This is a genomic window from Streptomyces sp. CNZ287, from assembly GCF_007827615.1.
Window position 1 is genome coordinate 148,436 of the sequence record NZ_VISV01000004.1, and the last position, 46,793, is coordinate 195,228.

The following is a 46,793-nucleotide window of genomic DNA, read 5'->3' on the forward strand; positions in this document are numbered from 1 at the left end:
GCGGCCCTCTCATGCCGCGTTGTGCGCCGTCACCAGCCAGGCCGGGGCCCGGAGCAGGACTCCCTCCGGGGTCACGTACGGAGTCAGGGCCTCGCGCAGGGCCTCGGTCGCCTTCGCCTTCGTCCCCCCGTCGAGGTCCGCCATCACCCCTCGCACATGCGGCCGGTTGAGGACGAAGTCCAGCGCCTCCCCGACCCCCGCCCCCAGGTCCATCGGCTCGTTCTCCGCCTCCAGTCGTACGTCGACGAAGCCCGCCCCGCCCAGCACCTCCCGCACCCGGTCGGGGTCGGCCAGCGAGTTCGGGCCCGGCTCGTTCACGCCTCCGGACTTCGGCACCGTGACGTACCGGCCGAGGGCCGCGCGCGGCACGGCCGAGTACTCGCTCTCCTCCGGCGCCCGCCAGCACACGAACGCCAGCCGCCCCGCAGGCCGCAGCGCGCGCCGTACGTTGGCGAACGCCGCCACCGGGTCCGCGAAGAACATCACGCCGTGCCGGCTGATCGCCACGTCGTACGCGCCGCCGGCGAAGCCGTGCACCTGCGCGTCGGCCTGCTCGAAGCGCACGTTCCCGACGCCCTCCTCTGCCGCCCTCGCGCGCGCCTGCGCGAGCATCGCGGCGGACAGGTCGACGCCGAGCGCCGAGCCCTCGGCGGCGAGCGCCGCGGCCACCCGGGTCGTCTGGCCGCAGCCGCAGCCGACGTCGAGGACGCGGTCGTCCGGCTGCACGTCCGCGCCCGCGAACAGCCGCTCGCTGTAGCGGAACATCGCCGCGTTGTACTGCTCCTCGTACGCGACCCAGTGGTCGCCGTTGGCCCCGTTCCAGTCGAGGGTCCGCGCGCTCTCCGCCACGTCCGCCGCCTTCCGCCGTTCCGCCCGATCCGCCCGTGCCGCCGCTTCTGACGGTCACCGTACGCCCGTACGGAGCCCGCCGAGGCCGTCACCTCACACGGAACACCGGCCCCCGCGCGACGAACGGCAGTGACGCCCCCGCCGGGATCAGATACGCGTGCTCCCTGCGCACCCGCAGCACGTCGCACATGCCGTCGGTGATCACCAGCACGGGCGCCGCGCCCGGGAAGTCGTCCGCCCGTTCCAGCAGGTCGAGCCCCGGCTGGAGGACGGTCCCGCCGCGGCCCTTCACCCGCACCCGGCCGGCGATCTCCGTCGGCGGCAGATAGCCCGCGTCGTACGGCATGGCGTCGCAGAAGACGACCCGCGCCGCGGGCACGTCACGCGCTTCCGCGTACGACGCGATGGCACCCAGCGCCTTGCCGAGCAGCGTGCGGCTCATGGAGCCGGAGGTGTCGAGGACGACGCCGAAGGTGCAGCGGGCGACCTCCTCGGGCGGGAAGTAGCGGCCCGCACGCGGGATGTCCGGGGTGGCGGCCTGCCGGCGGGCGGGACGCGCGAAGGTGCGCACCGGCTCCGCCCGGGGCACGAACTCGTCGAACCAGCGGGCCAGCAGCGCGTCCCACGGCAGCGGCGGCTGCGCGAGCGCCCGGATCTCCTCGATCAGCCCGGCCGGCAGCAGCCCGCGGTCCTGGTCGCGCTCGTGCAGGTCGAGGCCGCGCTGGAGCCCGCGCCGGTAGAACTCGTCGAGGTCGACGTACGCGGCCGCCGGATCCCGCGGCACCAGCGGCTCGCCGAGTACGTCGCCGAGCCCCCGGCCGCGCGGCGTCGCGAGCCGGCGGCGCTGGACCCTGAGGTCGGCGGCGAGGCGGTCGTAGACCTCCTCGGTGGACAGGCCCGCGAGCCGCGGGTCGTGCAGCAGCCCGGCGGGCATCTCGCCGACGCGCATCTCCAGCAGCCAGCCGTTGACGACGAAGTCGGCGGCGATGTTGAAGAGATACGGGTCCCGCGCCCCGCGGCGCTCGCCGTGGCGCAGCGCGGCGTGCAGCATCTCGTGGCCGAGGATGAAGCGCCATTCCTCGTCGGAGTGGTCCTTCAGCGGGTTGACGTAGATCTCGCCCGCGGCGGCGTCGACGGCGGCGACGGAGATGTCGTGCGCGCGGGCGAGATCGGCGTCGGCGACGACGGTCATGCCCGCGGCGATCCCGCCGAGCAGCGGGTAGGAGGAGACGAACCACTCCAGCGCCCGCTCCCACGGCCGCCGGGGCGCCCGTGCGCCGGTGAGCGAGTCGCGCCGGCCGCCGGCGACCTCCATGGCGGCGGACATCGTACGGGCGAGGGCGTGCGCGAAGTCCTTCTGCCAGTCGGGCGGCGTGGTGCCGGGCCAGCCGTCCCACGGCAGCAGCAGCACGTCGGGCTCGTCGCCCGCGGCGCCGCAGCGCTCGTACTCGGGCGGGATGCCGTCGCGCCGCCAGCGGGCGGCGAGTTCCTCCTCGCCGCCGCCGGGATAGTGCGCGGGCAGGTCGGCGGGCGGGCGGCCGGTGCCGAAGGAGAGCAGGAAGCGGTTGACGACGGTGCAGCGGGCGGCCTGCTCGTACCGGTCGGGCTGGGTGCGCTCGCCGCGGGCGGCGGGGGCGTGGCCGAAGCCGAGGTGCAGCAGGCAGTGGGCCAGCGCCCAGGTCCACTCGGCGGGCTCGGCGCGGCGGGTGGGGTGGGCGTGGACGGTGCCGTACGAGTCGACGCGGGCGAGGCCGTGGGCGGGGGCCGGTGTGTCGGCAGTACCGGAGACGATCGTGGTGCCGCCGGTGCTGTGGGGAGCGGCGCCCGTGCCCGCCGCGCCCTTGCGGACGACCTGCGCACCGAGGGCGCGCAGGGCCGGGTTCTGCATGGCCTTCGCAAGCCCGGCGGAGAAGGCGCGGGTGGCCGGGTCGTCGCGCTGCTGCGCCTTGGCCTTCCCGCGCCGGCCCGCCGCCCGGTTCGTACGGCTCATCTGCGGGCTTCCACGAGCCGCGGCATGTCCCTGGCCGCCTCCACCAGGAACCAGGCGGGCAGCACCGGCTGCCCGTCCGCGTCCTCGGCGATGACGGTCTGCGCCACCTCCACCGATATCTCGGCCAGTTGGACGAGGAGCGCCTTCGCGCGGTACGCGGTCTCGCGCACGGCCGGCGAGGCGTGCTCCTTGCTCGCGGGCAGCTCCTTGACGAGCCGGCCGCGGAACGCCTCGGCGAGGTAGTAGAGCAGGTCGCGGTCCTCGGTGCGGCGGGGCCAGGAGGCGTCGCCCTTGAGGATGGCCTCGACGCCGTACCGGTGCCGGACGATCTTGACGTACCCGCAGAAGGAGACGGCGTGCGCGGGGGTGAGCGTGCCGTGCGCGACGGTCTTGAGGGTGACGTCGTCGAGGGCGGGGCCGAAGGAGTGCAGCGCGTCGGAGAGCATGTGCCACGAACGCGGGGTGGAGAACGGCTCCTCGGTCTTCGGCGGCTTGGCCCACAGGTGGTCGGGGCGGTCGGTGAGGTAGTCGGTCACCCAGGGGTGGATGCCGTGCTCGCCGGCCCAGACGAGCCAGTCGGTCGCGGACGCCTCCAGGTGCACGTGGGCGAGGCGGTTGACAAGCGCGGAGGCCATGGGGCGGGCGAGCGCGTTGTCGGTGGCGCGGTTGCCGGCGCCGATGACGATGCTGCCCTCGGGCAGCTCGTAGGTGCCGATGCGGCGGTCGAGGATGAGGGAGTAGAACGCCTTCTGCACGTCGGGGGTGGCGGCGTTCAGCTCGTCGAGGAAGAGGCAGTACGCCTCGTCGCGGGCGATGGCCTCCGGCGGGCAGAAGACGCTGCGCCCGTCGCGGATCTGCGGGACGCCGATGAGGTCTTCCGGGGCGAGCTGGGTGCCGATGAGGCTGACGCAGTCGAGGCCGAGGGAGTCGGCGAACTGCCGTACCAGCGACGACTTCCCGATGCCCGGGGCGCCCCAGAGGAAGACCGGGCGCACGGTGGCGAGCCCGAGCAGCAGCTCGGGGATCCGGGCGGGCGTGACGGTAACGGCTGCCTGCACGCGGCGGGCTCCTGATTCCGGTCGGGTGCGGCGCGCGCAGGGAGTGTGCGCCGTGTCGGGACCTCCAGTGTGGGCGGTGGACGGCACGCGGCGCAGCCGGTTTTCCGGTGGCGGGGGACGCGTGTGCGCGGGCGCGGGGCGTACGGCACGAAGGCTTGTCGCCTACGGGCCGTGCCCCGCGCCCGGTTCGCGGTCGGGCCGGATCGGGTCGGCGCGGAATCAGCGCGGAATCAGCGCGGAATCAGCGCGGAATCAGCGCGAGGTCGGGACGCTCGGGGCGCGGTCAGATGAGCGGGAGCAGGCTGCGCACCAGCCGGCAGGTCGTCAGCGAGGGCGGGTGGACGCCGATGCGCTCGGCGGTGTGGCGTATCACCTCGTTGCGGGCGCGCTGCGGGGTGTAGACCCCGGTGTCGAGCAGGGCGATGGCGATGCGCATGGCCTTCAGCATGCGGTTGTGCGCGACATACCACTCACGCGGCATACCTGCCGGAAGCGGCTTCTTGGGCAGGGGTGTCGGGGCGTACGCCACTGGCATGGGCGACCTCCTCGGCCTCGTCTTGGCCCGTCTTCACTTCCTCCATTCTACCGCCTCCGACTGACAAACTCCCCTGGTCACAGGTCATTTCGGGATACCAGTTCGAATGCACAGAGGTGCATTCGGGCCCCGTTCGGCACCGTCCGCCGCCTTGCGGCATGCTGGCACCGATGACCACCACAGAACCCCCGCTCCCCGCCGTTACCGCCCCCCGCACCCGTACCGTCGCAGAACTGGACGGGCGGCTGTGCGAGTGCCGCTCCTGCCCGCGGCTCGTCGCCTGGCGGGAGGAGGTCGCGGCGACCAAGCGCAAGGCGTACGCCGACTGGGACTACTGGGGCCGCCCCGTGCCCGGCTTCGGCCCCGCGGACGCCGCGATGCTGATCATCGGGCTCGCGCCGGCCGCCCACGGCGGCAACCGCACCGGGCGGATGTTCACCGGCGACCGCTCCGGCGACGTCCTGTACGCCGCCCTGCACGCCACCGGCTTCGCCAGCCGGCCCACGGCCACCCACCGCGGTGACGGCCTGACCCTGCGCGGCGTCCGCATCACGGCCCCCGTCCACTGCGCCCCGCCCGAGAACAAGCCGACGCCCACCGAGCGCGACACCTGCCGCCCCTGGCTCGTCCGCGAGATCGAGCTGCTGCGGCCGACGCTGCGCTCGGCGGTGGTGCTCGGGTCGTTCGGCTGGCAGGCGGCGCTGCCGGTGCTGGCGGCGGCGGGCTGGGAAGTGCCGCGCCCGCGGCCGGTGTTCGGCCACGGCGCGCACACGACGCTGCGGCGGCCGGACGGGGGCGCACCGCTGGAGCTGTACGGGTGCTACCACGTCAGCCAGCAGAACACCTTCACCGGGCGGCTGACGCCGGCGATGCTGCGGGAGGTGCTGGCGTCCGCGGGGGCGGCGGCGGGGCTGTAGCCGGGGGGCGCGGCGGCATGCGGGGGCCGGGGCGGCCGGGCGCTCGCCGTGCGGTGTCAGTGGGAGCTCCCATACTGGGGCACATGACACCTGACCAGCTTCGTGCCGCCTGCCTGGAGCCGAACGGGGCCGTCGAGGAGTGGCCCTTCGACCGGCATCAGGCGATCTCCGTCTTCAAGGTCGGCGGCAAGATGTTCGCGCTCAGCGAGCTGGACGCCACGCCGCTGTCGGTGAGCCTGAAGTGCGAGCCGGACCTGGCGGTGCAACTCCGCGCCGCGCACCCCGAGATCGTCGGCGGGTACCACCTGAACAAGCGCCACTGGAACACCGTCCGCCTCGACGGCGCCGTGCCCGAGGAGCTGGTGCTGGAGATGATCGAGGACTCGTACGACCTGGTGGTGGCCAGGCTCCCCCGCGCCCACCGCCTCACCCTGGACTGGCCGGGCGAACGCCACCGCCCGCCGCCTGGCGCGTAGCCGGGGGCGCGCGGAGGCCGCACGCGGGGCCGCACGCCGGGCGGCGGCGGGCCGCCCGGCTACCGGGCGATCACCTCGCCGAAGCCCGGGAACTCACCGCCGAACCCGGCGCGGGCGGCGGTGACGTTGAAGGAGCCGGTCGTCGTGATGCCGCCGGCGGTGCCCCGGCCGTGCCAGACGAAGCCCCCGGCGGCCCTCCACGGAGCGCCCACGGTCAGGTCGGCCCTGCCGTCGCGGTTGCGGTCGCCGAGCGCGACCTCGTCACCGAACCCGTCGCCCTTCGCGGCAGCCCCCGGCACCCCCGCGGTGTTCCGGTGGAGCAGCCGGGCTCCGGCGCCGGTCAGCCCGTTCGCGGTGCCCCGCAGCAGCGTGACGGTCCCGGCGAACGACTTGCCGTCGAAGTCCTCGCCGGGGACGCCGATGGCCACCTCGGCGCGGCCGTCGGCGTCCGTGTCCGCAACCCCGACCGACGCGCCGAACCGGTCGTCCGGCTCGCCGCCGCCCGGGATGCCCGCGGTGCCCTGGTGGATCCGCTGCGGTCGCCGCGCTGGGTCGATGCCGTCCGGGCCGCCGTACCAGACCTGGACCGTGCCGCCGACGGCCCACGGCTGCCCGCTGTTCCGCGGCTCGTCCGGGTATCCCGTCACCAGATCGCCGTAGCCGTCGCCGTCGACGTCCCCGACCTCGCCGGTGAGGCCGCCCGCGCCGGTGAGGAGGGTGCGGGCGTAGCCGTCGCCGGTCCAGTCGTCGACGTAGATCGTGCCGCCGGGGCGGCCGTCGATCAGACCGACGAACACGATGCGCTCGGCCTGCGGGTCGGCGTCCACGTTCCCGTAGGCGCCGCCGCGGGTCGTGCCGAACAAGGGGTCGCGCCGCTGGCTCTGCGGCCGTCCTTCGCGGGTGAAAGGGCCCCGGAGGTGGAAGGCCGCGCAGCGGGCGGCCACGCTGATCTCGGGCGCGCCGTCGCCGTCGAAGTCGCCGGCGTACAGGCCCTCGGCGAGGTTGCAGCCGGTGCCGGGGACGTGCGCCACCCTCACCGCGGCGCCGCCGCTCAGCCCGCGGGGCCCGCCCCAGAGCAGGGTCAGGGTGCCGCGGTCGACGTCCCCGCTCACGTTCTCGCGCGACGCGCCGACGAGCAGGTCGGCGTAGCCGTCGCGGTCGAAGTCGTCGACGGCCACGGTCTCGCCGAAGTAGTCGTCTTCCTCCGGCGAGCCGGGGACGCCGGCGGTGCCCTGGTGGTACACGGCGCGCCGGCTCCCGTCCGGGCCTGCCGCGGAGCCGTAGAGCACGGCCACGGCCCCGGCGTAGGTCTTGCCGGACACGGTGGCCGCGGGGTTTCCGATCACCACGTCGCGGTAGCCGTCGCCGTCGAAGTCGCCCTTGAGCCCGCTCGGGGCCGCCGCGGCGGGTGGCGCGGCCACCGCCGTCAGGCCGCCGCCGGCGAGGGCGACGGAGGTGGCGAGCGCCACGAGGGCACGGCGGCGGGGCTGACGGGTCACCTGGGGCCTCCCGGTCGGTGGCGGACGATCTCCGCGGGTGTGGGGAAGACCTGTGTGGCGGGGTGAAGGTTGTACGGCCGTAAGGCAGTTGGGACACGCGCGGGGGTGGTCGGCTGCGGGCGGGGGAGCGGGCCTGCCGGCGGCCCTCGTGGTGGTGGTCCCCGGCCCGTACGGTCCGGTCGACGCCGTCGGGGATGACCTGCCCGGTGGTGTCACGGGTGCCCGGTGGTCCGCGCCGCGGGTGCGGAGGTACGGGGCCGCCCGTAGCGTGTGCCCTATGGGAGCGAACTACCACATATCCCCCGGCGGTCGGCGGCGTTCCGCGTCCCGCCGCGCCGCCCTCGTCGTCGCGGTCCTGCCGGTCGCCGGCGCCCTCGCCCTCACCGCCGCGAGCCCGGCCGGCGCCCCCGCGAAGCGCCCCGCCGCCGACGGCGGCGGGGCGCTCGGTTCGTACTACGACCAGTCCGTGGGCTGGACCGACTGCGGCCGCAAGGTCGCGGAGGCGGCGAGGAAGACCGGCCGCAAGCCCCCCGGCTACCTCAAACGACTCCAGTGCAGCCGCGTGCGGGTCCCCCGCGACTACGCGGCCACCGACCGCGGCGACCTCCGCCTCGCCGTCGCCCGCCTGCCCGCGACCGGCGGCAAGAGCGACCGGATCGGCTCCCTCGTGCTGAACTTCGGCGGTCCGGGCGAGTCGGGCGTCGAGGGCCTCGCCGGCCTCGGCGCGAAGTTCACGAAGCTCAACGAGCGCTACGACATCGTCGCCCCCGACCCGCGCGGCGTCGGCGACAGCGCGCCTGCCGTACGGTGCGCGCGCCCGACCGCGCGGCAGGCCGAGAGCCTGGACCGCTCCCCCGACGACCGCACGGAGATCGACCGGCTCGCCGCGTACCGCGAGCTCCAGGGCAAGCTGTGCGAGGAGGACTCCGGGAGGCTCCTGCCGTGGGTCGGCACCGTCGACTCCGCCCGCGACCTCGACGTGCTGCGGGGCGCGCTGGGCGAGGAGAAGCTCACGTACATGGGCTTCTCCTACGGCACCTCGCTGGGTGCCAACTACCTCCATCTCTTCCCGCGCAAGACGGGCCGGGTCGTCCTCGACGGCGTCGAGAACCCGATGAAGAACAGCGAGCAGACCTACCTCGCCAACGCGCACGCCTTCCAGCGCGCGCTGGACGACTTCACGAAGGACTGCACGGAGCGCGGGGCGCCGGAGTGCCCGCTGGGGGGCGACGCGGCGAAGGCGAGGAAGGAGACGCGGCAGTTGTTCAACCTGCTCGACGAGCGGGAGATCGACACCAGGGCGGGGGAACTGGACCAGTCGACCTTCGTCGGCGCGCTGAAGAACGCGATGTACTCGGAGAAGCTGTGGCCGGACCTGCGGCACGCGCTGAGCGCGCTCGGGGACGGCAACGGGGCGCCGATGGTCCGGCTGGCGGGCGGAAGCGGCGGCGCGGGGGTGCGGGGCGCCGGGGTGCGGGGCGCCGGGGTGCGGGGCGCCGGGGTGCCGGGGGCCTGGGCCCCGGGTGCGGTGCTCGCGGGGCCCGCCGAGGGCAACGCGGACGCCGCCTTCACCGCCGTCACCTGCCGCGACACCGGCGACCGCTACACCGCGGCGGACGTCGAGCGGGCCAAGGGCGAGTTCACCAAGGCTTCCCCGATCTTCGGCACGTTCATGGCCGGCCAGATGCTGACCTGCACGGGCTGGCCCGTCACCGGTGACAACGACTCGCGTCACGTACGCGCCACGAAGGCCCCCGCCGCGCTGCTGGTCGCCACCACCGGCGACCCCGCGACCCCGTACAGGGGCGGGGCGGACATGGCGAAGGAGCTCGACAACGACTCCGTCGTCCTCACCTTCGAGAGCGTCGGGCACACCGGCTACCTCACCGGGGACGCGTGCGTCGACGGGAACGTCGACGACTTCCTGCTCGACGGCAAGCGCCCGACGAAGGGCACGCGCTGCGGCTGACGGCCGCCACTCGCAGCTCGCGGCTCAGGGCATCTCGGAGTTGAGGCGCCGTACGGCACCGACGGCATCCCCGAGGGTCATGTGGTTCACGGCGACGATGGTGGGCATCCGGCCGCGCAGCAGCGCGCACGTCCGGGCACGATGGACGATGGCGTCCGCGTCGTTGACGGCGGCGGCCTCGGCGCGGGGGGCGCCGGTGCCGTGGGTGACGAAGTGGTTGAGGAGGAAGAGCCGCTTGCGGGGGTCGCTGCCGCCGCGGTGGGGCGCGCAGCTCATGTCGCCGGGTTCGCGGGCGCGGTACGGGGTCTCGACGGCGTACTCGTAGAAGTTGCGGTACCAGGGCGCGGGCCCGTCGGCCTCCTCGGCGAAGACGACGAGCCGCCGCCCGGAGTCGGCCATCTCGCCGAGCGTCGGCCAGGGCGCGGTGGGATCGGGGCCGGGGCGGTGCAGATACGGCCCGAGGCCGGCAGCGCGGAAGGCGCGGGCGGTGTCGCGGGGGGTGATGGCGTCCTGGAGGATCAGGGTCACCACGTCCCGGGGATGCTCCTCCAGCCAGTCGCGCAGCTCGCGCAGTTGCGCGGTGAGGGGCGTGGCGCCCATCCGGCACGGGCCGTGGCAGAGCCAGGTGCCGGGGCGCGGGCGTACGACGGAGTCCACGGCCCGTACGAGGGTCGCCCGGGAGGCGGCGTCGAGCCCTCCGGTGCCGGCGGGCGGTACGAGCCGCTCGGCGGTCTCCCAGTAGTGGGTGTCCAGGAGGAGCGCGCGGGCACCGCGGTCGAGCTGCCCGGTGAGGGAGACGTCCTGGTGCGCGCCGAGGAACCCGTCGGGCACGGTGGCCATGGCGTTGTGCGCCCCGACCTGCACGACCCGGTCGTACGGCCGCCCGCAGAGGGCGACGTCGCCGTTGCAGGCAAGCGCGTCCCCGGCCGGCACCACAGCGAGCATCCAGATCTGGGCCAGCGCGGCGAACCCGGCGAACCCGAGCCCGAGCCGCCGCGCCCAGCGGGCGCGGGGGGTGGCGGGACGGCTCGGCGGGGGCGGTGCCGTGGAGGGCCGCGGGCCGGTGGCCGTCCCCGGCTCGGCCGCGGTCGGCGCGGGGTTGCCGGGGGCGCGGTGCGGGTGCGCCGGTACGGCTCCGGGCGCGGCGGCGGGCGCCGGAGCGCCCGCGGTGCGGGTGAGGGCAAGGCGGAGGGTTCTGCGGGCCGTCGGGGAGGTGGCGAGGGCCGCGGCGGTGAGGGTGAGGGTGAGCAGGGCCGCGGCCCAGGCCACGGCCGCCTCGCGGTAGAGGCCGGCCACCACGTCCGTGAGCAGCGCCGCCACGCTCGGCGGCAGGCCGTCCGGCACCAGCCCCGCGGACGGCGGCAGCGCCGCCCACACCGCCGCCCCCGCGGCGGCGGTCAGCACCCCGGCACCCGCGCACGCCGCCGCGGCGGTACGCGCCCGGAGGCGCCCGCCGCGGGCCGCCGCGCGCAGCGCCAGCACCCCGGCCCCGGCCGCCGCGGCGGCCACCCCGGCGACGGCCCACCACGACGCGGACGCGGCCAGCACGGTCCGTACCACCGCGCCCCGCTCGGGCCCCCAGCCCGGCAGCTCCGGCGAGGCCGCGGACGCCGGGTCCGTACCGCCCCCGGCCCGGTCCTCCACCACCAACGGCACCCGGCCGTTCCCCACCGCCGGGCCTCCCCCGCCCGTACCGTCGGTTCCTCCCCGCCCGTCCCCCGGGGCACCTCCCGACGCCACGAGCGGCGGCCGCGCTCCCGCGGCGTACGGTCCACGCCCCTCCGCCCCCGGCGCCTCGGAACCCGGAGCCCTCACCAACGGCGGCCGCACCTGCGTCCCCACCGCCGACCGCCCGTGCGACTCCCCGCCCGGCGCGCCACTTTCCCGCCCCGCCGACCACAGGCCCGGCCGCCCCACCGCATCCCCCCGCGCCACCAGCGGCGGCCGCGCCTCCGGAACCGGCCCCCGGTCCGCGGCACCCGCCGTCCGGGTGTGCGGCGCTTCCGCGCCCGGCAGGATCTCGTCCAGCGCCGTCATGATGCGGCGCGCCGTCGTCGGCGGCCACGTGTCGTGGACGAACGTCGCCACCGCTTCCCGCAGCGCCGACGTGGGGGTCGGCGACTGCCGGCCGGGGGTGACGTACGCGCGGAGGCGGGTGATGAGATTGGTGAGGCCGCGGGCCGCGGCCGGATCCGCATCGGCGCGCAGCGCGCGCAGGTGCTCGCTGCCCGCTTCCGTCGCGCTCTCCGTCACCGGCCCGCGCCAGTCGTCGCCGGCCGCCGCGCTGCCCGTCAGCGCCGCGACCAGGGCCCGCGCCTGCCGGTCCGCCGCCTGCTCCAGCACGGGGCGCGGGACCAGCAGCGGCAGGTTGTCGACCACGGCGTCGCTGCGCAGCGGGACGCCCAGCGCGCCCGTGCGCAGTGCCTGGCGGACGGCGGGGTCCGCCAGCACCTCGTCGTAGACGCGCTGGTAGCCGTCGGCCTCCCGCACCGCGCCCGTGTAGTACGCCGGGTCGGCCACCGTGTACCGGCACAGCAGCAGCACCGTCAGCGCGCTCAGCAGGGCGGCGGCGACCGCCGTCCAGACCCGCCGCGCCCCTGACATGCATTCAGCCTCGGCATCTCCCCGGCCCCAGGCCAGCGCGACGCGGCCGATAGGGCGAGCGAAAGAGCCGGTTGCACCAACCGGGCGCCGAAGCCCGTGCTCAGTCCAGGCCGGCCTTCTCCAGGGCCGTGCAGCACGTGTCCACCATCAGCCGCGTCACCACGTACGGGTCGACGTTCGCGTTCGGCCGCCGGTCCTCGATGTAGCCTTTGCCGTCCTTCTCGACCTGCCACGGGATCCGCACCGACGCCCCGCGGTCCGACACCCCGTACGAGTACTCGTCCCACGGCGCCGTCTCGTGCGCCCCCGTCAGCCGGGTCTCCACGCCCGCGCCGTACGCGCGCACGTGCGTCAGCGGCTTGTCGCCCTCGCCCAGCGCCTCGCAGGCGGCGACGACCGCCTCGTAGCCCTCGCGCATCCGCCGGGTGGAGAAGTTGGTGTGCGCGCCCGCGCCGTTCCAGTCGCCCTTCGCGGGCTTGGGGTCGAGGGTGGCGGAGACGCCGAAGTCCTCGGCCGTGCGGTAGAGGAGCCAGCGCGCGACCCAGAGCTGGTCCGCGACCTCCAGCGGGCCGAGCGGGCCGACCTGGAACTCCCACTGGCCCGGCATGACCTCGGCGTTGATGCCGGAGAGGCCGAGGCCCGCCTTGAGGCAGTTGTCGAGGTGGGCCTCGACGACCTCGCGGCCGAAGATCTCGTCGGCGCCGACGCCGCAGTAGTAGCCGCCCTGCGGGGCCGGGAAGCCGTTCTCGGGGAAGCCGAGGGGGCGCGAGCCGCGGAAGAAGGTGTACTCCTGCTCGATGCCGAAGACCGGCTCCTGGCCGGCGAAGCGCCCGGCGACCTCGCGCAGTTCGGCGCGGGTGTTGGAGGCGTGCGGGCTGAGGTCGGTGTCGAGGACCTCGCAGAGTACGAGCACGTCGGCGCCGCCGCGCAGCGGGTCGGGGCAGGTGAAGACGGGCTTGAGGACGCAGTCGGAGGAGCTGCCCTCGGCCTGGTTGGTGCTGGAGCCGTCGAAGCCCCAGAGCGGCGGCTCGGCGCCGGTCTCGACGATCTTGGTCTTCGAGCGCAGCTTGGCGGTGGGCAGGGTGCCGTCGATCCAGATGTACTCGGCCTTGTAGCTCACGGTCGCCGTCCTTCGTTCGTACAGGTGCGGGGCTGTGCGGGGCGGCGGGCACGCGCGCCCGCCGCGGGCAGCGTCGCAAGCCGCGGTTTCCCGTCCGTTGCCCGGATGTAAACCCGGTGTGTCCCTTCGTCCCGTACGGCGTGGTGGTGCTAGCTACACCCCGGCCCGGGGGTACGGCCCCGTGCCCCCGTCCGGGGCGCGCGGCAGACTGTGACGTGCGGCCGGAGAAACGGGCCGCGCGAGCCGGGCCCGCGCAGGAACGGGCACGGGACCGGCAGGGAGCAGCGGGGACAGAGGGGACACGGAGATGATCTTCCGGAACTGGGCGCTCGCCGGGGTGCGGGCGCTGGCGCTGACGGTGCTGTGCACCGCGGTGTCGATCACGCTCTTCGTGCTCACCCTCGTCTCCGTCGTGCTCATCCCCGTGCTCGGCATCGGCCTGGTCACCACGCCCTGGGTGCTGGAGGGCGTGCGGATGCAGGCCAACCTGCGCCGGCTGCTCGCCGCGCAGTGGTCGGACGTGCGCATCCCCGCCACGTACCGCCCCTGGCCGCCGGACCTGCACGGCGGGCTCATCGGCCAGGCGCAGCGCACCCGCCACCTGCTCACCGACCCGTCGACCTGGCGCGACCTGCGCTGGCTGTTCACCGACATGATCGCGGGCACGGTCCTCGCCGTCGTGACGGTCGCGCTGACCTTCTACCCGCTGGAGGGGTACGTGATCGCCGCCGGCGTCTGGGACCCCCTCACCAGCGGCGGCGACACCACCTACTGGTACGGCTTCGTGCCGGTGTCCTCGCAGGCCACCGCGCTCATGGCCGCCGGGCTCGGCACCGCGCTGCTGGCCGTCGGCCTCTTCACCAGCCACCGCCTGATCGGCCTGCACTTCCAGATGACCAAGGGCGTGCTGGCGCCGCGCGAGGTCGAGCTGGCCGAGCGGGTCGCGCGGCTCACCGAGACCCGCTCGGACGCCGTCGACAACTCCGCCGCCGAGCTGCGCCGTATCGAGCGCGACCTGCACGACGGCGCGCAGGCCCGGCTGGTCGCCATGGGCATGAGCCTGGGCACCATCGAGGCGCTCATCGAGAAGGACCCCGCCAGGGCGAAGGAGCTGGTCTCGCGGGCGCGCGGCGAGTCGGCCGAGGCGCTGACGGAGCTGCGCGACCTGGTACGGGGCATCCACCCGCCGGTGCTCGCCGAGCGCGGCCTCGCGGACGCCGTGCGGGCGCTGGCGCTGCGCATGCCGGTGCCGGTCGAGGTGGACATCGACCTGGGTACGCCGCCGGGGCGGGCGGCGGAGCCGGTGGAGTCGGCGGCGTACTTCGCGGTGAGCGAGGTGCTGACGAACGCGGTCAAGCACGCGAAGGCGCAGCGCGTCTGGCTGGACATGGGACACCGCGACGGCATGCTGCGGATCGCGATCACGGACGACGGCCGCGGCGGCGCGTCGCTGGACAAGGGCTCCGGGCTGGCCGGGGTGGAGCGCAGGCTCGGTACATTCGACGGCGTACTGGCCGTCAACAGCCCGGTCGGCGGCCCCACGATGGTGACCCTGGAGATTCCGTGCGCGCTGTCATCGCCGAAGACCTCTTCCTTCTGAGGGACGGTCTCGTCCGCATGCTCGAAGCGTATGACTTCGAGATCCTGGCCGCGGTGGACAACGGCCCGGAGCTGGCGCGGGCGCTGGACGAGCTGGAGCCGGACGTCGCGGTGGTCGACGTCCGGCTGCCGCCGTCGTTCTCGGACGAGGGCCTGCAGTGCGCGCTCCAGGCGCGGGCGAAGCGGCCGGGGCTGCCGGTGCTGGTGCTCTCGCAGCACGTGGAGCAGTTGTACGCGCGCGAGCTGCTGGCGGACGAGCGCGGCGGGGTGGGGTACCTGCTCAAGGACCGGGTCTTCGACGCCGACCAGTTCATCGACGCGGTGCGGCGCGTGGCGGGCGGCGGTACGGCGATGGACCCGCAGGTCATCTCGCAGTTGCTCAGCCGGCGGGCGGCGCAGGACCAGCCCGTGAACACGCTGACGCCGCGGGAGCGCGAGGTGATGGAGCTGATGGCGCAGGGCCGGTCCAACGCGGCGATCGCGGAGCGGCTGGTGGTCACGGAGCGGGCGGTGGCCAAGCACACGTCGAACATCTTCAGCAAGCTGGGGCTGCCGCCGTCGGACGACGACAACCGCCGGGTGCTGGCCGTGCTGGCCTACCTGGACCGCGGCTGACGGAGGCGGGGCCGGGCCCGCGCCCGGATTCCGGCCCGCGGCGCGGACGTCCGGAAGACAGCGCTTGCGGTGCCGGCCCGTGCGCGGTCACTTTTCACCCGGTTCCCTCCGTTGCCCCCTCGCCCCGCGCGTGGCTACGGTCCGCTGATGACGGACATGACGCGACGCACGATCCTGGGCACGGCCGGCGCCCTCGGCGCCGGCGCGGCACTCACCGGCGGGCAGGCGCAGGCCCGTAGCGTGACGGCCGGAGGCGGCACGGCGGCGGCCGCCGGCAGGGGGTTCGACGTGGCGGCGGCGGGCGAGGCACTGGCGCGGCTGCTGCCCGACCACGCCGGGCAGTTCGCGCTCACCGCCCTCGACGGCGAGGAGCGTTTCACCGTACGCGGCCGGGCCGGCCGGATCGAGGTCGGCGGCACCAGCCCCGCGGTGCTCCTCACCGGCGTGCACTGGTACCTGAAGTACACCTGCCGCGCCGTCGTCTCCTGGTCCGGGAGCCAGACCCGGCTCCCCCGCCGCCTCCCCGCGCCCGCCGCGCCCGTGGAGCGCCGCGCCACCGTCCCGGCCCGGTTCGCGCTCAACGACACGCACGACGGCTACACCGGCCCGTACCACGACTGGGCGCGCTGGGAGCGGTTCATCGACGTGCTCGCGCTGCACGGCTGCAACCAGGTCCTCGTCACCCCCGGCACCGAGGCCGTCTACCACCGGCTGCTCCAGGACTTCGGCTACTCCGACGCCGAGGCCCGCGCCTGGCTGCCCGCGCCCAGCCACCAGCCGTGGTGGCTGCTGCAGAACATGAGCGGCTACGGCGGCCCCGTCTCCCCCGCGCTGCTGGCCGAGCGCACGGAACTCGGCCGCCGCATCACGGCCCGCATGCGCGAGCTGGGCATCTCCCCCGTCCTGCCCGGCTACTTCGGCACCGTCCCCGGCGGCTTCGCCGCCCGCAACCCCGGTGCCCGCACCGTCCCCCAGGGCACCTGGGCGGGCCTGGCCCGCCCCGACTGGCTGGACCCGCGCACCGGCGTCTTCCGCGACGTCGCCGCCGCGTTCTACCGCCACCAGGAAGACCTCTTCGGGCCCGTACGGCACCTGAAGATGGACCTGCTGCACGAGGGCGGCGACCCCGGCGACGTCCCCGTGCCGGAGGCCGCGCGCGCCGTCGAGACCGCGCTGCAGACCGCCCGCCCCGGCGCCACATGGGTCATCCTCGGCTGGCAGGAGAACCCGCGGCGCGAACTCCTCGAAGGGCTCGCCCACCCCGACCGGATGCTCGTCGTCGACGGCCTGTCCGACCTGGAGCGGGTCACCGACCGCGAGGCGGACTGGGGCGGCGTGCCGTACGCCTTCGGCACCATCCCCAACTTCGGCGGCCGCACCACGATCGGCGCCAAGACCCACATGTGGGCGGAGCGGTTCGCCGCCTGGCGGGACAAGCCGGGCAGCGCGTGCGTGGGCACCGCGTACATGCCGGAGGCCGCCGAGCGCGACCCGGCGGCGCTGGAGCTCTTCTGCGAACTGGCGTGGCGGGACGAGCCGGTGGACCGGAAGGAGTGGTTCGAGGAGTACGCGGCCGTGCGCTACGGCGACGCGGACCCGGCGGCGCGCGCGGCGTTCGCGGCGCTGCGCGAGACGGCGTACGCGATCTCCAGCGCCGACGGCCGCCCGCACGACTCGATCTTCGCCGCCCGCCCGTCGCTCGACGCCCGCTCCGGCGCGTACTACGCGACGAAGACGCCGGCCTTCGACCTCGCCGAGTTCGACAAGGCGTTCGGCGCGCTGCTGGGCGTCGCCCCGGCGCTGCGCGCCTCCGACGCGTACCGGCACGACCTCGTCGACCTCGCCCGGCAGGCGCTCGCGAGCCGGTCCCGGGTGCTGCTGCCGCAGCTCAAGGCGGCGTACGAGCGGGGAGACAGAGAGGGAGCAGCCACCTTCCGCACCCTGTCCGACCTGTGGCTGAAGCTGATGGCGCTCAGCGACGAGATCACGGGCACGCACCGCGCGTTCCTCCTCGGCCCGTGGCTCGCCGACGCCCGCCGGAGGGCCGCCGACGACGCGGAGGCCGCGCTGCTGGAGCGCACCGCGCGGGTCCTCGTCACCACCTGGGCCGACCGCCCCACCGCCGACGGCGGGCACCTCGCGGACTACGCGAACCGCGACTGGTCCGGGCTGATCCGCGACTTCCACGCGCCGCGCTGGCGCGCCTACCTGGAGGAGTTGCAGGACGCGCTGGCGGCCGGGCGGGAGCCGGAGCCCTTCGACTGGTACGCGGTCGAGGACCCCTGGACGCGGCAGCGTCACCGCTACCCCGAGCGCCCCTCCGGCGACGCGCACACCCTCGCGCGCCGCGTCCACGAGGTGCTGGCCACGGCCCCGTACCAGGGCGTGGTGACGGCCGTGGCGGATCCCCCCGCGCTCGCGCCGGGCGGGGCGGGGCGGCTGACCGCCGGGTTCCGCAACATGTGCGGGCTGGCCGCCACGGGCGCCGTGGAGCTGGAGCTGACCGGCCTCGACGCCGCACCGCCGGGGGCGGTCTCGCTGCCCGCGGTACCGGCGGCGGGGCGGGCGGAGCACGCGTGGGAGGTGCGGGCGCCCGCCGGGCCGCCCGCGAAGCCGCTGACGCCGCTGGCGTACGAGGTGCGCACGGCGTACGGGATGGCGGGGCAGGGCCCGGTGACGGTGCACACGCCGGGCACGCTGTTCGTCGCCGGGCCGCTGGACGACAGCGTCGCCACCGTCACCACCAACGCCGCCGTCTTCGGGCAGCTCGGCGACCGCTGGGCGGTCGACGGGGGCGGGGCGGACATGTGGAAGGCGACGGCGGAGTTCGGCGCGGTCTTCCGCCCGGGGTCGCTGGCCTCCGGCGGCACGGTGACGCTGACCGTCGACGCGCAGGCGCCGACGGGCCCGTGGGCGCGGGCGGGCATCGTCGCCCGCAACGACCTGCGGACGGCGGGCGCGGCCGGGTTCCTCAACCTGGCGGTGACGCCGGCGAACGGCGTGGTGCTGTCGTACGACTCCAACGGCGACGGCACGCTGGACACGTACCGCCGGATCACGGGCGTCACGGCGCCCGTCACGCTGCGGCTGACGCGGGCGGGCGACACGTTCACGGGCGCGTGCTCGACGGACTCCGGTGCGACGTGGCGGACCGTGGCGACGGTCACCGTGCCCGGGACCGCGGGGACGCAGGACGCGGGGCTCTTCATGTCGGCGGCGGCGGGCGTGCGGGGGACGGTGGAGTTCGGCGGGTGGACGAGCGGATGAGGGCCCGGCCGCCGGGCGGGGCGGCCGGTCGTGGCGCCGCGGCGGAGTGACCATCTGAGGATTCACTCGTTCAACCCAGCGTGGATCAGCAGGCCGTCACCGCCCGGGGCGCCGCGAAGCCGCCACCGCCCGCGGACACCGTCCCCCCGCCCGTCGACGTCGAGCAGGCAGAGGCCGCCGTCGTCGAGCACTACGCGCATCTGACGCGGCTGGCGTATCTGCTGCTGCCCGCGGAGGAGGACCGCGGCAGGCGGGTGCTGGCGGCGCACGGCCTGGTGCAGCGCTCGCTGCCGCGGGGGCGTACGGCGCCGGGGGCACCGGACTGCGGCGTACACGACGGAGTGCCGCCGGACGCCGTGCCGGGCCAGCGGGCGGACGGGAGCGGCGGCGCGGCCCGGGGTCCCGGTGCCGCGGACGCCGCGCACGGGGCCGAGGTGCGGTTCGGTCCCGGCGCGCCCTGGCGGAACGACGGGGACGCCGGGGCCGGCTACGCCTACGTGCGGCTCCGGATCGTCCGGGCCGCACTCGACGCCGGACGCCCCCGCCGCCCGCTGCGGCTGCCGCGCCCCGGCGGGCTGCCGAGCCCGCTGCCCCGGCTCTGGGGGCTGCGGCTCCACCCGCGCCCGGGCGGCTCCGACGAACTGGCCCTCGACCGCGCCCTCGCGGCGCTCCCCGCCCCGGCCCGCGCCGCGTACGTGCTGCGCGGCCTCGAAGCGCTGCCGGACCCGGCCGTGCGCCGGCTCCTCGCGGCGGCCGGTGCCGAGGACCCCGGGGCCGCGCTCGCCGCCGCCGACCGCGTCGCGGAGCCGCCCGGCAGCGCGGAGCGGCGGCTGCTGCTCTCCCCCGAGTTCGACCCCTGCGCGCTCCAGGCCCGCCCCACCGACCTGCTGCGGCGCCGCCAGCACACCCGCGCCGCGCTCGCCGCCGCCGCGGCCCTCGTCGCCGTCGTCGCCCTCCTCGGCGTCCCCGGCACCGGGGGCGGCGCGGACGACGCGGCGGCGGCCCCGTACGCCCGCAACGCCTTCGCGGAACAGGCCCTCGACCCGGCGCGGCTCGCCCTCGCGGGCCGCGACGACTGGCAGCGCACCGGCCGCGCCGACTTCGCCGCCTGGCCGGCCCGCGGCGCCCGTACCCGCGACGCGGCGCTGCTGCGCCGGGCGCTGGCCGTCTGGGCCCGGCCCGGCGAGTCCGTACGGGTCTCGGCGACGCCCGGCACCGCCGCGGGACCGCCCGCGGGACCGCCGCGGCTGCTGTACGCGGGGGACGTCGACCGGGCGACCGTCGTCCTCTTCCACGACGGCCTGCGGCTGGTGCGGTACGCGGAGGTGCGGGGCGAACCGGGCGCCGCGGTGCTGGACTTCGCCCGCGCCGACGCGGCGGACGCGGCGAGCGCGCTCGCCGTCGTCGTCGGCCGCACGGACGGCAAGGTCCGCTATCTGACCGCGCCGTGGGTCTCCGGGGTCTCGCTGCGCGAGCTGCTGGACCCGGCGGCGGAGGCGGAGCGGGTCGACCGCGACACGGACGGCGTCACCGCCCCCGTCCCCAGTCCTCCGCTCCCCACCACCGCCCCCGCGGAACCGGGCGCCGCCACCCCCGGCGACGAGCCGGACACGGGCGGCGCGCAGCACGGCACGCGAGCACCCGGCGGGGCGGCGGACGGGGCGGCGGACGGGGCGGCGGACGACACCGCGACGACCGACGCACCCGCCGCGCAAAGCCCGCCGGACGGCACCCCCGGCGGCTCCCGGGACACCGCCGAGCAGCCCTGCACCACGTGGCCCGGCCTGGAGCTGCGCACCCGCCCCTCCGCGGGCGCCGGCGCACCCGCCCAGCTCACGACCGACCTCGGCGAACTGGTGCCGGCCAGGCTGACCTACGGCCCGCCGGCCGCCGCCACGGACGTCGCCGGCGCCGCGGCCCGCGACCGCTGGGCCCGTACCGCGTGCCACCTCGCCGCGCTCCGCGCCCACGGCGTACGGTCCGTGAACTCCTGGACGTTCGCCGGCCAGCCGCTGCCGGAGGCGGGCGGCACCGCCGCCTGGGTGTGCACCCGCGCAGACACCTGGCGCGGCACCGGCGGGGTGACCCTGGCGCAGTTCCAGCCGCCGGCGACCGACCCGCTGCAGCAGGGCGCGGTGGCGGCCCGGGCGCGGGACACGACGGCGTGCGGCGTACGGGCGCCGCACGCGCTGGCGGGCGTGCTGTGGAAGGCGCGCTCCGGCAGGTGGTACGTGCTGGCGGCGGGCAGCCGCGACGTCACGTCGGTCACCGCCTCCGGCGGCGTGAGCGGCGTGGCGGAGGGCCGGTTCCTGGCCACCGCCGCCGACCGCGGTGCCCGCGCCAGACTGACCGCGACCCTCCCGGACGGCACGACCCTCCGCCCCCCGTCGTAGCGGCGAAGCGGGGGCGAGGACGGGCGAGCGCCTCACCGGAGCCGCTGCGGACCGTCCTACCGCGCGGTCGTGCGGGCAGGACCACGCCGGACACCGCACCCGGCACCCGGCACCCGGCACCCGGCACCCGCCGGGACGCGCACCACCCGCACGACCCGACACACCTGCCCGGAGCATCCCGCCCGCAGGGCTCGCACCGCCGAAACGCGGCGGAAACCCCCACCGCGATACTGGAGGCCCGCCGCAGGCGGACCCGCAGGGTGCGAAACGCGGCGGACACGCCCTGCCGCGATACTGAGAACTCCCGCCCGTGCCACCCCCTCGCATACCCCCGCTCCGCTTCGCCCGCCGCAGGCGAACCCGCGGGGTGCGAAACGCGGCGGAAACTCCCTACCGTGATACTGAGGGCTCGCGCCCGCGCCACCGAGTCACCTGCGAGGATGTGGACCATGGAGAAGCAGCAGGAGTTCGTGCTCCGGACCCTGGAGGAGCGCGACATCCGGTTCGTGCGGCTGTGGTTCACCGATGTGCTGGGCTTCCTGAAGTCCGTCGCCGTCGCCCCAGCCGAGCTGGAGCAGGCGTTCGACGAGGGCATCGGCTTCGACGGCTCCGCCATCGAGGGCTTCGCCCGGGTGCACGAGTCGGACATGCTCGCCAAGCCCGACCCCGGCACGTTCCAGGTGCTGCCCTGGCGCGCGGAGACGCCCGGCACGGCGCGGATGTTCTGCGACATCCTCATGCCCGGCGGCTCGCCGTCCTTCGCCGACCCGCGGTACGTGCTGAAGCGGATCCTCGCCAAGACCTCCGACCTTGGCTTCACCTTCTACACCCACCCCGAGATCGAGTTCTTCCTCCTCAAGGAGAAGCCGGTCGACGGTAGCCGCCCGGTGCCCGCGGACAACTCGGGGTACTTCGACCACACCCCGCAGAACGTCGGCATGGACTTCCGCCGGCAGGCGATCACGATGCTGGAGTCGATGGGCATCTCGGTGGAGTTCTCGCACCACGAGGGCGCGCCGGGCCAGCAGGAGATCGACCTGCGCTACGCGGACGCGCTGGCCACCGCCGACAACATCATGACGTTCCGGCTGATCATGAAGCAGGTGGCGCTGGAGCAGGGCGTGCAGGCGACGTTCATGCCGAAGCCGTTCTCCGAGTACCCGGGCTCCGGGATGCACACGCACCTGTCGCTCTTCGAGGGCGACCGCAACGCCTTCCACGAGTCGGGCTCGGAGTTCCAGCTCTCGAAGGTCGGCCGCTCCTTCATCGCCGGGCTGCTGCGGCACGCCGCGGAGGTGTCCGCGGTGACGAACCAGTGGGTGAACTCGTACAAGCGCATCTGGGGCGGCTCCCAGCGCACCGCGGGCGCCGGCGGCGAGGCCCCCTCGTACATCTGCTGGGGCCACAACAACCGCTCCGCCCTCGTCCGCGTCCCCCTCTACAAGCCCGGCAAGACCGGCTCCACCCGCATCGAAGTCCGCTCCATCGACTCCGGCTGCAACCCCTACCTGGCGTACGCGATGCTCCTGGCCGCCGGCCTGAAGGGCATCGAGGAGGGCTACGAGCTGCCGCCGGGCGCCGAGGACGACGTGTGGGCACTGACGGACGGCGAGCGGCGCGCGATGGGCATCGAGCCGCTGCCGCAGAACCTCGGCGAGGCGATCGGGCTGATGGAGCGCAGCGAGATCTGCGCGGAGACGCTCGGCGAGCACGTCTTCGACTTCTTCCTGCGCAACAAGAAGCAGGAGTGGGAGGAGTACCGCTCCGAGGTCACGGCCTTCGAGCTGCGCAAGAGCCTCCCGGTCCTCTAGGGCCCGCTTCCGCCCGCCGTTCCTCTACGCCGGCTGACCCCGTGTCGGTCGCGCGCCGGCGGTTGAGGATGTGCGCGGCGTGAGCTATGCATGAGTTATGCATGAAACCGACGAGATCCGGACCGCGAACCTCCTCGGCGCCGCCGCGCTCGCCGTGGCCGACCGCCTGACGGCCGCGGCCGCGGGGGCGGCCGGAGTGAGCGTGAGCGGCACCGCCGCACTGGTCACGCTGCGGGGGGCGGAGGGCATCGGGGTCACGGAACTGGGACGGCGCATCGGGCTGAGCCAGCCCGCGTGCGCCCGGATGCTCGACCAACTCGAAGGCCGCGGGCTGGTCGAGCGGGAGCGGAGCGGCGGGCGGGGGGTGGCGCTGCGGCTCACGGAGGCCGGGGCCGCCGCTGCCGCGCGGGCGGAGGCGGCGCGCCGGGACGGGCTGCGCCGGGTGCTCGCGGGGCTCCCCGAGCAGCAGGCCACCGGCCTGACGGAGGCGCTGGAACTGCTGCTCACCGAGGTGTACGGGGACGTCGGCTCGGAGGACGTGCTGTGCCGGCTCTGCGACCGCGGCGCCTGCCTGGCCGCGGGCCACCTGTGCCCCGTCGGGCAGGCCGCGCGTGCCGAGCGAGCCGCCCGCACCGAACGGGGTGAGCGCGGTGGGTGAGCTGCTCGCGCTGTCGTCCGCCGTCAGCTTCGGCCTCACGCACTTCGTCGCCGGGCTCGCCGCCCGGCGCACGGCAGGGGTGACGGTCGCGTTCTACGCGCAGGTGTGCGGGACGGCCGTGAGCGTGACGGCCGCGCCGGCCGCACCGGGCGCGGGCGCCCTGACCGCGGCCGGGCTGGGTTGGGGCGCGGTGTCCGGTGTGGGCACCGGCGTGGGGGTGGCGTTCCTCTACCGCGCCCTGGCCAAGGGGGCGATGAGCGTCGTGGTGCCGGTCAGCGACGTGATGGCCGTGGCCGTACCGGTCGTCATCGGTATCAGCCTCCTCGGCGAACGCCCGGCCGCGGCCGCCCTCGCGGGCATCGCCGCGGCGTTCCCCGCTCTGTGGCTGGTCTCGCGCGGACCGGACCGGGCGGCCGGTGCCGCGGGCCGGGAGGTGCACGCTCTTCCGGTGCCGGGCCGGGAGGAGCGCGGACCGGCACCGGCCGCCCGCCGGGCGCGCGGATCCGCGTCGGTGGACGCGCTGATCGCCGGGGCCGGGTTCGCCGCGCACTTCGTCGCCATCGCCCGGATGCCCGCCGAGGGCGACCTGTGGGCGATCACCGTCAGCCGCGTCGTGTCGGTCGCCGTCGTCGCGCTCGCCGTGCTGGGCGACCGGGCCCCGTGGGGGCTGCCCCGGCGATGCGCGCCGCACGTGGCCGCCGCGGGCGCGCTCGGCACCCTCGCGACCGTGCTGTACCTCTACGCGGCCCGCGCGGAGTTGATGGCCGTCGCGACCGTGCTCGCCGCCCTCTACCCGGCGATCCCGGTGCTGCTGGCGCTGCTCGTGCTGCGGGAGCGGCTGACGCTGCTGCAGTCGGCCGGGCTGGTGTGCGCGGGAGCGGCGATCGGGCTGATCGCGGTGGCGTGAGCGCGCGGGCGGCGCGGTCCCGCGCCGCTCCGCCGCGCCCCCGCGGAAGCGGCACCGCGGCCGTCCCCGCGGCGCGGGCGCCGTCGTAAGCTCGTAGCCCGGCGCGATCACGGGAAGGGAGGCGGGGCGCGCGATGGCGGTTCCGCAGGGGCGCAGGAGCAGTGCGTTCACCCGGCTGCTGCGGTACGGGTTCGGGGAGCCGGCCGACGCCGGGCGGCTGCTGGAGTCCGCGGTGCTCGACGGCGTACGGGACGATCCCGTGCTGCTCGACGCGCTGGGCGGCACCGCTGATCCGGACCGGGCGCTGCTCGGTCTGGTGCGGCTCGCGGAGGCGCTGGGCACCGAGCGGCGGCAGGCGCTGCTCGACACGCTGGTGACGGCCAAGCCGCTGCGCGACCGGCTGCTGGGGGTGCTCGGCGCGTCGGAGGCGCTGGGGGACCATCTGGCGCGGCACCCGGACGACTGGGAGTCGCTGGTCACGTACGAGGCGGCCGATCTGCACCCGACGACCGCGGAGTTCGAGCAGGCGCTCGCGGAGGGCGTGTGGGGGCCGCGGGGCGCGGAGATGCCGCGGGCGGACGCGCTGCGGGTCGCGTACCGGCGGGCGCTGCTGGGGATCGCCGCCCGGGACGTGTGCGGGACGACGGACGTGGTGCAGGCGGCCGCGGAGCTGGCGGACCTGGCGACGGCGACGCTGCGGGCGGCGCTGGAGATCGCCGCCGAGGAGCAGCCCGAGGACGCCGCGCTGTGCCGGCTCGCGGTGATCGGGATGGGCAAGTGCGGTGGCCGGGAGCTGAACTACGTCTCGGACGTCGACGTCATCTTCGTCGCCGAGCCGCGCGAGGACGGCCCGGGCGGCGGCAGGGGGGCGGAAGCCGCGGACGAGCGCGCCGCGATGCAGGCCGCGACCCGGCTCGCCGCCCGCCTCATGCGCGTCTGCTCCGACACCACCGCCGAGGGCACCATCTGGCCCGTCGACGCCAACCTCCGCCCCGAGGGCCGCAACGGCCCGCTCGTGCGCACCCTCTCCTCCCACCTCGCGTACTACCAGCGCTGGGCCAAGACGTGGGAGTTCCAGGCGCTGTTGAAGGCCCGCCCGGTCGCGGGCGACGCGGCGCTGGGCGCGGCGTACGCGGAGGCCATCGCGCCGATGGTATGGCAGGCGGCGGAGCGTGAGAACTTCGTCGCCGACGTGCAGCAGATGCGCCGCCGGGTGGTGGCGAACATCCCGGCGGCGCAGCTCGACCGGGAGCTGAAGCTGGGCCCCGGCGGGCTGCGGGACGTGGAGTTCGCAGTGCAGTTGCTGCAGCTCGTGCACGGCCGCGCCGACGCCTCGCTGCGCAGCGGCACGACCCTGGACGCGCTGGAGGCACTCGCCGCCGGCGGGTACGTGGGCCGGGCCGACGCCGCCGCGCTGGACGACGCGTACCGCTTCCTGCGCTCCCTCGAACACAGCATCCAGCTCCAGAAGCTCCGCCGCACGCACCTGGTGCCCGAGAGCGAGCACGAGCTGCGCGCGCTCGGCCGCTCGCTGGCGCGGCTGCTGCCCGACGAGGGCCGCGGCGACCCGGTGTCGCAGTTGCGCAAGGTGTGGCGGCGGCACTCCTTCGAGGTGCGGCGGCTGCACGAGAAGCTGTTCTACCGCCCGCTGCTCGACGCCGTCGCCCGGCTGGCGCCCGGAGAGGTGCGGCTGACGCCGGACGCCGCCCGGGAGCGGCTGGTGGCCCTCGGGTACGAGGACCCGGCGGCGGCGCTGCGCCATCTGGAGGCGCTGACGTCGGGGATGAGCCGGAAGGCGGCGATCCAGCGGACGCTGCTGCCGGTGCTGCTGGGCTGGTTCGGCGACTCGGCCGACCCGGACGCGGGGCTGCTGAACTTCCGCAAGGTCTCGGACGCGCTGGGGAGCACGCCCTGGTATCTGCGGCTGCTGCGCGACGAGGGCGCCGCGGCGGAGAACCTGGCACGGGTGCTGTCCTCGGGCCGGCTCGCGCCCGACCTGCTGCTGCGGGCGCCGGAGGCGGTGGCGCTGCTCGGCGACGAGCAGGGGCTGCGGCCGCGCGGGCGGGCGCACCTGGAGCAGGAGATCCTGGCGGCCGTCGGCCGGCACACGGACCCGGAGACGGCGGTGGCGGCGGCCCGCGGGGTACGGCGGCGGGAGCTCTTCCGTACCGCGGCGGCGGACCTCATCACGGCGTACGGGGCGCACACGGCACCCGGCGAGGAGGACGAGGAGCGCGCCGAGGGCGGACGGGAACACGACCGGGACGAGCACGACGGGGACGAGCACGCCCGGATCGCCGCCGCCGTCGACCGCACCGGCGACGCGCTCAGCGATCTCAACGCCGCCACCATCGCCGGCGCCCTGCGCGCCGCGACCGCCGCCCGCTGGGGCGACACGCTGCCGACGCGGTTCGCGGTGATCGGCATGGGCCGCTTCGGCGGCCACGAGCTGGGCTACGGCTCGGACGCCGACGTCCTCTTCGTGCACGAGCCGCGCGAGGGCGTGTCCGACGAGGAGGCGGGCGCGGCGGCGTTCGCCGTCGCCAACGAGCTGCGCCGGCTGCTGCAACTGCCCAGTGCCGACCCGCCGCTGCTGATCGACGCCGACCTGCGGCCCGAGGGCAAGTCGGGGCCGCTGGTGCGCACGCTCGCCTCGTACGCGGCGTACTACCGGCGCTGGTCGCTGACCTGGGAGAGCCACGCACTGCTCCGCGCCGAGCCGGTCGCGGGCGACGCGGGCCTCGGCGCGCGGTTCACGGAGCTGATCGACCCGCTGCGCTACCCGGTGGGCGGGCTCGACGAGGACGCCGTACGCGAGATCCGGCGGCTGAAGGCGCGGATGGAGGCGGAGCGGCTGCCGCGCGGCGCGGACCCGGCGCTGCACGCGAAGCTGGGGCGCGGCGGGCTCGCGGACGTGGAATGGACGGTCCAGATGCTGCAGTTGCAGCACGGGCGCGAGGTGCGCGCGCTGCGGACGCCCCGCACCCGCGCGGCGCTGGCCGCGGCCCGGGAGGCGGGGCTGCTGGACGCGGAGGACGCGCGGATCCTGGACGACGCCTGGCTGCTGGCGACGCGCCTGCGCAACGCGGTGATGCTGGTCCGCGGCCGGCCGGGCGACACCTTCCCCGCCGCCGAGCGCGAACTCGGCGCGGTGGCACGCTACTTCGGCTACGGGCCGGGGCAGGCCGGCGAACTGCCCGAGGAGTACCGGCGGACGACGCGGCGGGCGCGCGCGGTCGTGCAGCGGCTCTTCTACGGCGACTGAGGCGGCCCGGCCCGCCGACCGGCCCACCGCCTGACCGACCGGGCGGATCCGCCGGAGACCCGTCGCCGGGCCAATTCGTCCGGACGAGGGACGGTTCGGCGGTCCGTTCGTAGCATGGCACGCTGTTCGTGCGATTTGCCCTTTTTCTTTGGGCGGCCCGCTGGTAGACCGGCCGGGCAGGGACAGGGCAGCACGGACAGCGAGGTGGCACGGAATGCGTACGGCGATCGCTTCCGCGGCGATGGTCGCCGGGCTGCTGGCATCCCTCGCCCCCTCCCCGCCGCTCTCTCCCGACGCGCCCCCGGCCGAGCTGCCGTCGTCGCCGATCCGGCTCGCCCTGGAGCGCCGGGCCGCACCGGACGGCGGCACGACGTACGCGATCACGGTGCACAACACGTCGGGGGCGGACGCGCCGAACGGCCGGGTGACCCAGCTCCTCCCCGAATCCCTGGACTACGTCTCCGCGAGCCCCCGGGCCGAGACGACCGGGCAGCAGGTGACGTGGGAGATCACCCTGCCGGCGGGCACGACCCGGGTGCTGAAGGTGACCGCCGCCCCGGACCGCACCGAGCGGGACGGCCGGGACCTCCGCGCCGCCCACGCGGCCGGCGACGTACGGGCCCCGCGGGACGCCGGCGCCGGTGACCGCGCGCCCGCGGCCGCCACCACGGTCTGCTTCCAGGGCGGCACCCGCGGCGAGTGGCTCACCTGCACCAGCGCCGACGACGAGTGGTCACCGGAGCCCTGGGTCTCCTCGAACAAGGTCTACGCCATCGGCAGCGCCGCCGCCGCGCTCCTCGTCGGCACCGCGGGCATCATCATCCTGCGCCGCCGCCGCTCCCGGGACACGGAGGACGACGGCCCGCAGTGACGCGCGGACGACGGACGACCGCCGCGAGGGGTTCGGTGGTCGCAGGCAGCACCGCTCTCAGACGGCCTTCGCCGGGAACGGCAGCGGGCGGCTGTGCACCACGTCGAGGCGGGAGACGGCGCGGGTCAGCACGACGTACAGGCGGCGCAGGCCGGTCGGCCCGTCCTCGGCGCCGGTGATCGCCGCCGGTTCGACCGCGACGACATGGTCGTATTCGAGGCCCTTGGCGGCGGTCGCGGGCAGGACGGTGACGCGGGCGGCGAGGTCGTCGGGGCCCGCCGTCGCGATGCCCGCCTCCTCCAGCACCGCGCGCACCCGGTCGACGTCGGCCGCGGCGGCGACCACCCCGATCGAGCCCTCGCTGCTGAGAGCCTGCCGTACCGCGTCCCGGGTCGCGGCGAGGACATCCTGGGTGGGAAGGATGCGCAGCGCGCCGTCCTGGCGCAGGGAGCGGGCGGCGGGGACGTCGACGTCGAGGTGGCCGAGGAGGCGGTTGGCGAGGTCGACCACGGCGGCCGGTACCCGGAATCCGGTGGTGAGCGTCGCGATCTCGGCGTCGGGCCGGCCCAGGTGGGCAAGGAGGGAGGGCCAGTCGCGCGCGGCCCACGGCGTGGTGCCCTGTGCCAGATCGCCGAGCACCGTCAGCGAGCCGAACTCCGCGCGCCGCGCGATCACCCGCGCCTCCATGGGTGAGAGGTCCTGCGCCTCGTCGACGACGATGTGACCGTAGCCCTCGGGTCGGTCCAGGAGCCCGGACAGCTCGTCGAGGAGTACGTGGTCGGCGGCGGTCCACTTCGCCGACTTGAAGGACCGCGGCGGCTTCGCCCAGAGCAGTGCCCGCTGTTCGCCGGCGTCCAGGACGCCGTGGGCGGCGCGGGCCAGTTCCCCGGCATCGGTGAAGAGCGCGGCGAGCACCTCGGCGGGCTTCACCTTGGGCCAGGCGGCGTCCAGGAAGGCGCCGATCGACCGGGCCCGGCCGACCCGCTGCTGCCAGGCGGCCGTGGGGGTCACGGCCCGGCGCTCGGCCTGCCGCTGGATACGGTCCACGATCCGGCTGCGCACCCGCTCGCGGCCGATCGCGTACGGGAGCCGCTCGTCGCGCACGCCCGCGACGATCTCCCCGAGCTCCGCGGGCGGCACCCGCCACCACGCGGAGTCGTCCCGGACCGCCACCCCTTCGGTGATCCCGTCCGCCGACACCCGTGCGTAGAGCGCCCGCCGCAGCACCTCGGCCATCCGCACGTTGTGCTTGAGCGCGGCGGCCGCCGCACCGTCCTCCGCGTGCACCTGCCGCTCCCCCGCGACCAGTTCCCCGACCGTCGACTGCCGCACCCCGGTCTCGCCGAGCGCGGGCAGGACGGCCGAGATGTACGACAGGAACGTGCGGTTCGGGCCGAGGACGAGGAGACCGCCGCGCCGGATCTGCCGCGCGTAGGTGTAGAGCAGATACGCGGCGCGGTGCAGTCCGACGGCGGTCTTGCCGGTGCCCGGGGCGCCCTGCACACAGACGGAGACGCCGAGTTCGCGGCGTACCAGGTCGTCCTGGTCGGGCTGGATGGTGGCGGCGATGTCGCGCATCGGGCCGGTACGCGGGCGCTCGATCTCGCCGGCCAGGATGCGGCCGCCACGGGTCGTCTCCGCCGCGGGCCGTTCGTCCTCCAGGCCGGTCAGCTCGTCGGAGTCGCCGGTGGCGCCGGGCGCCCAGCCGAACCGGCGGCGGATCTCGACGCCCTGCGGATCCTCCGGTCCCGCCTGGTAGAAGGCGCGCGAGACCGGTGCGCGCCAGTCGACGACGAGGGGCGGTGCGGACGGGTCCTCGGTGATGCGCATCCGGCCGATGTGGTAGCGCTGTCCGGCGTGGCCGCCCGCCTGCCCGGCGTCGTCGGCGAAGTCGAGGCGGCCGAAGAACAGCGGCCCTGGCGGCAGTTCGTGCAGGTCCTTGGCCTGGCTGCGCAGCTCGTAGCCGAGCACCTCGGCGTCGGCGCCGGACGCGGACGCGTGCTCGCCGATGACCACCTGCCGGTCGGCGCCCGCGCGCATCGCGTCGAGGGCGGCGCGGCAGGTCTCGTGATAGCGGCGTTCGTCGGCGAGGGAGGTCGCGGCAAGGGGGTGTGCGGTGCCCATGCACCCAACATAACGCAACTCGGTAACATTTTTTACGCGGTTACACTATGGGGACGGGGCCGTCAGAGTCCGATCCCCTTCGCGAGCTGCCGGAACGCCAGTTCGGCCGCCTCCTTCGCATCCGGCGCCACCGCGTCCGCGCTCTCGCCGTCCGCGATCCGCCGCACGTTCTCCTCGGCGAGGATCCGCTGCACCGCCGCGATCTGCCCGGCCGCGAGCCGGGCCCGCACCGCGGGCCCGCCCAGCGCGTCGGCGAGCACCCGCTCCGAGCGCTCCTGCCAGCCGGCGAGCCGCGCGACCAGGGAAGGCGTCCCGTAGAGGAGCCGCTGGTAGGCGATGACCGCCGGGTCGTCGCAGAGCCCGGTCACCGGGTCGCGTCGCTCGAGGCCGTCCAGGAAGTTCCGCCGCAGCGCCGCGAGCGGCGACTCGCCCTCCGCGCGGGCCGTCACGACCCGGGCCGCCTCGTCCTGGTGATCGGCGAACCGGTGCAGCACCAGGTCCTCCTTGGACGGGAAGTACCGGAAGAGCGTCGGCTTCGACACCTCCGCCGCGGCCGCGACCTCCGCCACGGACACCGCGTCGTACCCCCGCTCCAGGAAGAGCCGGACCGCGGTCTCGGAGAGCAGCCGCCGCGTGCGCTGCTTCTTGCGTTCGCGCAGACCGGGGACGGGGGTACCGGGGTCGGCCACCTAGGCGGACGCCACCTTCTGCGGCAGTCGGTAGGCGATCGTGCCGTACCAGGCGTACGAGACCGCGAAGCCGAAGGTGAGGCAGATGACCCCGCCCACCGCGTCCATCCAGAAGTGGTTCGCCGTCGCCATGATGACCAGCAGCGTCAGCGTCGGGTAGAGCACCCCGAGCAGCTTCACCCACAGCGGCTTCGCCAGGACGGCGATGGTGATGCCGGCCCACACCGACCAGCCCACGTGCATCGAGGGCATGGCGGCGTACTGGTTGGAGACGTTGGCGAGGTTGCCCGAGGACATCGAGCCCCAGGTCTCGTGCACCCGCACGGTGTCGACGAAGTCCATGCCCTCCATCAGCCGGGGCGGCGCCAGCGGGAAGCTGTAGTAGCCGACGAGGGCGAAGCAGGTGGTGATGGCGAGCGCGAGGCGGACGGCGGCGTAGCGTCCCGGCTGCCAGCGGTAGAGCCAGACGAGCACGCCGAGGGTGACGACGTAATGGAGCGTGCCGTAGTAGTAGTTCATCGACACGACGAGCCAGGTGACGCCGTCGACCGCGTGGTTGAGCGAGCGCTCGAAGGCCAGCCCCAGGCTCTCCTGGAAGCTCCAGATGCGGTCCGCGTTCTTCAGCGCCTGCGTCTCCTGCTCGGGCACGGCGTTGCGGATGAGGGAGTACGTCCAGTAGACGAGGGCGACGAGCATGATCTCGAACCACAGCCGCGGCGGGCGTGGCGAGCGCATCCGGTCGAAGAGGGCGCGCAGGCGCTGCCGGGAGGGGGCCAGGTCTCTTCGTTTCTCGTCGGCGTCCGTATCGGTCGGGGGGACGGGCGTCCGCCGGTCCTGAAGAGTCCTCGCAATCTTCGCTGGCCGGGGTGCAAGGTCCCGGGAATACGACGCGCCCATGGGGAGACAGTTTGCCAGACGGAGAGGGGTCGTCAGATCATCCCTCGGTGCCGCATTGGGGCGGGTATCTCCTCCCGGGCGGTAGGCCGCGGTGCCGCGGAACGGTCTGCCGGACCGCCGCGGCCCGTCCGGGACTGCAGCCCGCCGCGGTACCGGGCGGGCCGCGGCGGGTCCCGCGCCGGATGGGGAGGACGGCGCGGGACCCGGTTCACGGGGGTGGTGCGATCAGGCGACGGGCTCCAGCCAGCCGCTCAGCCGCACCGTGTTCTCGCCGTACGTGCGGTCCAGTTCGCGCCGCAGTTCGGGGGTGGCGGCGACGACTTCGACGGTGACGGCGTTGCGCACCGGGTCGACGGCGGAGCTGAGCATGCCCTCGACGTCCTCGTCGACCTGCCGCTGGACGCGGGTCAGCTCCTCTTCCGTGTGCTCGGCGCCGACGACGCACAGCGGGCCGTCCCAGACGCCGCGCAGTTCGCGCTCGGCGGTCTCGGGGCCGCCGCCCTCACCGGCGTCGGCGAATCTGATGTTGACGACGTCGCCGTCGAGCCAGGAGCCGGCGTAGCCGGGCATCTTCCCTGCCTTGTCCAGCACCCGCTGCCGGCCGGCCTCGCCGGAGCCGGGCTCGTCCTGCCCGCCCTTCGGGTCCTTTCCGTCCTTCAGGTCCGCGCAGGGCGTGTCGAAGTCCGCGGCGGCCTCCGGCGCGCGCGGTTCCGTGGCCCCGCCGGCGGGCCGCGGCTTCTCGGCCAGGGTGAAGCGCTCGCCGTCCCAGGTGCCGACGAGGTCCAGCGGATCGGTGTACGTGGTGTCCCTCGCGCGGTGTGCGCGTACGTCGTCCCACTCCCAGCCGACGATGTCCGGGCCGCCGCACTGCGGCGGCATCGACTCGGCGAGGGTGCGGCAGAGCTGCGGGCCGTGCTCGCCGTTCGCCAGGACCGTGGCCTGGACGCGGTAGAGCCGGGCGTTGGCGTCGACGTCCCCGCGGCTGCCGTCGCCGGCGGACCCGGAGGCGTCTTCCGAGCCGCAGCCGGCGGCCAGCACGGCGGTGGCGAGGGCGGCGGCGGTGGCCGCCGAGGTGCGTAGGGGGGTCGTTCGGTTCATGTCTCTCGGACGGCTCCGCTCGGGATCGGGTTCCCTCGGGGCCCGCGGCGCCCGGCGGTTCAGCCGTCGAGCGCCGCCCGGATCAGCCGGGCCGTCTCGACGGCGTGCTCCTCGTCCCGGTAGCGCGTACGGGGCCAGAAGAAGCCCCGCAGGCCGTCCTTGCGGTTGCGCGGTACGACGTGGACGTGCAGGTGCGGCACGGACTGGCTGACCCGGTTGTTCATCGCGACGAACGACCCCGCCGCCGCCGTGCCCCGCTCCACGGCGCCGGTCAGCCGCCGGACCCGGACGAAGAACGGGCCGGCCTCGGGCTCCGGCAGGTCGGTGAGAGTCTCCACGTGGTGGCGCGGGATCACCAGGACGTGTCCGGGGAAGAGCGGCCGGGCGTCGAGGAAGCCGACCGCCACCTCGTCCGCGAAGACCCGGTGGCTCGGGAGTTCACCGCTCGCGATGGCGCAGAAGGTGCAGTTCACCCCTCCAGTCAACACCGGTCGCGGCAAACCGCAGGGCGCACGGCGGGCAGATGCAGCGGACGCGGCCGCAGTTCGGGCAGACGGGTACAAGCGCGTTCATGACTCCCAATGTCCCCTTCCGGGCTGAGGATTGGGTGAGAACCACGTGCGTAATCGCTGAAGCCCCGGCCATTGACAGCACCCGCGGCCCTGACTAAGTACCTCGGTTAACTGTTCGGTAACCACCCGCGGGAGGCCCCGGTGCGCGCTCGGCTCACGGTCCTGACCACCGTCGCGGCGCTCGCGCTGGGCCTGCTCGCCCCCACCGCCCTGGCCGGGCAGGCCGCGGAGTCCCCGCGCTCGGTACGGGCCGAACAGCCCCGCGGCGGCGACCGCGCCGGGTGCGACCCCATCGGCCCCGCGGAGTGCCTGCTGCCGTTCCCCAACGACTGGTACACCGAGCGGGACCCCCGCACGGACACCGGCCGCCGGATCGCGTTCGCGCCCTCCGCCATGCCCGCCAACGCCGCCGGCACCCGTATCGACCCCGCCGAGTGGAACCGCAGTGACGGCTTCTCGCCCGGCTCGATGATCCTCGCCCATGTGCCCGGCGTCGACCTCGGCGAGACCCGCGCCGCACCGCTCACCGACATCGGCGCCTCCCTCGACCGCGACGCGCCGATCGTGCTCCTCGACGCCGGCACCGGCGAGCGCCACCCGTACTGGGCGGAGCTGGACGCCAACGCCACGGACCCCGCACGCCGGGCCCTCATCGTCCGCCCCGCACGCAACCTCGCGGAGGGCCACCGCTACGTCGTCGCCCTGCGCCGGCTCAGGGACGCCGGGGGCCGCACCCTCCCCGCGCCCGACGCCTTCCGCCGCGTCGACGGGCCCGCGCTGCGCAAGGGCGACCCGCTCTACGAGCGCCAGCGCGACCACCGCCGGGTCCGGCGCGACCTCGCCCGCGCCGGCGTCACCTCCCGCGGGCTCTACCTGGCCTGGGACTTCACCGTCGCCAGCGAACGCAGCCTGAGCGAGCGGCTGCTGCACATCCGCGACGACGCCTTCGCCGGACTCGGCAAGGGCGTACCGGAGCATCTGGTGTACGAGGTGAAGGACCACCCCGCAGACGACCCCGTCGCCCGCACGGTCCGCGGCGTCTACAACGTTCCCAGCTACCTCGACGCCCCCGGCGGCCCGCCGGGATCCGGCTTCCACCGCACCGGCGGCGGCAAGGACGCGCTGCCCGCCCGGCTGCCGGGCAACAACCAGGTGGTGCCGTTCCAGTGCGAGATACCGCGCGCCGCCCTCGGCGGCCCCGGCGAGCGCGGCAGGGCGGCGCGGCCCGTCCTCTACGGCCACGGGCTCCTCGGCAACGAGACGCAGGTCGGCTCCCGTACGCAGCGCGAGCTGGCGGTCCGCGGCAACTTCGTCATGTGCGCCACGAAGTGGCAGGGCATGGCCGACGAGGACATCCCGTTCGTCGCGAGCACGCTGCAGGACCTCAGCCGCTTCCCCGCGGTCGCCGACCGGCTCCAGCAGGGCGTGCTCAACACCCTCTGGCTCGGCCGCCTCATGCGGCACGCGGACGGGCTCGCCGCGGACGACGCCTTCCGCGGCGCGGGCGGCGCGAGCGCGATCGACGTCCGGGCCGGGCTCGGCTACGCCGGCCACAGCCAGGGCGGCATCATGGGCGGCATCTACACCGCCGTGGCGCAGGACAGCACGCGCTCCGTGCTCGGCGTGCCGGGGATGAACTACAGCACGCTCCTCAACCGCAGCGTCGACTTCGCGCCGTTCCAGCAGATCCTTGACCGGGCGTACCCCGACAAGCTGCGGCAGCAACTCGGCTTCGCGCTCATGCAGATGGTCTGGGACCGCGGCGAGGCCAACGGCTACGCCCAGCACATGACGTCGGACCCGCTGCCGCGCACGCCGCGCCACCAGGTGCTGATGCACGTCGCGTACGGGGACCACCAGGTCTCCCCCACCGCAGCGGAGGTCCAGGCCCGTACGGTCGGCGCCCGGATCCACGCCCCCACCGTGGCCGAGGGGCGCAGCCCCGACGAGGAGCCGTACTGGGGGCTGCGGCACCTGCGCTACCCGTACGCCGGTTCCGGGATGCTGGTCTGGGACAGCGGCAGCCCGTACCAGCCGCTGACGAACACCCCGCCCGGTGAAGGCCGGGACCCGCACTCCGACCCGCGCGACGAGCCCGCGGCGCAGCGGCAGATGGCCGGGTTCCTCAACACCGGCAGGATCGTGGACGTCTGCGGCGACGCGCCCTGCACGGCCGCCCCCGCGGGGTGAGCCGCTGCCGGTGCGCGGGTGATCACCGTACGATCGGCGCATGACTTCGAGTGAGCAGAACACCCCGCCCGCCCGCAAGGACCCGTGGGCGCTGCCCGACGTCTCCGGCCTGGTCGTCGGCGTCCTGGGCGGCACCGGCGACCAGGGCCGGGGGCTTGCCTACCGGCTGGCGCGGGCCGGGCAGCGGGTCGTCATCGGCTCCCGGAAGGCGGAGCGGGCCGAGGCGGCGGCGGCCGAGCTGGGCAACGGCGTCGAGGGCGCGGACAACGCGGAGTGCGCGCGCCGCAGCGACGTGGTGATCGTCGCGGTGCCGTGGGAGGGGCACGAGGCGACGGTGACGTCGCTGCGCGCGGAGCTGGCGGGCAAGCTCGTCGTGGACTGCGTGAACCCGCTGGGGTTCGACAAGAAGGGCGCGTACCCGATCCGGCCCGCCGAGGGCAGCGCGGCCGAGCAGGCGGCGGCGCTGCTGCCGGAGTCGCGGGTGGCGGCGGCGTTCCACCACCTGTCGGCGGTGCTGCTCCAGGACCCGGAGGTGGAGCGGATCGAGACGGACGTGATGGTGCTGGGCGAGTCCCGGGAGGACACGGACACCGTGCAGGCGCTGGCCGGGCTGATCCCGGGGATGCGCGGCGTGTACGCGGGCCGGCTGCGCAACGCGCACCAGGTCGAGGCGATGGTGGCCAACCTGATCTCGGTCAACCGCCGCTACCGCGCGCACGCCGGGGTGCGGCTGACCGACGTCTGAGGGGCGGCCGCGCGGCGTCCTGACGGACGCTCGGCAGGCGTCCCGACGGCCGGCCGGGAGGCGGCCGGAGCGACGCCCGGGGGCGGTGCGGGGCGGGCGGGACGGGGGGGCACAATGGACCCGCACGCCATACCCCCGAGGAGCCCGCCCCCATGCCGTCCGAGCCCCGCAAGACCCCGTCGTTGCTCGCGCAGGCCGACCGGCTCGCCGTCTTCACCGCCGTCGTGTGCGTGCTGTCGGTGGCCGCGGCCGTGGTGTCGTTCGCGAAGGGCTACTGGATCGGGGCGGTCTGGGTGCTGCTGGCCGGGCTCTCGTCGAACATGACGTGGTTCTACGTACGCCGCGCACGGCTGGCCCGCGCCCGGGACCGGGACGAGGGCCCGGCGAGCTAGGTCCTGTCTGGCACAAAGCGCCGTCCGCCTTCTGGGCGGGCTCCCCCACAGCGCGCAAGCGCGCGTGGGCGGTACCCCCAGGCGTCTGGTGCGTGCGATCGCAAGGCGGAGGGCCGACCGCATAGGGGGCTCGGCCGATCCGACAACGCAGCGAGCGTGCGTGCCAGGCTCCCCCACAGCGCGCTGCGCGCACGTGGGCGGTACCCCCAGGCGCAGGCGGGATCTGCCAGTCTGACCGGCCGAGGGCCTCGGCCGGTCAGACCGTACGGCGGCGGCCCCAGCCGAAGAAGTACACCGCCGCGCCGAGCGAGACGGCGAAGACGCCGCTTGCGGTGATCGCGGGCCAGGCGTCGTCGCCGCGGACGGCCGGGGCGCCCGGGGAGCCCATCGCGGGCGCGCGGCCGGGGTTCTTGCCGTCGCCCGTGGTGTGCGGCGCGTCTTCCTGTACGGGGACGGAGGCGGCGGCCCGCGGCGCGGCGGGCAGGGACAGCGCCTCGGCGGGGGCGGTGACGGCCGCCCAGAGCAGCGGCGCGGCGAGGCCGGCGAGCAGCAGGCGGCGACTGGATTGTCCGGGGGGCATGAGCGGGGTTCCTCTCCACGGGCCGGCGGGGCCGGCAGGGGCCGCCGACGGGGCTTCTTTCCGTCAGCGTCCGCGCGGCCCCGCCCGGTGCCGTGTCGGCACGACGGCGGGCACCCGCATGCGGCTTATAAGATCACCGCATCGGCGCATCCTCCGCGCCGGGAGTGCCCGCCGCCCCCGCGGGCTCAGTGGAAGGTGTGCTCCTCGGCCGGGAACGCCGCCGAGCCGACGTCCTCGGCGAAGGCCCTGGCCGCGTCGCCGAGGCTCTGCCGCAGTTGCGCGTACTGCTTGACGAAGCGCGGAAGCTTGCCGCCGGTGAGCCCCGCCATGTCGGTCCAGACGAGCACCTGCGCGTCGGTGTCGATGCCCGCGCCGATGCCGATCGTCGGAATCTCCAGCGAGCGCGTCACCTCGGCGGCCACCTCCGCCGGCACCAGCTCCAGCACCACCGCGAACGCACCCGCCTCCTGCGCCGCCTTCGCGTCCCGCACCAGCCGGTGGGCGTCCTCGTCGGAGCGGCCCTGGACGCGGTAGCCCATGGCGTTGACGGACTGCGGGGTGAGCCCGAGGTGGGACATCACCGGGATGCCGGACTCCACCAGCAGCTCCGTCTGGCGCAGCGACCGCTCGCCGCCCTCCAGCTTCACCGCGCCCACGCCGGCGTCCTTGACCAGCCGCGTCGCCGAGCGGAGGGCCTGGACCGGGCCTTCCTGGTACGAGCCGAAGGGCAGGTCGCCGACGACCAGGGCGCGCCGGGTGCCGCGGACCACGGCGGCGGAGAGCATCGTCATCTCGTCCAGCGTCACCGGCACGGTCGTGTCGTAGCCGAGGTGGACGTTGCCCATGGAGTCGCCGACCAGCAGCACGGGGATGCCGGCCTCGTCGAAGATGCCGGCGGTGGTCGAGTCGTACGCGGTCAGCATGGGCCACTTCTCGCCGCGCCGCTTGGCGGCGGCCAGGTCCCGGATCGTCACCCGGCGGCCGCGGTTGCCCCCGTCCCCGCCGTACAGCGCCGGGGCGGAATCGGCCCCGCCGGGCGTCTTGCGGGCATGCGAAACGTGCGTCATCGCAAACGCTCCTTCGTCATCTCGAGGCGCCCTTACGGCGTCCCCGGACCACTTCCATGCTGGCACGCCGCGACGGCGAACGACACCCCGGCCCCGCCACCTGTGCGCAAGGTCGCACGCCCCCGCCTGTCGAACCTGTGACCTGCGCTTTCCTCCGTGACCGCGCCTTTGCGAGGGCTTGGTGTTACGGAACGGCGCCGTCTCGGAACGCAGGCTAGCGTGGATTTCATGGACACCGCGCACCAGATCCCCCCGGCCGTCCACCGCCGCCGCTGGTTCATCCTCGGCGTCCTCATCTTCAGCCTGCTCATCGTCGTCCTCGACAACTCCATCCTCAACGTCGCGATGAAGACGATCGCCACCCCCGCCCCCGCCGGCCTCGGCGCCAGCCAGAGCGAGCTGGAGTGGGCGATCGACGCGTACACCCTGGCCTTCGCGGGCCTGCTCTTCACCGCGGGCGTCCTGGGCGACCGGCTGGGGCGCAAGCGGGTGCTGCTGGCGGGCCTGGTCGTCTTCGGGGTGGGCTCGGTGCTCGCCGCGTTCTCCAGCAGCCCGGCCGAGCTGATCGCCTTCCGCACCCTGATGGGGCTGGGCGGCGCGTTCGTCCTGCCCGCCACGCTCGCCATCATCGTGAACGTCTTCGAGCGCGACGAGCAGCCCCGGGCCATCGGCATCTGGGCCGGGGCCGTGGGCCTGGCCATCGCCATCGGGCCGATCACCGGCGGGCTGCTGCTGGAGCACTTCTGGTGGGGCTCGGTCTTCCTGGTCAACGTGCCGATCATCGGCATCGCGCTGATCGGCATGGTGCTGCTGGTCCCCGACTCCAAGGACCCGGACCCGGGCCGGCTCGACCCCACCGGCGTGCTGCTCTCCGTCGCCGGCCTGGTGCTGATCGTCTACGGCGTGGTCCGGGGCGGCCAGCGCGCCGACTTCGGCGCCCCGGAGGTCTGGGGCGCGATCCTCGCCGGCGCGGTCGTCGTCGGCCTCTTCATCTGGTACGAGCGCCGCAGCCGGCACCCCGCGCTCGACATCCGGTGGTTCCGCAACCCGCGCTTCTCGGCCTCGGTCGCCGTCATCGGCCTGGTGTTCTTCGCGCTCATGGGCGTGACGTTCTTCATGGTCTTCTACATCCAGAGCGTGCGCGGCCTGTCGCCGCTGGACTCCGGGCTGCTCCTGCTGCCGCTGGCCATCGCCCAGTTGATCTTCGCGCCGCGGTCCCGGCTGGTGGTCGACCGGTTCGGCGCCCGGGCGGTGTGCACGGTGGCCATGCTCGGCATCGCCGTCGCCTTCGCCGGCTTCCTGCTGCTGGACGAGACGTCGCCGCTGTGGATCCTGGAGGTGCTGTTCTTCGTCATGGGCACCGCGATGGCGCACGTCATGCCGCCGGCCACCACCGCGATCATGCAGTCGCTGCCGCGCGAGAAGGCCGGCGCGGGATCCTCGGTCAACAACACCTTCCGGCAGGTCGGCGGCGCCCTCGGGGTCGCCGTGCTCGGCTCGCTGCTGTCGTCCGTCTACCGCGGCAAGGTGACCCTGCCCGCGGGGGCGCCGAGCGCGGCGGGCGAGTCCATCGAGGCCACCCGCACCTTCGCGCAGAAGGCCGGCGCCGCCGGGAAGAAGCTGATCTCCGAGGCCAACAACGCGTTCGTCGACGCGATGCACGTGACGTCGATGGCGGCGGCGGGCGCGGCGGTGCTGGGCGCCGTGGTGGCCGCGGCGTTCATGCCCGCGAAGGACCGGGGCACACAGGGACCGGTGCGGACCGGGGAGAATGAGCCCTCCACCCGGAAGTAGCGGCGGACGAAGGGCAGGCGGACGGCACGGTGGCTCTCACGGAGCGGCACGGCGAAGGGCGCGGGCGGCGGCAGGACGCGCCGTATGGGGACCGCGCGCGTACCGGCGTACGCGACGGGGCGCCCGCCTCCGACGAGGCCGGCAGGCCGCCGGGACCGCCCGGGCCGCTGCGCGGCCGGCCGCGCAGCCGGACCGTCGAACGCGCCATCGCCGGCGCCGTGCTGCGCCTGGCCGACGAGGGCGTCTCGCCCGCCGAGCTGTCCGTCGAGCGCATCGCCCGCACGGCGGGCGTCGGCAAGGCCACGATCTCCCGCCGCAGGGCCACGGTGCGCGAGGTGCCGCACCGCGGCGTCGCGAGCGGCGAACTCCGCGCCGTGCTCTACCCGGGACAGCCACCGCCCGCGGGGCCCACCGCGCGGATCGTCGACGCCGTGCTGGACGGGGCGCGCTCAACCGACCGATGAAATGTCCCGGTTTCGCTACGGTGCCCTTCCGGCACGCCCCGTCCGCAACTCGCGGCGCCGGTCCGTTCGTCAGGTAAGGGGTAACGGGGGCAGACCGGCGAGTGCAGTGACGTGAGGAACAGCGCATGACGCACGTGGACATGGCGGAGACCGGGCGCAGCACGGGCAACACGCAGGCGGCCGCCCCCGCGGAGTCGCGCGCGGTGTACTGGCGCCGCAGGCTCCGCGAGGGCCTGGGCCCCGGCACCTGGCGGCGCGGCCTGGTGGTCGCCGCGCTCGCGCTGCTCGACGGCATCGTGATGATGGGTCACGCGGCGATCCCCAACCGGGTCGGCAGCCTGGGCAGTCTGGTCGAGACGTTCCTGCCGTGGTTCGGCCTCGCCGTCCCGGTACTGCTGGTATGCGCGCTGTGGCGGCGGTCGCTCACCGCGATGTGCGCGCTGGTGCTGCCGGTGTTCGTCTGGTTCCACCTCTTCGGCGGGCTGCTCACCGACAAGTCCGGGGGCGGCGGCGACGTCACCGTCGTCAGCCACAACGTCGCCGAGGAGAACACCGACGCCGCGGGCACCGCGCGCAAGCTGGTCGAGTCCGGGGCCGACGTGCTCGCCCTCCAGGAGGTCACGCAGGACAACAGGTCCGCGTACGAGGACGGCCTGGCCGAGGCGTACCCGTACCACGAGGTGGAGGGCACGGTCGGGGTGTGGAGCAAGTACCCGCTGTCGGACACCCGGCCCGTGGACATCCACATGGGCTGGACCCGTGCCCTGCGCACCACCGTCACCACCGACGGCGGCCGGCTCGCGGTCTACACCGCCCACCTGCCGTCCGTGCGGGTGAAGCTCGACGCCGGGTTCACGGCCAACCGGCGCGACGCGAGCGCCAACGCGCTCGGCGAGGCCATCAAGAACGAGCCGATCGACCGCGTGCTGCTCCTCGGCGACCTCAACGGCACGATGAACGACAGCGCGCTGGCCAACGTCACCTCGCAGTTGCGCTCCGCGCAGGGCGCGGCGGGCAGCGGCTTCGGCTTCAGTTGGCCGGCGGACTTCCCGATGGCGCGGATCGACCAGATCCTGCTGCGCGGCGTGCAGCCGGTCAGCTCCGACGTGCTCGGCGAGACGGGCAGCGACCACCGCCCGGTACGCGCCTCGGTGGACCTGTGACGCGGCGGACGCCCCGCCCGCCGGCCCGGCGGGTCGCGGAACCCGCCGGGCCCGTGAACGTGACCCGCAGGCTCCTGAGCAGGCCGGCTTCCGGCTGCCCGGACTGCGGGTGGGAGGTGCCGTTCAGTCGGTGCGATCGCGTTCGGCGTTGATGCGCTGGGCTTCTTCGAGTTGGTCTTCCAGGATCACGATGCGGCAGGCAGCCTCGATGGGGGTGCCCTGGTCGACGAGTTCGCGCGCGCGGGCGGCGATGCGCAGCTGGTAGCGGGAGAAGCGGCGGTGGCCGCCTTTGGAGCGCAAGGGGGTGATCAGGCGGTGCTCGCCGAGGGCTCGGAGGAAGCCCGGGGTGGTGCCGAGTATCTCGGCGGCCCGCCCCATGGTGTAGGCGGGGTAGTCGTCGTCGTCGAGACGGCCGAACGAATCATCTGCGGTCATCAAACCTCTTGGTCACTACGTGGAATGCATCGAGGGGCCCTGGTGCCATCTGGCACCAGGGCCCCGAAGGAACTGCTACACCATCTGCCGGCCCTCACAGGGCGCCGGCTTTCTCTTTCCGCGGGCCCGGGCAGCACGCTGCCGGGGACGCGAGGATCGCGGTTGCTTGACCGGAGACCACCTCACTATCGATGTCCTGCGGTACCCGGGCCCAGTCATGCGCCCGGGCGATCCTGATGGTGCCTGGCTCCTCCGTTTCTTTCCTCTGGGATCACTTACTTACTGCTGGTTCTGCGAACTGCACTTCTGTACTACGACGGCCCTTGGCCATGGCGGGCCGCTTACTGCTGGTCGGCAGTTCATCTCTGCCAGACCTCATTGACCTCTGACTACAAGAGAAACCATACCCACACCGACGCCCAATGTCTACTCCAGCGAGCAGAGATTTTCGCGCCCTGGACGCGCAGATAACCGACCACCGCCCCGCGACCGCTGACGTGGACAGGGCGGGGCCGCGTCGCGCGGGCGCCCGGTGGACCGGCTAGACCCGTTCCCGCCAGCGGTTGGTGATCGGCAGCCGGCGGTCCTTGCCGAAGCCCTTCGGGGAGATCTTCGTGCCCGGCGGGTACTGCCGGCGCTTGTACTCCGCCGTGTCGACCATCCGCAACACCCGCTCCACCAGCTCCGGGTCGTACCCGCGGGCGACGATCTGCGCGCTGCCGTGGTCGCGGTCGACGTACAGCGCCAGGATCGCGTCGAGCACGTCGTAGTCCGGCAGCGAGTCGGTGTCGAGCTGGTCGGGGCGGAGTTCGGCGCTGGGCGGCTTGGAGATGGAGTTCTCCGGGATCGGCGGGATCTCGTTGCGCTCGGCGGCGGCCGCGTTGCGCCACTTCGCGAGCCGGAAGACGACCGACTTGTAGACGTCCTTGATCGGGCCGTACGCGCCGACCGAGTCGCCGTAGAGCGTCGAGTAGCCCACGGCCAGCTCGCTCTTGTTGCCGGGGGCCAGGACGAGCGGGCCCTCCTGGTTGGAGACGGCCATCAGCAGCGTGCCGCGCAGCCGGGACTGCAGGTTCTCCTCGGCCAGTCCGGTCAGCCCCAGGGACTCCATGTAGGCGTCGAACATCGGGCCGATGGGGACGCTGCGCAGGTGCAGCCCGGTGCGGCGGGCGAGTTCCGCGGCGTCGTCGCGGGAGTGCTGGGAGGAGTACCGCGACGGCATGGAGATCCCGTACACCTGGTCCGGGCCGAGCGCGTCGCAGGCGACGGCGGCGACGAGGGAGGAGTCGATGCCGCCGGAGAGGCCGACGAGGACGGAGCCGAAGCCGTTCTTCTCGACGTACGCGCGCAGCCCCGTGACCAGCGCGGTGTACATCTCCTCCTCGTCGGAGAGGCGGTCGGCGACGACTCCCGGGTACCGGCGGGGGTACGGCGCGACGGGCTCCGCCGACAGCGTCACGTGCTCGATGCGCAGCCCGTCGTCGGCGATCCCGGCCGGCGGCCGCCCCGCGGCGGCGGGCAGGTCGAGGTCGACCAGCAGGCACTCCTCGGTGAACTGCGCGGCGCGCGCGACGACCTCGCCGCGCGCGTCGACGACGATCGAGTCGCCGTCGTAGACCAGCTCGTCCTGGCCGCCGGTCATCGCGACGTACGCCGTCGTGCAGCCCGCCTCCTGGGCCCGCTTGCGGACCAGGTCGAGGCGGGTGTCGTCCTTGTTCAGCTCGTACGGCGAGGCGTTGACGGTGACGAGGAGGCCGGCGCCGGCGATCCGCGCGGAGGGCACCCGGCCGCCGTCCTGCCACAGGTCCTCGCAGATGGCCAGCGCGACGTCCACGCCGGCGACGCGCACGACGGGCATGGTGTCGCCGGGGACGAAATAGCGGAACTCGTCGAAGACGCCGTAGTTGGGCAGGTGGTGCTTGGCGAAGGAGAGGACGACCTCGCCGCGGTGCAGCACGGCCGCCGCGTCCTTGGGCGAGCCCGCGGGCTGCCCGTAGCGGTGGCGCTCGTCGCTGCGGTCGAGGTAGCCGACGAGCACGGGCGTCTCGCCCAGGCCCTCGGCGGCCAGCCGCCCGGCGAGCGCGCGCAGCGCGGCGCAGGACGCCTCGACGAAGGAGGAGCGCAGGGCCAGGTCCTCGACGGGATAGCCGGTGAGGACCATCTCGGGGAAGGCCACGAAGTGCGCGCCGCGGTCGGCCGCGTGCCGGGTCCAGTGGACGACGGCGTCGGCGTTGCCGGCGAGGTCGCCGACGGTGGCGTCGATCTGATTCAGCGCGAGGCGAAATTGAGGCACGGACCCATTTTATCGTCTGTCTGACGCAATGCCGCGCCGGGAACCGGGCGGCCTGCGTCACAGAATGTTCGCCCAGATTTGTGACCCGGACCAGTTCACCGCTCCCGGCCCGGTCGGCATCGTGACGCGGGCACCCCTTCGCCCGTACGCAGCCGCAGAACCCGGACCGGGAGGACCCCCATGGAGCGCCGCTCGTTTCTCCGCGCAGTGACCGCAGGCACCGGCGCCGTCGCCGTCACCGGCGGCCTCTGGCACGCCGCCGCGACCCCGGCGGCGGCCGCCGCGGCGGACAGCCCGTACGGCCCGCTGCTGGCCCCCGACGCCAACGGACTCGCGCTGCCGCGGGGCTTCACGGGCCGCGTCGTCGCCCGCTCCACCCGCGCGGTCGGCGGCATCACGTGGCACGGCGCGCCGGACGGCGGCGCGTGCTTCCCCGACGGCGACGGCTGGATCTATGTCTCCAACTCCGAACTCCCGCTGATCGGCGGCGTCTCCGCGCTCCGCTTCGGCCCGGACGGGACGGTGACGGCGGCCCGCCGCATCCTGGACGGCACGAACCTCAACTGCGCGGGCGGGGCGACGCCGTGGAACACGTGGCTGTCGTGCGAGGAGACGTACCGCGGCAAGGTGTACGAGACGGACCCGTACGGCAACCGCTCGGCGTCCTCGTACGGCGCGATGGGCCGCTTCAAGCACGAGGCGGCGGCGTGCGACACGGACCGCCGGGTCGTCTACCTCACGGAGGACGAGGACGACGGCTGCTTCTACCGCTTCACGCCGGCGTCCTGGGGAGCGTGGGGCGCGCTGTCGTCCGGCCGCCTCGACGTCCTCTGCGACGCGGGCGGCGGGGCGGTGGAGTGGCGGGAGGTCCCGGACCCGGACGCGCCGTGGCCCTGGGAGCAGACCCGGGCACAGGTCGACGAGGCGCTGCACTTCGACGGCGGCGAGGGCTGCTACTACTCGCCGCAGGCGGGCGTCTGCTACTTCACCACGAAGGGCGACAACCGCGTCTGGGCCTACGACGCGGGCGCGAACGCCCTCGCGGTCGTCTACGACGCGGACGAGCCGCTGGGCACGGTCGACAACATCACGGGCCGGGCGGGCGGCGACCTGTACGTCGCGGAGGACGGCGGCAACATGGAGATCAACATCATCACCCCCGCGGGCACGGTGGCCCCGGTGGTCCGCATCGACGGCCACCCGGAGTCGGAGATCACGGGCCCGGCGTTCTCCCCGGACGGGTCGCGGCTGTACTTCTCGTCCCAGAGGGGCGAAAGCGGCTTCGTGGCAGGCACGGACGGCGTGACGTACGAGGTGAGGGGCCCGTTCCGGGCGTAGCGGGGCTTTGGAGGAAGGGCACCGGAGGCTCGGCCGGGACGTGGCCGGGACTTGGCCAGGGCTTGGCCAGGGCTTGGCCGGGCACAGCCCGGGGACGGCCGGGACGAAGCCCGAAGAGGCTCTGGACAGCGACCGGGGCCTGGTGAGGCGCATCCCGGCGGGGCGCCGGAGGCCGTGACCGAAGAGGGTCTGGAGCGGGGCAAGCCGGCCACGTACGGCCGCAGCTCCCGCCGCCCACGGCGGAGCGCCCTGGGCACGGCCCGGTGGCCGCCGCGGGACCGCGGCCCGGGGCCGGCGGGGGCGCAACCCAGCACCTCAGCCGCCCCGCGTATCGCCCGGTGGGGACGGCCCTGGGACAAAGCCGCCGCTCCGGTAGGGCCCCGGGGCACAGCCCGGTGGAAATCTGTGACGCGGGCGCAGCCCGGTAAGCCCGGAGGCAAGGCCCCTCAGGGCTTGGGGGCGAAGCCCCCGGTCGGGGTCTGGGGGCGAAGCCCCCGGTCGGGGTCTGGGGGCGAAGCCCCCGGTCGGGGTCTGGGGGCGAAGCCCCCG

At 75.0% G+C, this 46,793-nt stretch carries 35 protein-coding genes; 19 read left to right on the forward strand and 16 right to left on the reverse strand.

What is annotated here, in order from left to right:
- Positions 1-9: 9 nt before the first annotated feature.
- The 4 genes from FB457_RS10730 to FB457_RS10745 form a co-directional block, all read right to left on the reverse strand.
- Entirely contained in the window at positions 10-849 is an 840-nt protein-coding gene (locus tag FB457_RS10730) for a class I SAM-dependent methyltransferase (RefSeq protein WP_145781650.1), read from the reverse strand.
- Positions 850-937: 88 nt separating this feature from the next.
- Positions 938-2,839, reverse strand: a complete 1,902-nt coding sequence (locus FB457_RS10735; protein WP_047015373.1) for a vWA domain-containing protein — start codon at positions 2,837-2,839, stop codon at positions 938-940.
- Positions 2,836-3,897 (reverse strand): ATP-binding protein, encoded by a 1,062-nt coding sequence (locus FB457_RS10740; protein WP_047015374.1) that lies wholly within the window; start codon positions 3,895-3,897, stop codon positions 2,836-2,838. The genes FB457_RS10735 and FB457_RS10740 overlap by 4 nt, the downstream gene beginning before the upstream one ends.
- 283 nt (positions 3,898-4,180) lie before the next feature.
- On the reverse strand, positions 4,181-4,432 hold the full coding sequence (locus FB457_RS10745; protein ID WP_047015375.1) for a hypothetical protein: 252 nt from the start codon (positions 4,430-4,432) through the stop codon (positions 4,181-4,183).
- A gap of 170 nt (positions 4,433-4,602) precedes the next feature.
- On the opposite strand from FB457_RS10745, the gene FB457_RS10750 reads away from it, so the two are divergent.
- Positions 4,603-5,349 carry a uracil-DNA glycosylase gene (locus FB457_RS10750; RefSeq protein WP_145781651.1) on the forward strand — a complete coding sequence of 249 codons (747 nt, stop codon included), beginning with the start codon at positions 4,603-4,605 and terminating at the stop codon, positions 5,347-5,349.
- A gap of 83 nt (positions 5,350-5,432) precedes the next feature.
- Positions 5,433-5,825 carry an MmcQ/YjbR family DNA-binding protein gene (locus FB457_RS10755; RefSeq protein WP_145781653.1) on the forward strand — a complete coding sequence of 131 codons (393 nt, stop codon included), beginning with the start codon at positions 5,433-5,435 and terminating at the stop codon, positions 5,823-5,825.
- Between the two features lie 59 nt (positions 5,826-5,884).
- Here the strand turns inward: FB457_RS10755 and FB457_RS10760 are convergent, their stop codons facing one another.
- A complete protein-coding gene (locus FB457_RS10760) occupies positions 5,885-7,324 on the reverse strand; it encodes an FG-GAP repeat domain-containing protein (protein ID WP_145781655.1) in 1,440 nt (479 codons plus the stop codon).
- A 277-nt stretch (positions 7,325-7,601) separates the two neighbouring features.
- On the opposite strand from FB457_RS10760, the gene FB457_RS10765 reads away from it, so the two are divergent.
- Complete coding sequence (locus tag FB457_RS10765; protein WP_145781657.1) at positions 7,602-9,293, forward strand: alpha/beta hydrolase; 1,692 nt, start codon at positions 7,602-7,604, stop codon at positions 9,291-9,293.
- A 24-nt stretch (positions 9,294-9,317) separates the two neighbouring features.
- Here FB457_RS10765 and FB457_RS10770 read toward each other — a convergent pair whose 3' ends face one another.
- Positions 9,318-11,897, reverse strand: coding sequence for a phosphoinositide-specific phospholipase C-related protein (locus FB457_RS10770; RefSeq protein ID WP_145781659.1), 2,580 nt, complete (start codon positions 11,895-11,897; stop codon positions 9,318-9,320).
- 100 nt (positions 11,898-11,997) lie between these two features.
- Positions 11,998-13,017, reverse strand: coding sequence for a glutamine synthetase (gene glnII / locus FB457_RS10775; RefSeq protein WP_145781660.1), 1,020 nt, complete (start codon positions 13,015-13,017; stop codon positions 11,998-12,000).
- A gap of 307 nt (positions 13,018-13,324) precedes the next feature.
- Here glnII and FB457_RS10780 point away from each other — a divergent pair, with 307 nt between their 5' ends.
- The 9 genes from FB457_RS10780 to FB457_RS10820 all read left to right on the forward strand — a co-directional run bounded on the left by FB457_RS10780 (position 13,325) and on the right by FB457_RS10820 (position 28,403).
- Positions 13,325-14,617 (forward strand): sensor histidine kinase, encoded by a 1,293-nt coding sequence (locus FB457_RS10780; RefSeq protein ID WP_047015381.1) that lies wholly within the window; start codon positions 13,325-13,327, stop codon positions 14,615-14,617.
- Complete coding sequence (locus FB457_RS10785; RefSeq protein WP_047015382.1) at positions 14,581-15,231, forward strand: LuxR C-terminal-related transcriptional regulator; 651 nt, start codon at positions 14,581-14,583, stop codon at positions 15,229-15,231. Before FB457_RS10780 ends, FB457_RS10785 begins: the two co-directional genes overlap by 37 nt.
- A gap of 147 nt (positions 15,232-15,378) precedes the next feature.
- Positions 15,379-18,498: an alpha-N-acetylglucosaminidase TIM-barrel domain-containing protein gene (locus FB457_RS10790; protein ID WP_145781662.1), complete on the forward strand. Its 3,120-nt coding sequence runs from the start codon at positions 15,379-15,381 to the stop codon at positions 18,496-18,498.
- Between the two features lie 80 nt (positions 18,499-18,578).
- On the forward strand, positions 18,579-20,891 hold the full coding sequence (locus FB457_RS36050) for a hypothetical protein (protein WP_486588988.1): 2,313 nt from the start codon (positions 18,579-18,581) through the stop codon (positions 20,889-20,891).
- 449 nt (positions 20,892-21,340) lie between these two features.
- A complete protein-coding gene (locus tag FB457_RS10800) occupies positions 21,341-22,702 on the forward strand; it encodes a glutamine synthetase family protein (protein ID WP_047015385.1) in 1,362 nt (453 codons plus the stop codon).
- 97 nt (positions 22,703-22,799) lie between these two features.
- The gene (locus FB457_RS10805; protein ID WP_145781664.1) at positions 22,800-23,360 is read left to right on the forward strand and encodes a MarR family transcriptional regulator; all 561 of its coding nucleotides are present in this window, start codon (positions 22,800-22,802) and stop codon (positions 23,358-23,360) included.
- Positions 23,353-24,267 carry an EamA family transporter gene (locus FB457_RS10810; protein ID WP_145781666.1) on the forward strand — a complete coding sequence of 305 codons (915 nt, stop codon included), beginning with the start codon at positions 23,353-23,355 and terminating at the stop codon, positions 24,265-24,267. Before FB457_RS10805 ends, FB457_RS10810 begins: the two co-directional genes overlap by 8 nt.
- Positions 24,268-24,400: 133 nt before the next feature.
- Positions 24,401-27,532: a bifunctional [glutamine synthetase] adenylyltransferase/[glutamine synthetase]-adenylyl-L-tyrosine phosphorylase gene (locus FB457_RS10815; RefSeq protein ID WP_047015388.1), complete on the forward strand. Its 3,132-nt coding sequence runs from the start codon at positions 24,401-24,403 to the stop codon at positions 27,530-27,532.
- Between the two features lie 214 nt (positions 27,533-27,746).
- A complete protein-coding gene (locus FB457_RS10820; protein WP_047015389.1) occupies positions 27,747-28,403 on the forward strand; it encodes a DUF11 domain-containing protein in 657 nt (218 codons plus the stop codon).
- A gap of 57 nt (positions 28,404-28,460) precedes the next feature.
- Here the strand turns inward: FB457_RS10820 and FB457_RS10825 are convergent, their stop codons facing one another.
- The 5 genes from FB457_RS10825 to FB457_RS10845 all read right to left on the reverse strand — a co-directional run bounded on the left by FB457_RS10825 (position 28,461) and on the right by FB457_RS10845 (position 33,684).
- A complete protein-coding gene (locus FB457_RS10825; protein WP_145781668.1) occupies positions 28,461-30,527 on the reverse strand; it encodes a helicase domain-containing protein in 2,067 nt (688 codons plus the stop codon).
- 62 nt (positions 30,528-30,589) lie between these two features.
- Entirely contained in the window at positions 30,590-31,216 is a 627-nt protein-coding gene (locus FB457_RS10830; RefSeq protein WP_047015391.1) for a TetR/AcrR family transcriptional regulator, read from the reverse strand.
- On the reverse strand, positions 31,217-31,951 hold the full coding sequence (locus tag FB457_RS10835) for a phosphatase PAP2 family protein (RefSeq protein ID WP_145781669.1): 735 nt from the start codon (positions 31,949-31,951) through the stop codon (positions 31,217-31,219).
- A 387-nt stretch (positions 31,952-32,338) separates the two neighbouring features.
- A complete protein-coding gene (locus FB457_RS10840) occupies positions 32,339-33,211 on the reverse strand; it encodes a hypothetical protein (RefSeq protein WP_145781671.1) in 873 nt (290 codons plus the stop codon).
- Between the two features lie 59 nt (positions 33,212-33,270).
- The gene (locus FB457_RS10845) at positions 33,271-33,684 is read right to left on the reverse strand and encodes an HIT domain-containing protein (RefSeq protein WP_145781673.1); all 414 of its coding nucleotides are present in this window, start codon (positions 33,682-33,684) and stop codon (positions 33,271-33,273) included.
- A 240-nt stretch (positions 33,685-33,924) separates the two neighbouring features.
- Between FB457_RS10845 and FB457_RS10850 the strand changes: the two genes are divergently transcribed.
- The 3 genes from FB457_RS10850 (at position 33,925) to FB457_RS10860 (ending at position 37,110) form a co-directional block, all read left to right on the forward strand.
- Entirely contained in the window at positions 33,925-35,973 is a 2,049-nt protein-coding gene (locus FB457_RS10850; protein ID WP_145781675.1) for a hypothetical protein, read from the forward strand.
- A gap of 40 nt (positions 35,974-36,013) precedes the next feature.
- Positions 36,014-36,718, forward strand: a complete 705-nt coding sequence (gene npdG / locus FB457_RS10855) for an NADPH-dependent F420 reductase (protein WP_047015396.1) — start codon at positions 36,014-36,016, stop codon at positions 36,716-36,718.
- Positions 36,719-36,870: 152 nt separating this feature from the next.
- A complete protein-coding gene (locus FB457_RS10860) occupies positions 36,871-37,110 on the forward strand; it encodes a hypothetical protein (protein ID WP_047015397.1) in 240 nt (79 codons plus the stop codon).
- A 256-nt stretch (positions 37,111-37,366) separates the two neighbouring features.
- On the opposite strand, the gene FB457_RS10865 is transcribed toward FB457_RS10860, so the two are convergent.
- On the reverse strand, positions 37,367-37,690 hold the full coding sequence (locus tag FB457_RS10865) for a hypothetical protein (protein ID WP_145781677.1): 324 nt from the start codon (positions 37,688-37,690) through the stop codon (positions 37,367-37,369).
- 185 nt (positions 37,691-37,875) lie between these two features.
- Positions 37,876-38,757, reverse strand: coding sequence for a 3-methyl-2-oxobutanoate hydroxymethyltransferase (gene panB, locus FB457_RS10870; RefSeq protein ID WP_047015399.1), 882 nt, complete (start codon positions 38,755-38,757; stop codon positions 37,876-37,878).
- 228 nt (positions 38,758-38,985) lie between these two features.
- On the opposite strand from panB, the gene FB457_RS10875 reads away from it, so the two are divergent.
- From FB457_RS10875 to FB457_RS10885, 3 genes are all read left to right on the forward strand, one after another.
- Positions 38,986-40,551: an MFS transporter gene (locus FB457_RS10875; protein ID WP_047015400.1), complete on the forward strand. Its 1,566-nt coding sequence runs from the start codon at positions 38,986-38,988 to the stop codon at positions 40,549-40,551.
- Positions 40,552-40,580: 29 nt separating this feature from the next.
- Complete coding sequence (locus FB457_RS10880) at positions 40,581-41,015, forward strand: hypothetical protein (RefSeq protein WP_145781679.1); 435 nt, start codon at positions 40,581-40,583, stop codon at positions 41,013-41,015.
- 125 nt (positions 41,016-41,140) lie between these two features.
- Positions 41,141-42,178, forward strand: coding sequence for an endonuclease/exonuclease/phosphatase family protein (locus FB457_RS10885; protein ID WP_047015402.1), 1,038 nt, complete (start codon positions 41,141-41,143; stop codon positions 42,176-42,178).
- Positions 42,179-42,301: 123 nt separating this feature from the next.
- On the opposite strand, the gene FB457_RS10890 is transcribed toward FB457_RS10885, so the two are convergent.
- Both FB457_RS10890 and FB457_RS10895 read right to left on the reverse strand, forming a co-directional pair.
- Positions 42,302-42,613: a MerR family transcriptional regulator gene (locus FB457_RS10890; RefSeq protein WP_047015403.1), complete on the reverse strand. Its 312-nt coding sequence runs from the start codon at positions 42,611-42,613 to the stop codon at positions 42,302-42,304.
- 541 nt (positions 42,614-43,154) lie between these two features.
- The gene (locus FB457_RS10895; protein WP_047015404.1) at positions 43,155-44,906 is read right to left on the reverse strand and encodes an NAD+ synthase; all 1,752 of its coding nucleotides are present in this window, start codon (positions 44,904-44,906) and stop codon (positions 43,155-43,157) included.
- A gap of 180 nt (positions 44,907-45,086) precedes the next feature.
- On the opposite strand from FB457_RS10895, the gene FB457_RS10900 reads away from it, so the two are divergent.
- A complete protein-coding gene (locus FB457_RS10900) occupies positions 45,087-46,244 on the forward strand; it encodes an alkaline phosphatase PhoX (RefSeq protein WP_186461959.1) in 1,158 nt (385 codons plus the stop codon).
- Positions 46,245-46,793: the final 549 nt, after the last annotated feature.

Coding starts and splice junctions, on each gene's coding strand:
- FB457_RS10900 (WP_186461959.1), top strand. CDS start 45,087: ATGGAGCGCCGCTCGTTTCTCCGCGCAGTGACCGCAGGCACCGGCGCC.
- FB457_RS10800 (WP_047015385.1), top strand. CDS start 21,341: ATGGAGAAGCAGCAGGAGTTCGTGCTCCGGACCCTGGAGGAGCGCGAC.
- FB457_RS10745 (WP_047015375.1), bottom strand. CDS start 4,432: ATGCCAGTGGCGTACGCCCCGACACCCCTGCCCAAGAAGCCGCTTCCG.
- FB457_RS10865 (WP_145781677.1), bottom strand. CDS start 37,690: ATGCCCCCCGGACAATCCAGTCGCCGCCTGCTGCTCGCCGGCCTCGCC.
- FB457_RS10735 (WP_047015373.1), bottom strand. CDS start 2,839: ATGAGCCGTACGAACCGGGCGGCGGGCCGGCGCGGGAAGGCCAAGGCG.
- npdG (WP_047015396.1), top strand. CDS start 36,014: ATGACTTCGAGTGAGCAGAACACCCCGCCCGCCCGCAAGGACCCGTGG.
- FB457_RS10765 (WP_145781657.1), top strand. CDS start 7,602: ATGGGAGCGAACTACCACATATCCCCCGGCGGTCGGCGGCGTTCCGCG.
- FB457_RS10825 (WP_145781668.1), bottom strand. CDS start 30,527: ATGGGCACCGCACACCCCCTTGCCGCGACCTCCCTCGCCGACGAACGC.
- FB457_RS10755 (WP_145781653.1), top strand. CDS start 5,433: ATGACACCTGACCAGCTTCGTGCCGCCTGCCTGGAGCCGAACGGGGCC.
- FB457_RS10885 (WP_047015402.1), top strand. CDS start 41,141: ATGACGCACGTGGACATGGCGGAGACCGGGCGCAGCACGGGCAACACG.
- FB457_RS10770 (WP_145781659.1), bottom strand. CDS start 11,897: ATGTCAGGGGCGCGGCGGGTCTGGACGGCGGTCGCCGCCGCCCTGCTG.
- FB457_RS10805 (WP_145781664.1), top strand. CDS start 22,800: ATGCATGAAACCGACGAGATCCGGACCGCGAACCTCCTCGGCGCCGCC.
- FB457_RS10835 (WP_145781669.1), bottom strand. CDS start 31,951: ATGCGCTCGCCACGCCCGCCGCGGCTGTGGTTCGAGATCATGCTCGTC.
- FB457_RS10875 (WP_047015400.1), top strand. CDS start 38,986: ATGGACACCGCGCACCAGATCCCCCCGGCCGTCCACCGCCGCCGCTGG.
- FB457_RS10890 (WP_047015403.1), bottom strand. CDS start 42,613: ATGACCGCAGATGATTCGTTCGGCCGTCTCGACGACGACGACTACCCC.
- FB457_RS10780 (WP_047015381.1), top strand. CDS start 13,325: ATGATCTTCCGGAACTGGGCGCTCGCCGGGGTGCGGGCGCTGGCGCTG.
- FB457_RS10820 (WP_047015389.1), top strand. CDS start 27,747: ATGCGTACGGCGATCGCTTCCGCGGCGATGGTCGCCGGGCTGCTGGCA.
- panB (WP_047015399.1), bottom strand. CDS start 38,757: ATGACGCACGTTTCGCATGCCCGCAAGACGCCCGGCGGGGCCGATTCC.
- FB457_RS10790 (WP_145781662.1), top strand. CDS start 15,379: ATGACGGACATGACGCGACGCACGATCCTGGGCACGGCCGGCGCCCTC.
- FB457_RS10860 (WP_047015397.1), top strand. CDS start 36,871: ATGCCGTCCGAGCCCCGCAAGACCCCGTCGTTGCTCGCGCAGGCCGAC.
- FB457_RS10750 (WP_145781651.1), top strand. CDS start 4,603: ATGACCACCACAGAACCCCCGCTCCCCGCCGTTACCGCCCCCCGCACC.
- FB457_RS10815 (WP_047015388.1), top strand. CDS start 24,401: ATGGCGGTTCCGCAGGGGCGCAGGAGCAGTGCGTTCACCCGGCTGCTG.
- FB457_RS10840 (WP_145781671.1), bottom strand. CDS start 33,211: ATGAACCGAACGACCCCCCTACGCACCTCGGCGGCCACCGCCGCCGCC.